The sequence below is a fragment of the Enterobacter sp. P82 genome (assembly GCF_037053385.1).
In the GTDB taxonomy this organism is placed as follows: domain Bacteria; phylum Pseudomonadota; class Gammaproteobacteria; order Enterobacterales; family Enterobacteriaceae; genus Enterobacter.
This window is the reverse complement of sequence record NZ_JBALHX010000001.1, coordinates 1038086-1095756: the sequence shown is the minus strand read 5'-3', so window position 1 is coordinate 1095756 and position 57671 is coordinate 1038086. Positions and strand designations below refer to the sequence as shown.

Here is a 57671-nt window from a genome sequence, read left to right as displayed (position 1 = left end):
ATTCCGGCCAGGATCTCGCCGTCATTACGTGCTTCGCCCGGTGCATCCTGACCTTTCCAGTGCCACTGTAGCCAGCGGCCCGAGTTAGCAATAGACCCGTCTTCTTCAGCAAAACAGGTGGACGGCAGGCGGAACACTTCGGTCTGGATGGATGCGGTATCGACATCGTTCATCTCGCCGTGGTTCTGCCAGAAGTTAGAGGTCTCAGTGACCAACGGGTCGATAACCACCATGTACTTGAGCTTGCTCAGACTGCGCACAACCTTGTTTTTGTCCGGGAACGAGGCCACCGGGTTGAAGCCCTGGCAGATGTAGCCCGTGACATTGCCCTTATCCATCATGTTGAAATACTTGATGACGTCGTAAGCCTGATCCCACTTCGGCAGCCACTCGAAGCCCCAGTCGTTCTCTTTCTGCGCCTCGTCACCGTAAAAAGATTTCATCAGGCTGACGTAGAACTTCGGATAGTTGCTCCAGTAGTTCACCTGATCCGGTAGCGTCGCTTTTGGCGTATTGGCCGCCAGATACGTTTGCAGATCGGCCTGTTTTTCGGACGGCAGGGTCAGGTAGCCCGGCAGACTGGTCGACAGCAAACCAAGATCTGTTAAGCCCTGGATATTGGAGTGACCACGCAGGGCGTTAACGCCGCCCCCTGCCATCCCCATATTGCCGAGCAGCAGCTGGATCATCGCCATGGTACGGATGTTTTGCGCACCAACGGTGTGCTGTGTCCAGCCCAGTGCATACAGGAACGTGGTGGTTCTGTCGGCGGCACTGGTTGAGGCCAGCACTTCACACACCTTCAGGAAGTCCGCTTTTGGCGTACCGCAGATATTTTCCACCACGTCCGGCGTATAGCGGGAAACGTGCTGCTTGAGCAGGTTCCACACGCAGCGCGGGTGCGTCAGCGTTTCGTCACGCATCGCGTAGCCGTTCTCATCGAACTGGTAGTTCCAGGAGGATTTGTCGTACTGGCGTTTTTCGGCGTCATAGCCGCTGAACAGCCCGTCATCGAAGGCAAAATCATCCCGCACCAGCAGATTCGCGTTGGTGTAGTGTTTTACGTATTCCGCGTTAATCTTGTTGTTTTCGATCAGGAACAACAGCACGCCGGAAAGGAACGTAATGTCCGTCCCGGAGCGAATAGGCGCATAGATATCAGCCACCGAAGCCGTACGCGTAAAGCGCGGATCGACGACGATAAGCGTTGCATCGTTGTTGTTTTTTGCTTCCATCGCCCAGCGGAAACCGACAGGGTGTGCTTCAGCGGCGTTACCGCCCATCACCACCACGACGTTAGCGTTTTTAATATCAACCCAGTGGTTGGTCATCGCACCGCGACCAAATGTTGGAGCAAGACTTGCTACCGTTGGTCCGTGTCAGACGCGCGCCTGGTTGTCTACCGCCAGCATGCCGAGAGAGCGCACAAATTTTTGCGTCAGCATGCCGGTTTCATTGCTGGCTGCAGAGGCACACAGCATCCCGGTGGAAAGCCAGCGATTAACCGTTACGCCCTGCGCGTTTTTTTCAATAAAGTTAGCGTCGCGGTCGGCTTTCATTAATTTGGCAATGCGGGAGAAGGCCTCATCCCAAGCGATACGCTGCCATTTGTCGGAACCCGGCGCACGGTATTCCGGGTAGCGCAGGCGGTTTTCGCTGTGAACATAGTCCAGCAGCCCCGCCCCTTTCGGGCAAAGCGCCCCGCGGCTCACCGGATGATCCGGATCCCCTTCAATATGGTAAATCGCTTCTCTGGCGTTCTTCGCGCCATCGCCCAGGCTATACATTAAAAGCCCACAACCTACGGAGCAGTATGTGCAGGTGTTACGGATCTCTTTCGCACGCAGCAGTTTATAGTTGCGTGCCTGAGCCAGCGCCATTTTAGGAGCAAATCCCAACATGGCTGCCGTTGTTCCGGCCATACCGCCCGCGCAGATTTTAAAAAATTGTCTGCGGCTGACGTCCATTGTTGTCCTCGTTTTCGTATAAGACTTCGCGCCGCAAACTAGCAGTAAAGCAGTTGATTTTTTTGCGTCAAATCAAGGCCGCTTGTCTTCACCCCCTAAATAGTCACTCCCGATACTTTCAAATACCCCTTTTTGATTAAAGACTTAAGAGAATAATTCGCGATAGCGGCCGGATTAATGCTATAAATTTTTCCTTTGGTTTTATGACGACGGCAAGGTAATGGACAGAAAGAGAGCAACGCTCATTGGACTGGCGGCAATACTGTTATGGAGCACGATGGTTGGGCTCATTCGCAGCGTGAGCGAGGGGCTGGGGCCGGTAGGCGGTGCGGCAATGATCTACACCGTCAGTGGATTATTGTGTCTGGTGACGGTGGGATTCCCTGATATTCGTAAATTCTCGCCACGCTATCTTATTGCTGGCAGCGTACTGTTTGTCAGTTATGAAATTTGCCTGGCGCTGTCGTTGGGATATGCCGCGACGCGATCGCAGGCCATTGAGGTCGGCATGGTCAATTATCTGTGGCCGAGCCTGACGATTGTATTTGCCATTTTGTTCAACGGGCAAAAATCTACCCTGTGGGTGATCCCCGGTTTAGCCATCTCATTGCTGGGCGTCTGCTGGGTATTAGGCGGTGAACAGGGATTACATCTTGAGGAGATCACCCGCAATATCGTGTCCAGCCCACTGAGTTATGCGCTGGCGTTTGCCGGGGCATTTATCTGGGCGGCCTACTGCACCGTAACCAGCAAATTTGCCAAAGGGCAAAACGGTATTACCCTTTTTGTTTTGCTGACTGCGTTGAGTCTTTGGGTGAAATATGCCCTTAGCGAGCAGCCAGAAATGGTATTCAGTGTCCCGGTTGTCGTGAAGCTATTAATGTGTGGCATTGCACTGGGTTTTGGCTATGCCTCATGGAATATCGGTATCCTCCATGGCAACGTCACGGTACTTGCCGCCGTATCCTATTTTACCCCTGTACTTTCTGCCGCACTGGCTGCCGCACTGCTGAGTTCCCCACTCTCTTTCTTGTTCTGGCAAGGTGCGCTGATGGTTTGCGCCGGGTCGCTGCTTTGCTGGTACGCGACACGAAAATAAAGCCCCATTGTTCTGCCGGGAGGTGCACAACCCGGCAGAAAATTAACATAAATTTAATATGTGATCGCACGTCAAAATATTCATACGCTCATTAGAGAATGTGTTTAAATTCTGTTTATATTATCGTTGTTTCGCATTCCCCCCCTCCTCTCTTCTTGACATAAACTGACACCGTAGCGCAATTACTCCCCTGCGAATATTAACAACCTTAATAGCACAAAGTGCAATAGTGTGTTTCTGTGTATTTCAGCAAAAAACACGGTAATTACGTGCATTCAATAACCTAACACAATGATTTACGGTAAACAGTTAAGCTTAATTCTACAAAATGCACCGATAAAATTGATAGTAACATAACTAAATTAAACCATTAAAAAACTATATTGCGGATAATAGATCTGATAAGAAAATATACAAAACCCGGTTAAACACTCTTCATTTCATTCTGTTTAGCGACCATTTATCCGATCTCGATCACACTAAAGGAAATTATTAGCAATAATTTGAAACTTATTATTGAAAGGCAACTACAACATTTTTAAAAATAGCATGCCATTGACGAACAGCCTCGTTTAGAAATCGTTCGAAGTGGCTCAGGAAATACTTAAGAAAATTATAAGGAATATTTAAGATGAAACTTAAATTAGTTGCAGTGGCAGTGACTTCCATGCTGGCAGCAGGCGTTGTTAACGCTGCTGAAATTTATAACAAAGACGGTAACAAGCTGGATCTGTACGGTAAAGTAACAGGTCTGCACTATTTCTCTGATGACACCAGCAACGACGGCGACAAAACCTACGTACGTCTGGGCTTCAAAGGTGAAACTCAGATCAACGACCAGATGTCCGGTTACGGTCAGTGGGAATATGAATTCAAAGGCAACAACGATGAAAGCAACGGCGACAAAGGCAACAAAACGCGTCTGGCTTTCGCTGGTCTGAAATTCAACGAATTCGGTTCTTTCGACTACGGTCGTAACTACGGTGTTGCTTACGACATCGGCGCATGGACTGACGTTCTGCCAGAGTTCGGTGGTGATACCTGGACGCAGACTGATGGCTTCATGACTGGCCGTACGACTGGCGTTGCAACCTACCGTAACACCGACTTCTTCGGTCTGGTTGACGGTCTGAACTTTGCCGCTCAGTACCAGGGTAAAAACAACAAGCGCGACATCACCGAAGCGAACGGTGACGGTTGGGGCTTGTCTTCTACCTATGAAATGGACGGTTTCGGCGTGGGTGCAACCTATGCGAAATCTGACCGTACCAACAATCAGGTTCGTGCTGGTGAAGTGGCTAATACCATGAACGCTGGCGGTGACAACGCAGAAGTTTGGGCTGCTGGCCTGAAATACGATGCGAACAACATCTACCTGGCAAGCACCTACTCTGAAACTCGCAACATGACCAACTTCGGTAAAGGTTATATCGCGAACAAAGCTCAGAACTTTGAAGTTGTTGCTCAGTACCAGTTCGATTTCGGTCTGCGTCCATCCGTTGCTTACCTGAAATCCAAAGGTAAAGACATCGGTACTTATGGCGACCAGGATCTGGTTGAATACGTTGATGTTGGCGCGACTTACTACTTCAACAAGAACATGTCTACCTACGTTGATTACAAAATCAACCTGCTGGACGACAACAAGTTCACCAAAGATGCAGCTATTGCTACCGACAACATCGTTGCTCTGGGTCTGACTTACCAGTTCTAAGATTTGTCAGTATAAAAAGGCCAGCCTTCGTGGCTGGCTTTTTTTATACCAGTTTGACTGGCGTAATAAAGGAGCACGCCATGCACATATTCAAAGGACGCTGTCTATGCGGGATGAGCCAATTCAGCGTTTCCCTCAACAATTTCGACGTCTATGCCTGCCACTGCACGCAATGTCAGAAGTGGTCAGGTGGAATTGCCATGTATCTGGAAGCCGTGGGTAAACCGCTTGTGGAGCAAGACTCGATTGCCCCTTCTCACTTCTCGTCCTCTGCGCGAGGAGAACGCTGGTTCTGTCCGGGGTGTGGTTGTCCTCTGTGGTTCAAGCTGACCTCAACAGCACGCTATTTTATTCCATGGACATTACTTGAGATGAGCGAAGATGAACGACGTCGGCTGGTGCTCGCCGCTGAAATCTATACCGAAACCCAGCCCGCATTCTTTGGTCTGACCGGACAATATGCGCGCTACAGCGGTTCAGAAATTGAAGCCATGGATAAGCTCTGTCTGCTTACAACCTAGGCTGCGTTTTTCGCATACCTTCCTTTCTGTTATTAAAACTGGTAGCTGTAGTTAACGCTGGTAAACCACAGATAAGGGTGATTATAGTCACCACTCAGCAGCCCTGGAGATTGCACCTTCGAAGACTGCATATGCAGGTATTCGACAGCAAATCCGATATTGCTGGCTGGCGTTAACTGATATTGTGCCCCGGTCCCGAAGCGCCATTCATCTCCAGTTGGCAACGTCATTGCGACATCGCTCTGGTTGCGATAAGGCGAACTATCAAACGCGACCCCGGCGTTCAGGCGCCATTGCGGAGTGGGTCGATATTGCACGCCCAGCGCGGTATGCCAGGTGTCCTTCATGCGGTTGGTTTTATCAAGCGTATTGCCGCTTACCGTAACTTGTGGTGCGCCAAACTGGCTCCAGTCTTGCCAGCCCAGATCGCCCATTACCGACCACTGGGTATTAATGTCATGCACCAGGCTTAACATCAGCTGTTGCGGAGCGCGGACCTGTGCAGAAATGGGCAGGTTGTACTCGACATTAGGTAGATTCGGGAAACGTGCTTTACCGTTCACATTGAAGTCGTACTCAGCTTTACTGTTCCAGGTGATCCCGGCCCGGGTCTGTTCTGTGAGTTGCATTAACAACCCAAGACGGTAGCTCATCGCCCAGTCGTGGTCCTTGTCGTCGTGGTCATCACCATCAACAGTACGGGTGAGTGATAAAAAACCATAATTAAGATTCACCGAACCGCCTACCGACACCCGGTCGCTAAGCTTCCAGGCAAGTGATGGGCTCAGGGTCATTGCCACCATCGTGCTCTTTTTGATCAGTCGCTCACCCGCCCAGTTACCGTAATCAATACCCAGACCATAGTTACCGTACAGACCAATACCGGCATACAGACTCTCGTTGATTTTCTGGCTATAGAACGCGCTGGCATTCGGTGTAAGCTTCATAACGTTACCCGGGCTCTGCAAACGGTCATTATCGAGCTGGTAATCAATATTTCCGCCCAGAGCCTGCAACCCACCGGTGAACATATGTTCTGGAAGCCGGGTCATCCCTGCGGGGTTGGTGACAATTGTTGAGGCATCCTGAGCGCGGGCAGCCTGCCCGGCACCCGCAAGCGCGGTATCTTCGGTACCGATTTCGTAGAAATAGAGCGCACTGGCCTGAGAGACAGAGGAAAATACCAGTCCTGTACTGAGAAGAACCACTTTTTTCATAGTTTTATCTACCGGATCAGGTTAATGAAATTCTCACGCAGTTATCAGCATAGTTGTAATAGCGCACTATCGAAATTTCTGATGCGAAGGAAAGACTGAACCGTGAGCAGAAACTAGACGGCAACGCGTCGGCTGATTTCGACAACCCTGTCACTGGGAAGGTGATAGTGATTGATCACATGCGTGCAGTTGCGCTTCATGAAAGCAAAAATATGCCGTTGCCATGCTGCCATACCCGCTGTTCCATCACCGGCTACGATAGTTTCATGTCCAACATACCAGGTGGCATCATCATTCGCGAACAGCACGTTGATTTCACTGACGCCCTGCAACAAACGCGGGATATCCGGGTGCTCCATAAAACCGTATTGCGCCACACCGTGCCAGTAACCTGGCGCACGTTGCTCCACCCTGATGCGTTGTTCTTCCCCCACATAGGGCACATTCAGGATGTCAATGGTCAGAGATAACACATCTCGCTGTAGCACCTTGTTGCGCGCGACATGCCAGCGCATAACCGGGGGGATATTGTTCTGTGTACGGGTCAAAAAAACGGCGGAACCGGCCACTCTGGGTACCGTCTTTTGCTGAAGCTGGGTAAAGAACGCGTCCACACTGATGCCCTTCTCGCCCACCGATGCGGATACCGCCTTAACACCACGGTGCCAGATCAGCATCACCGTGCAAATAGCTGCGGCCATCAGCAGCGGAATATAGCCACCTTCAAGGACTTTAATCAGGTTGGCAAACAAAAAGGTGGCATCAATCACCAGGAAACAGAGGGCAATAACCGCGCTGCTGGCCCGGCTCCAGTGCCACACTTCCCGCATTGCCACAAACAGCAACCCCGTCGTCATCAGCATGGTTAATGACACGGCAATACCGTATGCAGCAGCAAGCTTGTCGGAAGATTTGAAGAACACCACCAGCCCAATCGTCACCACCATAAGCAGCCAATTGATTGTGCCTATATAGATTTGACCGTAGCTTTCTGCCGCCGTCTGTTTAATCCGTAAACGGGGTAACCAGCCGAGCTGAATAGCCTGCCGCGTCATGGAAAACGCGCCCGTAATTATCGCCTGGCTGGCGATTATCGTCGCCAGTGCGGCAAGAATAATGAGCGGAAACTGCATCGCAGGCGGACACAGCATAAAGAAAAGGTTTTGTTTACTGTCGGCACCCGCCAGGATCAGCGCGGATTGCCCCGCATAATTGAGCAGCAATGCTGGAAATACGACACCGTACCAGGCAAGCCAGATGGGCTTTTTCCCGAAATGCCCCATATCGGCATACAGCGCTTCAGCACCGGTCACGCAGAGAAAAACGCCTCCCAGGACCAGAAAACTGGTGTACCCGTTCGAAAACAAAAATGCGATGCCATACGCAGGATTCAGCGCCAGCAATACCGATGGATGCTGAATGATCCCCCATACGCCCAGGGCCGCAATCGCAAAAAACCACAGTGCCATGACCGGACCAAATATCTTTCCTATTCGGGCGGTTCCAAAAGGTTGGATAAGAAAAAGTGCCAGTAAAACCATGACCGTTAGCGGCAATATGTACGGCTGCGATTCAGGAAAAACAATCTCCAGCCCTTCCAGAGCGGAAAGTACGGAGATTGCCGGAGTTATCGCACCATCACCGTAAATCAACGCAGCGCCGATAAGTGCGGAAAAAATGACCCAGCGCCCACCTTTCCCTTTTTCCACCAGAAGCGACATCAATGCCATGATGCCGCCCTCGCCATGATTATCAATTCGCATGGCGAATGCAGCATATTTTATGGATGTCACCAGGATGAGTGTCCAGGTAATCAGCGAGAGCAGTCCCAGAACCACTGCGGGCGTAGGATCATGCTCAGAGAGCGACAACACGGTCCTGAAGGTATAGAGCGGACTGGTGCCAATATCACCAAAAACGACACCCAGCGCGCCGCCGGCAAGCAGGGTTAACCGGGAGAACGGTTGGCGCGATTCACTGCGGTGGAGCAAGCTCATATTTTCCAGCAAGAGTCAGATAATCCTTTAAAAAACATAGTGCATCTGCCCTGCTGACGCCAACCGTAAGCCAGGTTTTCCGGTTCTATTTACCGCGGGTTGACCTTAGCCAGGCTAAACCAGACGCCAACGGCCAGCAACAGCAGCATTCCCCCTGCACTCCCCAGCGCCACGCTGTGCGAAGTGATAAACGCGCTTTTCGCTGCTTCAATCAGTGATTCCGCCATGGTTGGTGTCAGATCCTGCGCAACCTTCATCGCTTCACCAATGGATGATGACGCTTTGTCGACAAGAGCAGCATTCAGCCCCTGTGGCAATTCAATTGACGCCGTGAAGCTGCGGGTCAACAGCAGACCAAAAATGGCGATCCCCAGACCGGCACCCAGTTCATACGACATGGTTTCAATCGCCCCTGCGGCAGCGGCTTTCTCTTTTGGCGCAGCAGCCATAATCGCTGAAGTTGAAGCCAACAGCGCGCTGGCGGCACTGAAGCCCAGCAGCACCATCAGGCCCCACGCCTGCCACTGCTGGGTGCTGAAGTCGAGCAGCGATAACCCTATAAAACTGACGGCACTCAACCCCATTCCGCCGGCCGCGACGATGCGTAGCCCCAGATGCCCAACCAACACGCCGGCGATCGGCCCACTGAACCCGCTGGCAACCATCAGAGGCAGCATAAACATCCCCGCTTCAAACGGCGTAAGGCCGTGAACAAACTGCAACTCCTGGGCCATCAGCAGCTCAAACCCGACCAGCGCAATCATCGCGGTCATCGCCATCACAACACCGCTCAAAATGATGCGGTGGCAGAACAGACGCATGTCGATCATCGGCACGCGCGCGCGCAGCTGAATACGCACGAAGATAAACAGCAGCACCGAGCCGGTAACCAGCGCGGACACGACGACGCCTGGTGCCAGGACGCCTTTTAGGGCGGTCTTCGCACTGTAGACCAGCAGTAAAATCGCCACGATCAGCATGATGGCATGGCTAATATTAAGCGGTTGTTCCGGGCGACCTTGCTGACGCGGCACAAAACGTGCGGCCAGCGATACCACGAGCAGCACAATGGGGACGTTGATTAAAAACACCGATCCCCAGTAAAAATGTTCGAGCAGCATACCGCCAATCAACGGACCAAATGCTGCGCCACCGGATCCCACCGCAGCCCAGACGCCAAGAGCGATATTGCGATCCCGCGCGTCGGTAAACAGCGTGCGGATACCCGCGAGCGTAGCCGGAATAATCATCGCCGCACCAATCGCCAGCGAGGCGCGCGCCGCAATCAGCCATCCTGCAGACGGGGCAAACGCTGCCGCCAGCGATGACAAGCCAAACAACGTACTGCCGATCATTAACAGTCGTTTGAAACCAATGCGATCACCCAGTGCCCCCATCGGCAACACCATCCCCGCCATCACCAGCGAGTAAATATCAATGATCCACAGTAATTCGTTACCGCTGGCCCCCAGCGTCATACTCAATGTCGGCACCGCCACGTGCAGCACCGTTGCGTCGATCGCGACCGGGATATACACCAGCACGATAATCACTAACGCTAACCACTGACGAAACATAAATTTCCTTTTAATTAAATCATGGACACATGTCCAGAATGCGATCCTACGTAAAGTTGAACGTGTGTCCAGCTTTTTGTTACACTCGTTTCATTCCTATTGAGAGTGAGTAGAAATGCGTTATCTGAGCAAGGATGAACGGCGGGAAGACATCTTACAGGCCGCCATGCGCGTGGCGCTGTCCGAAGGACTGGCAGCAATGACGGTACGCCGCGTTGCGGCTGAAGCAGGGGTCGCGACCGGACAGGTTCACCATCATTTTACCTCCGGCGGGGAGCTAAAATCGCTGGCCTTTGTTCGCTTGATCCGTGAACTGCTGGATGCAGATGTCGTCGGCAAGCAGGCTGGTTGGCGGGAGCAGCTTCATGCCATGCTCGGGAGCGATGATGGCAGGTTTGAACCTTACATTCGTCTTTGGCGTGAAGCGCAGATCCTGGCCAACCGCGATGCTGACATTAAGGGTGCCTATATTATGACCATGGAGATGTGGCACCAGGAAACGGTGGCGCTTATCAGAGCAGGCACTGAGGCTGGGGCATTTAGCCCTGATGACCGGGCAGAAAACATTGCCTGGCGTTTGATTGGGCTGGTGTGCGGTCTGGACGGGATGTATATCTTAAACATGCCCGAAATGGACGAAGCTGCTTTTAACAACCATCTTGATAAATTAATTACGCTCGAATTATTTAATACCCTATCGCAGAAATAATGTCGCCGGGTGGCGGCTTCGCCTCACCCGGCTTGTGTTTCACCGTCCCCAGGATCGTCAGGACTGCAGCATGCCATGCTGCATCAGGAAACCCCACCAGGGAATGCCGAGGAACATGTGAACTAAAAACGTGCACAACGCCACGAGCGTGCCGATGGTCCACCATGACTTGATGTCGTTATACCCTGCGGCGAAGATAATCGGCCCCGCTGCGCCGCCATAGTGCGTGATGCAACCCCCATAGGAGTTGGAAAACAGAATGGCGAGTGCCAGCAAAACAGGCGCCGTTCCGGTGACCAACCCCACAGTGGCAAAGACCGGCACCATCGCCGCGACGTACGCCCCGCCTGAGGCAAAGAAATAGCGAACCAGCACGCTGAGAAACACGATAATAACGACTGTCATATTACCCGCGCTGAGAAAATCGAGATGTGCTGACATGAAATCAGCCAGCCAGCGGAAAAATCCCTCCTTGCTAAGGGTAGCGCTCAGACCAATAATGCCTCCATACCATATCAGGGTATTCCAGCCGCCTTTGTTTTTCTGCACATCCCCCCATCCGATAATATTAAACAACAGTGCTGCTCCCATCGCGATAATGGCAACGGCGGACTCATTCAGCCCAAGATCACGTGAAAAAATCCAGCCTAATAATGCGGCGATAAAAATAACCACTAACCCCTTTTCTTTGAGGCTCATTGCCCCCAGACTTTGCAACCCGTTGGTCGCGATAGCGACATTATCAATGTGTTTAATTTCCGGAGAGGCAACCCGGTAACAAATATAGGGAATGATACACAGCATCAATAACCCCAGCGGAGCACCTGCCAGCATCCAGTCTATCCAACTAATATGGATATGGAAGATATCGGAAATTAACTGTAGCGCTAACGCATTCCCGGCAAAGCCTGTTAAAAACATATAGCTGGTCGTTTTAGTGACCATATAGACATTGACCATTAAATAACGGCCAGCTTTGCAAGGTGTCTCTTTTGGCGTTGAACCTAATACCGTCGCGATGCTGTTAATAATAGGAAAAACCACTCCACCTGCCCGCGCGGTATTTGAGGGCGTTGCGGGTGCCAGCACCAAATCCAGTAAAGCAGTCACATACCCCAGTCTCAGCGTCGTACTGCCAAACCTGAGGATAAACCAGTAGGCAAGCCGTTTTCCCAGACCGGTCGTGACAAATGCCGCGCTAAGCGTAAAAGCACTAAATACCAGCCAGGTCGTGCCTGAGGCGTATCCACTCAGCACATCCATTGATTTCACGGGTGAATCGGGAAATTTTGTTACAGTAAAACAGGTTAATGCTACCGCAACCAACATAATAACAGGTTCAGGATAAGGTTTAATCACCAACCCAAAGATAGCAGACAGATATATTCCAGCCAGTATCCATGCCTCTTTGGTTAATCCATCAGGCGGAGGAATAAATATTGCCAGAAATATTATTATGGCAAGTAAAATTGTTTTTAAAACATTTGATTTAAGCATATCTCACCCATGAGAAAAGGGTCCCTGAATAGCAGAGGCAGCTCCTTAGAAAAGCCTCTGCCGACGAAATGCATTCACAAAACAAATAAAATGCTACAGGTTAACCACCTGAATATTATCATCCTCTTCGGTTTTATATTCGGTCAGAGTATCAAAGCTGAGATAGCGGTAGATATTTTCATTCGCGTCATGGAGTTTAGCCGTATAGCTAAAATATTCTTCCACGGTTGGCATTCTACCCAGTATGGCAGCAACGGTGCTTAATTCAGCCGAGGCAAGGAACACTTTCGCATTTGTCCCCAGACGATGCGGGAAATTTCGGGTGGACGTCGATACTACGCTGCTCCCTTCACGCACCCTCGCCTGATTCCCCATGCAAAGGGAACAGCCCGCAGGCTCGATTCTCGCCCCCGATTTAATGAACTGACTAAAATAGCCTTCACGGGAGAGTTGCTGGGCATCCATTTTAGTCGGCGGTGCGAGCCACAAACGCGCCTGATTTTCGCTGGCACCGGCCATAATTTTACCCGCTGCGCGAAAATGACCAATGTTTGTCATGCAGGAACCAATAAAGACCTCTTCGATTGGAGTGTCCGCAACCTCAGAAAGTAAACGGGCATCGTCCGGATCGTCTGGCGCGCATACTACCGGTTCGGTGATTTCATTAAGGTCAATCTCAATCACTGCGGCATATTCTGCGTCAGGATCGGCAGACAGCAATGAAGGGTTAGCCAGCCATGCCTCGATTTCAGCGATACGACGTTCAAGCGTGGCAGCGTTCTCATAGCCCTGCTTAACCATCCAGCGCAACAGTGCCGCATTGGAACGCAGATACTGTATAACGCTCTCTTCCGACAGACGCATGACACAAGCGGCAGCGGAGCGTTCCGCGGATGCATCAGCCAGTTCAAACGCCTGCTCTGCACTTAACCTGTTCAGGCCTTCAATTTCCAGGATTCGGCCAGAGAAAATATTGCGCTTATTCTTTTTCTCAACCGTCAACAGTCCCTGCTTTCTGGCGTAAAGCGGAATGGCATGCACCAGATCGCGAAGGGTGATCCCTTTTTGCATCTCGCCCTTAAAACGCACCAGCACCGATTCAGGCATATCCAGCGGCATAATGCCGGTTGCGGCGGCAAAAGCCACCAGCCCGGAGCCGCCCGGGAAGGAGATCCCCAGCGGGAAACGAGTATGAGAATCGGCACCTGTTCCCACCGTGTCAGGTAGCAGCATGCGATTAAGCCAGGAATGGATAATGCCGTCGCCCGGTTTGAGCGCAACCCCTTTACGGCTGGTGATAAACTGCGGCAGGGTTTCATGCAGTTGGACATCCACGGGTTTCGGGTACGCAGAGGTGTGGCAGAAAGACTGCATCACCAGATCGGCTGAAAAGGTGAGGCAGGCAAGATCGGTCAGCTCATCACGCGTCATCCCGCCGGTGGTGTCCTGAGAGCCTACGGTAGTGATCTTCGGCTCGCAATACTGCCCCGGACGGATCCCCGCCACACCGCAGGCTTTACCTACCATTTTTTGCGCCAGCGTAAAACCTGTTGCGGATGGTGCGGGTGACGCGGGCTTGCGAAATACCTCTGAAGGCTCAAGCTTCAGCGATTCCCGCGCTTTCGCCGTCAGGCTGCGCCCGATAATCAACGGGATCCGCCCGCCGGCGCGCACTTCGTCCAGCAGCACCTCAGTTTTAAGGGTAAAGGTCGTTACCAGCCGCTGGCTTTCTGTCTCACGAATTTCCCCCTTGTAGGGGTAAAGATCGATCAGCATCCCTGTCGTCAGCGCGGAGACATCCATCTCTACCGGCAGCGCGCCGGAATCTTCCAGCGTATTGAAGAAAATGGGCGCAATTTTTCCGCCAAACACAAACCCGCCGTTGCGTTTATTCGGCACGTACGGAATATCGTTCCCGATGTGCCACAGGATGGAGTTGGTGGCGGATTTACGTGAGGATCCGGTCCCTACGACGTCACCGACATACACCAGCGGCCAGCCTGCCGATTTTAATTCTGACAACTGACGCAAAGGGCCACGCACGCCAGGCTCATCGGGTTCAACCCCTTCCCTGGCGTTACTGAGCATGGAGAGCGCGTGCAGCGGAATGTCGGGTCGTGACCACGCCTCGGGTGCCGGAGACAAATCGTCGGTATTGGTCTCGCCGGGGACCTTAAACACCTTCAGGGTGATTTTTTCAGGCATGGCCGGACGACGGGTAAACCATTCGGCATTCGCCCAGGACTGAAGCACCTCTTTTGCCCGGACGTTACCGTTCTTCGCTTTAGCTTCCACCTGGCTGAATTTTTCAAAGATCAGGATTGTAGAAGAAAGCTGCTCAGCGGCCAGCGGTGCAAGGCTCGGATGGTCGAGAAGCTCAATCAGCGGCTGGACGTTATAGCCCCCCTGCATCGACCCCAGCAGCATCGTGGCCTTTTCGGGAGAAAGCACATTAATCTGGTATTCCTGTAACGCTACCTTAAATAAAAACGCGGCTTTTAACTTTGCGGCAGGATCGACGCCCGGCGGTACGCTGTGGGTTAATAAGTCAATTAATAATGGATGAGATGCGGACGCATCGTTAATTAAACGATGAATAACTGCATCGGTTTGTTCCGCTGTTAACGGTTTCGCCGGAATACCCGTTTCAGCGCGCGCTTTCAGGTGCTGATTATAATCATCTAACATAGGTTCTCCTGTTAAAGCTAAAGTTGTTCACAAAATTCTGTTAATCGTTTGAGTCCGTATGGCCATTCGCCAAAACCAGACTCAGAATTAATATGTCCGGCCTCACCGATATCGATGAGATGACCGCGCCAGCACGTAGCCCAAAACTGAGCGCGAGAAAAAGGCATCAGAGGGTCGTTTCTGCTGGCAAACATCATGCAGGGAACCGGTAATGGGGTTGGCTGAATGGCCTCGTCAAGGCCGAACATTGCAGGTTCTGCCGGTGCAACCATCACAACTCCGGCGACATTTGCCTGCCGTGTTTGCAGCAGTCTGCACGACGCCAGCGCGCCAAAGCTGTGGCCGACGAGGATAGCGGGCAACTGGCATACTGCCAGCTCGCGGGTAATGGCGGAGACCCAGTTTTCAATATCGGGCTCTAGCCAGTTTTTCTGCTGGATCCGTTTCCAGAAAGGAAAGCGTCGCCCCCAGCAGCTTTGCCAGTGATGTTCATCGCTGTCTCTCAGACCCGGCACCAGAATAAGGGTATAAACGTTACTGAGCTGCTGCAGGCGTTGTTCAATCATGACGTTTTCCTGTTACGCGATTATTCGGCTGGAAATTGCGACAATAACCATCCAACGGAAATAAGATCGGCACTACCACCGGGGCTTAAATTGCGTTTGATAAATTCCGCGTCCATTCTGTATAACGCCTTGACTAATCTATTTGCCGTCAGGCGTTTTATTTTTAATAGCCGTCTGGAATAGCGCCTGGCGTAATTCAGCCCTTTTACTCCCCCACGGGAAACCAGATTGGTATCCGGGTTCACCGCCATCATTGCCAGAAACATTCTCAGTAACGCCAGGTCTTCGGATTCGCCCTGACGTAACGCAGTTTGCAGCTGCGGGAGACCTGCCTGGCGCACCGTGATGAAACCACGGGCAGCTTCTCCTCTCGCCCCTGTGAACCCATATTTCTGGAACTGCTGCTCGCCTTTCGTTTTGGCGATGCCGGTCGTTTTCAGTTCCTGTTCAACGATGCCTGTACAGATAAGGCGGGTCTCATGGCATAAACTGCGCTGCGTGAGCGCTTCATCTCTTTGCGTCAGACGTCCCGCCGCGGCACACAGCAGCCCCAAAGAAAAGATCCCCCCTTTATGGGTATTCACGCCACCGGTGGCGTTAAACATTGCCTGCTCACAGGCCAGACCGGTCGGCCTTATGGCCCGCAGCGTTTGTGGGCCAGCAAGACGGGCGGTCTCTCTGCCGACGTTAAAGAACGCTGAAAACCAGGGCGCAATCGCCGCGATACTGGTCATGAACAGCGCAAAATCCATGTCGCTATGCGCCCCGCTGTTTACGCGATCCACCAGACCCGGCTTAGGGGTTAAGCGAATTTCCCGATACATGGCCTCGGCAGCCAGCTCAGCGAAGGTGCGCTGAACGTCTGGCGCTTTACATCTGGCAAGCGAAGTAGTCATCGGTTAACTCCTCGATTACGCTCGCGAGTTCGGCCTGCGAATGACGCCGCGCACGCGAGCAAACGTGGGCCGGTTCATGGCAGATAAAGCATTTGCGCATCGGTTGCTGGATGGCGTTTCTTTTCAGCTGTCCCGTCGTAGGACAAAACACGTCGATATCCCATAAGCGTCCAAGAGGATGGTTATCTTCCAGGTGTGCCGTGACGTGTTTTATCATCCACGCGGGTGCCGATACCGACCAGAGCGCTTCTGGTCCCGTGACCGGTTGCAGGATCTGATGCCGACAAACCGTCCACTGATGAGCGAGAAATACGTCGGCAATCGCCTGATTCGCGACGGCCATCACCCGTCTGGCCAGTTCGGTATCTTTCACCTCCCCTGGCCAGACCAGCGTGACGGACACCACGGAATGTTCAGACTGAAACAGCCACGCCTGCTGCCGACGGGCTCGCTGCTCTCTGGAACTCAGCACCTGTTCCAGAGAGACTTTCGCGTTCGAGGCTTTATCCGTCATGGGGATTACTCCTTCACCTGGTGAACCACATCAATCACGCTGCCGTCGCGGTAGCGCACCACGCCGACTATCCGGTCAGTGAACTCGACAGGCTTAGGTTCACCCGAGATGAGCAGCGCCTTTTGGTACAACGCATCGATGTCGACAACGGCCAGCCCGGCGTTAAGCAGGCGTTCACGAATTTCCGGGCGCGCCGGGTTCACGGCAATACCGTGATCGGTAACCAAAACGTCAATACTTTCGCCCGGCGTCACCAGGGTGGTGACCTGTCTGACGACGGTTGGAATGCGGCTACGGATCAGTGGGGCAACCACGATGGTGAGATTTGCCGCCGCGGCGACGTCGCAGTGCCCGCCCGACGCGCCGCGCATCACGCCGTCGGAGCCGGTCAGGACATTAACGTTGAACTGGGTGTCCACTTCCAGCGCGCTGAGAATGACCACGTCTACCCTGTCGCAGCAGGCGGCTTTTGCAGCCGGATTCGCATAGACGTTAGTAGAGATTTCCACGTGGTCGGGGTTGACCGCCAGGGAAGCCGCTGCCGCGCCGTCAAAGCTTTGCGTATCGAGGATCTTTTCAATTAACCCTTTTTGATGCAGATCGACAATGCTGCCCGTGATCCCGCCGAGCGCGAACCGGGCGACGATATTGTGCTTACGCATCCGGGTTTCCATAAACCGCGTGCAGGCAGTTGACGCCGCCCCTGAGCCGGTCTGAATAGAAAAGCCGCTGCGGAAATAGCCGGAGTGTTCAATAACATCGGCAGCAGAGCGGGCAATCATCAGCTCGCGTGGATTACTGGTAACCCTGGCGGCACCTACGCTGATTTTTGCCGGGTCGCCGACGCTCTCAATCTGCACGACATAATCCACCTGATCCTGCACAATGCTTGCCGGCATGTTGGGGAACGGTTTCAGGGTTTCGGTAAGCAAGACCACCTTTTTGGCATATTGCGCATCGACCATCGCGTAGCCGAGGGAGCCGCACTGCGATGTACCACCGTTACCGCTGGCATTGCCGTATTCGTCGCTGCAGGAGACCGCCAGAAACGCAACATCAATGGTAATTTCGCCCTGCTGAATCAAATTCACCCGTCCACCGTGGGAGTGGATCTGCACCGGCTCGTCCATCAGCCCGTGCGAAATCGCGTCCGCCAGTTCGCCGCGCATCCCGGAGGTATAGATTTTGCCGATCACACCATTACGAATGTGTTCAATAAGCGGTGCATTGCATGTCATCAGGGAGCTGGAGGCAAGCGTGAGTCCTTTCAGACCGCGCTGAGCGAGCTTATCCATCACGTAATTGATGACTTTATCTCCTTCGCGGAAGGCGTGATGAAAAGACACGGTCATACCGTCATGCAGGTCGCAGCGGGCCAGCACATCGTCGACGCTTGCAAAAAGTTTGCGCTGATATTTTTGCTGGCTGTCAGCAAGATAAGGCGTCATCGCGTTAGCGCCGCTGAATGCGACGTACTCACGGCGAGAGCCAGGAATGTAATGCAGGGTTTCAGTTTGGTTTTTCATTATTCATCCTGTCGCTTGCGATATGGGGAATTACTGACGAATGCCAGAGGCATTTTTGCGTTCGATAACCACGCGGGCATGGTTGATAATCGGCGCGTCGATCATTTTGCCGTTTAGCGAAATCACCCCCAGTCCGTTACGTTCCCCCTCCTCTGCTGCAGCAATTACGCGCTCTGCGTAATCCACCTCTTCCTGCGTTGGCGCGTAGGCGTTATGAAGAATTTCAATTTGTCGTGGATTAATCAGCGATTTTCCGTTGAAGCCCATCCGGCGAATGAGATCCACTTCTTTCAGGAAACCGGCCTCATCATTCACATCCGCGTACACCACGTCGAAGGCGTCAATACCGGCCCCGCGCGCGGCATGCAATACGGCGCACCGGGCATAAAACAGCTCTGTTCCGTCGCCTCGCTCGGTTTGCATATCCATCACATAGTCAAAGGCGGCCAGCGCAATACCCATTAAGCGGTCGGAGGATTTCGCAATAGCGACAGCGTTAATCACGCCAACGGCAGATTCTATCGCCGCCATTAATTTCGTTGAGCCAACGGGACGCCCGCAGGTTTCTTCAATGCGGACGATTTCACGTTCCAGCTGATGAATATCTTCCGGGGTGTCGGTTTTGGGTAGACGAATGACATCGACCCCCGCCCTGACGGCGGCTTCCAGATCTTTTAATCCAAAAGGCGTATTCAAAGGGTTAATTCTGACAACGGTTTCAATATCGTTGTACATCGGATGTTGCAGGGCATGAAATACCAGAAGACGGGCGCTGTCCTTTTCTTTTAGCGCTACGGCATCTTCCAGATCAAACATGATGGAGTCAGGTTTATAGATAAATGCCGTCGAAAGCATGGCGGCACTTGAACCGGGAATAAATAACATACTGCGGCGTAACTTTTTCATTATAACTTTTCCCATGAAATCTCTTCCCGCGCTGTACCTCTGAGCAGTGCAGCCTGAACACGAGCGCGGATCACACAATCCAGCGCACCTTTATCATCAATAATGATCTGCCCCTGATTGATGCCGAACGCAGAAAGGGTTTCATTGACGACCTCTGTAATTCGGTCGCCGAACTGCTTATACACTTCGCTTTGGATGACCACATCCAGCCCGCTCTCGACGGGACTAACCTTCACCATCAGGTCGCTGGACTCCAGCGTTCCCGCCATCGCGGCTTGCACAATTTTCATATTAATTTTCCTGTGATAATGCGGTTAAACCGCTGCCGATAACGGTTTGGATAAACAAAGCTGATGCTGTACCCCGTTATTCAGATACGCACGCGTGGTGGCTGGCACCATGCGGCTGGCGGCAGAGATTTTGTTTTCATTTAATAAACAACGAACGGCTGAAGCTGATACCGGCACATTATTTCCATCCGTTTTTCTTTCTATTTCATGTACGCTGATACGAGCCGACACACTCGTTTCATCTTCCAGCCAACGGTGCATCGCCCGGTTATATTCAGCGGTTAACTGGCAGAATGGCTCGGTGCCAACAAAACGATGATTTATACTCAGCGCGGGGGCGATATAATTCCTGAACAGCATGAGGTCAATTGCGGCATAGACTTTATCAATAACCTTTTTATCCTTCAGAAAATAGCCCGGAAATGTCCCGCGTGAAATAATGTATGCCGACCCCGGATGAACGGTGACATTAGAAAGGTGTCGCGAACCGTCCTTAACCATCGCAAACCGTTCTTTAAACGAAAAAGCGGAGACATCTTCCTGAACGACGAAAACATGTAACCAATCACACTGGCTTGCCGCATGTTCAATCAGATATTGATGGCCCAGAGTGAACGGATTTGCATTCATCACAATAGCGCCAATATCTTTCCCCGGCATGAAATGATGGCTACGCAACTGGCTGCAATAACGATGAATACCGACCGGCGTATTCTCCATTAATGCCGCACAATTCTCGATCGTCACCAGCGGATAAAACCCGCATCCGCGAAATGACTTAACGTTATCAGGACAGGTAAAAAGAAAGAGATGATGTTCACCGTTCTGTGCTGCCAGAAGCTCGGCCTCATGAATTAACGTCAGGCTTAGCGACGTACCCCGCCACGCGGCGTCTACTGCAATGCATTTTAACGTGTTACCCGCAATGCCAGTGCAGGCGACAAGATGGCGTTGATAGCGCGCAACAATAAATTGCTCAATATCGTCATCAATGCCCAAACCGTTGTGGGCCAGGAAGCGGGTAATCTCCTCTCTGGCCTGAGCGTTACCCGTTTTAATGACCTCAAACTCTGGCGTTCTGGCGGTGTACATCTTCTCTCTCCTGAGCGTCTAGACAGTCAATTCTTGTTGCTGAGGTTGCGCTTCCACGATGGTGTTCGTCAGGCGACCTATGTTTTCAATTTCGACTTCAACCCGATCGCCATCATGCATAAACAGAGGTGGATTACGTTTTTTACCGACGCCGCCAGGCGAGCCGGTAATAATGACGTCTCCGGCGCTGAGGGAGGTGAATGTGCTGATATAGGCGATAAGATCCGCTACTTTGTGGATCATGCTGCCGGTGGAATCATTCTGAACCAGCATGCCGTTCAGCCAGGTATGGATGGTCAACGCATGAGGATCGGGGATCTCATCCGCCGTGGTCATGTAAGGGCCGAAGGCGCCGGTTTGCTTCCAGTTTTTACCGGCGGTGAACCAGGCGTGCTGCCAGTCGCGTACGGAACCATCCATATAGCAGCTGTAGCCCGCGACATGGCTGAGCGCATTTTTGGCGTCAATTCGGGTGCCAGGTTTACCAATGATTACGGCCAGCTCACCTTCATAATCAAACTCGCTTGAGAGAACTGGTTTTAAAACAGGCCGCGCATGTCCGGTTTGTGAATCAGGAAAGCGGATAAACAGCGTCGGGGCATTATTCGTCTCGGCAAATTCTTTTCTTTTTTCTGCGTAATTCATCCCAACGCAGAAAATCTTTCCTGGCTCTTCTATTACGGGCAGGAAGGTAATGTCTTCTGGCATCATATCCACAGGGCAATCGTGATATTGCCTGGCGACGTCAACCGCATCCCATTGAAGAAGGTCTTTCAATGTCGCATAGTGGTGGCCGATTTTATTACCCAGATCGATAATTCCAGACTGTGTATAAATCCCGTAGCTTTTACGGCCCTGATGAATATAACTTGCTAGTTTCATAATAATACCCGTTTGATATACGTACTCATTCTGTGTTCACGCCCTGAGGCGTGAACACATTGCCATGCTATTTATTCAGCTGACTGCGCTGGAACCAGTGCTTGTTTATTGCCGGATGCCAGATACGTTGCCACCACAACACCTACGCCAAGTAATGCCAGAATAAATCCGGTCATACCCTGCCATCCCATTGAATGGAAGACGAAACCGTTGATAAAACCAATAACCGAACCACCCATGTAGTAGAAGAATAAATAGAGCGCGACGGCCTGGCCTCTTGCATGAGTTGCATTTTTACTGACCCAGCTTAAACCGATAGAGTGGCAGCCGAAGAAACAGCCGGTAAAAATCACAGCGCCAACAATAAAGGTGACGACATTCGACGTCAGCGTCAGCAGCATGCCCAGAGCCATGATCAGGAACAGCACGCGCAACACTTTCATTGCGCCATATTTTGCCGATAAGCGACCTGCCTGCGGAGCCGTAAAGAAACTCAGGGCAAAGCTAAAGGAGAGCAGACCTGCATTAGCCGGTGAAATATGGAACGGCTCACCTTTCAGGAAGAAGGCCAGATAGTTATACAGTGAGGTGAATGCGCCGAAGATAATGAAGCTGATGACAAACGCCAGCGCCAGATTTTTGTTTTTAAAATGCGATGCCGCCCCTTTCACCATACGCATTACATTAAGACTCTGCGTAGGCGTGAAGTTTTTCGATTCTGGCAGCAGGAACTTCACCAGAATGGCAACCGCAATCAAACTGACCGCAAACCCGTAGAAGATGACATTGATTGAAACGTGGTCGATCAGCTGGCTGGCAACAATACGTCCGGACATTCCACCCATCGAGTTCCCAAAGACAAAATATCCCGTCACGATGCCTGCCGCCACCGGTGCAACCTCTTCACTGATGTAGGCCGTTGCCGCCGCCGCGATGCCACTCAGCGCCAGACCAATCACCGCACGCAGCGCCACCAGCATTGCCCAGGATTCCACCAGCGGGCACAGCAGCGTCAGAATGCCGCCCAGCAGAAGGGAGACGATAATTAACCGTTTTCTGCCGTAGTGATCGGATAATGTACCGGTAAACAGCAACCCAATTGCCAGCAATGCGGTTTCTGCTGACAGAATAATACTCACCTGACTGACAGGAACGTTATATTCCACAGCAAGCGTCGGGAGCAGTGGCTGAATAAAGAACAGAGAAGCAAGCTCAGCAAGCCCTGATAATGCCAGGGCCAGAATCACGCGAATATGCGCACTGGCTTTTACAGGATCAGGAGCCCTCTGGGTATTGTTAGCATGAGTTAACGCCATAATAACCTCAGTATTATAGTTAAGGTACAGAATGTAATTTTTTTAATGCTGGTTGTTTATTTGATTAATATTTTCATCAATCAACTTCAGACAATATATTTTCAGGCACACAAACAACACCTTCAAATAACTTGCGTGTAGTACGAATAACAGCCGCACGGGTGTTTTCGATTTTGTCACCCTCCCTCAATAATGAAACAGATATTTTTCCGCTGGGGTGTTCAATATCAATAATATTGGTAAATAACCCCTTTGGACGGTCGGCGATGATTTTACAGGCCACTGAGCCCTCAATCAGCGTCGCGGTCGATATGCCGATCGAACCGGTAATGGCCAGCGACTTATGGCATGTATGTGGCATGAAATAACGAACCTGGAGCGTTCCGCCTTTACGTGCCCGACTGAGGAGAACCGGTTTAGGGATCACTTTGTTCGATACATCCCCTAATCCCATCGCCGTGCCAGCCTGGCGCCGCACGCTCTCCAGCCTTTCTTTAAACTCATGATCGGCATCTAACTCTGCCGGTGACTCTCCTCCTGTTTTTCCTAGTGCTGATGCCTCAATCAGCACCATCGGCATCGCCATATCAATACAGGTGACTTCGATACCATCGAATACATCCGTCACGCTGTCGGTCGGCAGCAGTTTCCCTGTTTTAGACCCCGCAGAATTCAGGAACGTTAAGCCAATCGGTGCCGCTGTACCCGGCACACCGTCGATTTGGGTATCGCCTTCATACTCAACCCGATAGTCTGGCGTCTGAACTTCAGCATCAACCAGAGTACCGGTATTGAGATTGCGGATACGCACTGTCGTCATCGGGCTTTGCGCCTTCACCAGCCCTTTTTCAATGGCAAAAGGCCCCACGGCGCAGAGCATATTCCCGCAATTTGGTGTGGTATCGACACGACGTTCGTTCACCATCACTTGTGCGAATAAGTAATCTACATCCGCGTCCGGACTGTTGGACGGACTGACGATCGCCACCTTACTGGTTTGCGGGCTTCCGCCACCAATGCCGTCAATTTCGAGTTCATGGCCTGCGCCCATTAGGCTGAGTAATACCGCGTCACGCGCTTCGGTTTCCGCCGGCAGGTCGCTGGCCAGAATGACGGGACCTTTTGACGTACCGCCACGCATTAATACGCAAGGGATCTTTAACATGTCTTTTTCTCATTTCGTTTTTATCAGGAACGCAATAAGGTTTTCACACTCCAGTTGATAACTCTAATGTCAAAAAAAGAAGGATTAATACGCTTTGCACATTAATATCCCCTGCATTAGCATGGTTAAGGTGAAGCAAGAATGGGGTGCAGATATGCAGCATGAATTACAGGGAATACAAGCGTTTGTAAAAATTGCAGAAATTGGATGTTTTACAAAAGCATCGCAATTTCTTCACATCTCACAACCTGCTTTAACACGCAGAATTCAGAAACTGGAAGAGAGCCTGGGGACCACACTGTTTGAACGCTCCACTCGCAGCGTCAAGTTGACGACGGTAGGCAGAGAGTTTTTACCTAAGGCAAAGAATTTAATAGATTTTTATGAAAGCTCAGTATTGAGTATTAAAGAGATGGCGACGCATCAATCGGGAGTTATTACTGTATCCTGTATCCCTACTGCTGCGTTCTATTTTCTGCCTTCTGTTATACGAGATTATAACAATGCCTATCCAAACATCCGTATTCGCATACTTGAGCACAGTGCCAGCGATTGTCTCGAAGCCGTTTTAAATGGCGACGCAGATTTCGGTATAAATATGATAAACATCACACATCCAAATATCGATTTTGCTCCGTTGGTGAATGAACCCTTTGTTCTGGCATGTCGCCGCGACAATGAACTGGCAAAAAAGCCGCTGGTAACATGGGACGATCTGGCTGGAATGAAGCTGATTGGGGTTAGGCGTTCAAGCGGAAACCGTTCCCTTATCGATCAGGCGTTTGAGAAAATGGCGTGGAAGCCTAACTGGTTTTATGAGGTTCGACATCTTTCAACGTCACTGGGGATGGTGGAAGCGGGTCTCGGGGTCTCTGTCGTTCCCAGCCTGGCTATGCCGGCCGATGAGCATCATATTCTGGTCAGCCGGCCGCTGATTGAACCCGTCATACGGCGCACGTTAGGCCTTGTACAGCGCAGGGAAACGCCTCTCAGCCCGGCGGCGGAAAAATTCAGAGACATGCTTGTTCAACTGTGGTCTGGTGAAAAAAACAGCCCGTGGATCAGCAAGTTTACCCAACTGTAAGCCTTATACGGCAAAGGGGCGTTAGCCCCTTTTCACCTTATTTCCCTGCCTGTGGATGTGTTTCAAACCCTGCCATCACCGCTGTCAGTTCCGCCAGTGAAAAGCCGTGCTTAGGATCATCAATGCCCAACCCAAAACGCGTCTGCATCAGTTGATACAGCGCCGCAGCATCAGGAAGATGGATCTGCTCCTCCACATGGCCATTCTGCCAGTGGGTAAAGTTGAAGTTGGTCAGCGTCAGCTTGCCACCGTCCGGCAAGTGGCGGCACATCAGCAAATGATGACGGAAATGCGACTGCGGCCAGTGTGCTGACCAGAAGTTGCCCATGACATAATCACTGAAATATTGCGTCGTCAGATCAAAATGGTACATCGACTGCCAGTGCTCGTGGTGCCGGAACTGCAATACCCAGTCATTGCCCTCGCTCAGCAGACGATACGCCCCGTGCGGCGTTGTCTGCTCTTCGTTAGCGAGCAGACGAATCGGCGCCGTCAGCGTCTGTCCACCAAAGCCCACGTCCGCAATCCAGCGCTCACCGTTAAGCTCAACCAGCAGCAGGCGGTGTGTTCGCGGTGGCATTTGTGGTGGATTTGCTAATACCACGCGCCCGAGCACACTGCGTACCGTAAAACCGACTTCGCGCAGCACCCGTTCAAATAAGCCGTTTTGCTCAAAACAATATCCCCCACGTCGCGCTGTTAGCAGTTTGTCGACCAGACACTGATCGTCAAGATGGATTTCACGCGGCAGGACGACATCAATATTTTCAAAAGGGATCGCACAGTTGTGGTGCAAATGCAGCGCGCGCAGGGTGTCGATATTAACACCAGTCGGTTGATTCCAGCCGATACGGGCGAAATAGGCCGTCAGAAATGGGGACATGAATCAGTTTCCTTTGAGTGTGATGTTTTGTTTATAAACTAATTCTACGCGCCCACTTTGATTTACGTGCTTTTTCGTCATACTCATCGTTGTACATGAGGAGACCCTATGAGCTACTTTCGCCCCGTTGAATTACATCATGCCAGCCGTCTGCTGAACCACGGCCCTACTGTGCTTATCACCAGTCGGGATGAAAGCCTCGACAGACGCAACGTTATGGCCGCCGCATGGTCAATGCCCGTAGAGTTTGAACCGCCGCGTATCGCGATCGTCGTGGATAAAAGTACCTGGTCACGTGAGCTGATTGAACGCAGTGGGAAGTTCGGCATCGTTATCCCCGGCGTGGCAGCGGCCAACTGGACCTGGGCAGTCGGTAGCGTAAGCGGGCGCGATGAAGACAAATTCAACTGCTACGGGATCCCGGTAGTGAACGGTCCGGAACTCGGTTTGCCCGTCATTGAAGAAAAATGTCTGGCGTGGATGGAGTGTCGTTTACTCCCGGTGACCTCAGCGGCTGAAAAATATGACACGCTGTTTGGTGAAGTGGTTTCTGCCGCAGCAGATGAGCGTGCGTTTGTCGCCGGACGCTGGCAGTTTGACGGGGATAAGCTGAATACGCTGCATCATCTTGGGGCGGGAACGTTTGTGGCGAGCGGGAAGATGGTGAAGGCGCTGGATTGATTGAATTAATTATATCCAACTGAATTATATTAAATTTTTATGGCATTTTATGTTTACCATGACGTGGTAAAACGGAGGATATTTCCAGGGTTGTTGCATTAGCGATCTCTCAATAAGGAAATATCAGTGTCATGGAATAAATATGGCGCAATCTCATATGCCCGATCACACGCCCAACCGAAGAGCACAGGTAATTGTGCTCACTACGTCACCGAAGCAATCAGATCCGGAGGAAGATTAAAAATCCCTAATACGCGTCTTGCAAAAGACATGGGGCTGACATTAGTCAACGCTGGCTTCCGCCTGATATATGATCAACCTCATGCTGGTGACGTAGCCGTTATCCAAAACATTGTGGGTCACGATAGCGGACACGTGTGCATCTACGATGGTCAACAGTGGATCAGCGATTTTGTACAACGCACCATGTACCCAGGACAGGCTTACCGAAACATACAACCCCATTACGAACTCTTCAGGCATGACTAATGAAAACACTTTGCTTTTTTCTTTTCGCCGTGTCTCCGTTCGCGGTCGCTGATAGCACCGATGCCCCAGGGCTGGCGGCGCTTAAATTCAATCAATGGTATATCGCTCAGTTGAATCAGGACAAAGCACCAGTCCTCAATCCAGACATAATGAATGATTACGTTGCATCAGAAACAATTGCGGCAATTAAAGAAATGTACTCTGGCGACAGTAACGAAAAAGATATGCCAGATACTGATATGTTCATCAAAGCGCAGGACTGGAATGAGGACTGGGATCAGATAACCGTCTTACATTCTGATTTTGATGCCATTTGCACAAACGTCTATATCGCGTTTGGTAAGAAACAAGATCACGTTGTAGCTGATTGTCTCGTCCAGGAAAAAGGGAAATGGAAAGTTCGTTCTGCCACGCTGATTAAGTAAAAATGTGGTATGAAAGGAAATGTCCCCTGCCGCAGAGGCAAAAGCACATGGTAGCCCAACGACTACCATGTGCAATTAATTAACTCTTAGCACGCCGTGAAATAATCTCATCCGCAACATTTCGCGGCGCTTCCGCAAAATGATGGAACTCCATCGTATACGTCGCACGCCCCTGTGACATCGAGCGCAGCGTGGTGGCATAACCAAACATCTCTGCCAGCGGCACGTCAGCGCGAATAATCTGGCTTCCGTACTGCTCTTCCATCCCCTGCACCATGCCACGGCGAGAAGAGAGATCGCCCATAATGTTACCGGCGTACTCTTCCGGTGTTTCCACCTCGACATGCATGATCGGCTCAAGAATAACCGGATCCGCCCTGCGAGCGCCCTCTTTAAAGCCAAGGATCGCTGCCATGCGGAACGCCATCTCCGAGGAGTCGACATCATGATACGAACCAAACGTCAGCGTCGCTTTGACATCAACTACCGGATACCCCGCCAGCACGCCGCTGTTCATCGCTTCCCGAAGCCCTTTCTCAACGGACGGAATATACTCGCGCGGTACCACGCCGCCCTTGGTGGCATCTTCAAACGTAAATCCGCTGCCCGGTTCTGTCGGCTCAAGGCTCAGTACCACATGACCGTACTGTCCTTTACCGCCGGACTGACGGACAAACTTACCTTCGATATCCTTCACCGCTTTACGCAAGGTTTCCCGGTAGGTCACCTGTGGACGACCGATGTTCGCCTCGACGCCAAACTCACGCTTCATGCGGTCGACGATAATCTCAAGGTGTAACTCACCCATCCCGGAGATAATCGTCTGGCCGGACTCTTCGTCAGTATGCAGGCGGAAAGAGGGGTCTTCCGCCGCCAGACGCTGCAGCGCGATCCCCATTTTCTCCTGATCGCCTTTGGTTTTCGGCTCGATAGCAAGGGAGATAACCGGATCCGGAAACTCCATGCGTTCAAGCGTGATGACGGCATTCGGATCGGTGAGCGTGTCACCGGTTGTCACATCTTTCAACCCAACGCAGGCCGCGATATCGCCGGCGCGCAGTTCATCCACCTCGTGGCGATCGTTGGCATGCATCAGCACAATACGCCCGATGCGCTCTTTTTTCCCTTTCACCGGGTTATACACCGCGTCTCCTTTACGCAGCACGCCAGAGTAAACGCGGATAAAGGTCAGTTGCCCGACGTACGGATCGCTCATCAGTTTGAACGCCAGAGCGGAGAACGGCTCATCATCACTGGGATGACGCTCAGCGTGCTGGCCTTTTTCATCCACGCCATCAATGGCTGGCATATCCAGTGGTGATGGCATCAACTCAATGACCGCATCAAGCATGCGCTGCACACCTTTGTTTTTGAACGCGCTGCCGCACAGCATCGGCTGGATTTCACCCGAGATAGTGCGAATACGCAGCCCTCTGATGATTTCCGCTTCGTCCAGATCGCCGGTTTCCAGGTATTTATCCATGAGCTCATCGCTGGCTTCCGCCGCTGCAGAGACCATTTTTTCCCGCCACTCCTTCGCGGTAGCCAGTAAATCATCCGGAACAGGCGCATAGGTGAACACCATGCCCTGGGTGGCATCGTCCCACAAAATGGTACGCATCTTGATGAGATCCACCACGCCGGTGAAGTGTTCCTCCGCGCCAACCGGAATAACAATCGGCACCGGGTTCGCTTTCAGACGTTCCTGCATCATGCGTACGACGCGGAAGAAATCGGCACCCGGACGGTCCATTTTGTTAACGAAGGCCAGTCGCGGCACGTGATATTTATTCGCCTGACGCCAGACGGTTTCTGACTGCGGCTGAACGCCGCCAACGGAGTCATACACCATCACGGCACCGTCGAGTACACGCATGGAACGCTCCACCTCAATGGTGAAATCCACGTGCCCCGGGGTGTCGATGATGTTGATCCGGTGCGGTTCAAACCCTCTGTCCATACCCGGCCAGAAGCAACTCACGGCCGCGGACGTAATGGTGATCCCGCGCTCTTGCTCCTGCGCCATCCAGTCAGTTGTTGCCGCGCCATCGTGTACTTCACCCAGTTTGTGGCTCATCCCGGTGTAAAACAGGATGCGCTCGGTGGTGGTCGTTTTACCGGCATCGATATGCGCGGAGATACCGATGTTGCGATAACGTTCGAGGGGGATGGGTCGGGGCATAATATTTCCTTAGTCAGTAAGACAGGTTGTGACGACCAGGATGGTCGCGTATTCGTTCGTTTGCTATAATAGTCCTATTGTACGAGTATTATCGAACTATTTTTTAACGATTGACCTATTGTTGATATAGCTCAATCTGACACCAGACGCAGGAAAACGATGATCCCAAACCACCCCGAAACTGAACAGATACTGCTGGAAAATGTGTTGTTTGCTCTAGGTAACCCGCTCAGGCTGTCGATTATCCGCAGGCTGGCCGATGGTTGCGAGCTAAGCTGTAACGCACTGCGCCCGGAGGATGTGGTGAAGTCCACAATGACACATCACTGGCGCGTATTGCGTGACAGCGGAGTGATCTGGCAACGTCAGCAGGGACGAGAGAATATGATTTCTTTGCGTAGAGACGATCTCGATGCCCGTTTTCCGGGGCTGATGGACATACTGTTACAGGCTAAATAATAGGTTGAAACGCCCCGTCAACATTTGAGGGGGCATCACGTCAGCGAAGGGATTTATCTTACGTGCATACGATATTCAATCATGCCGCTTTTTTTCGCGACCCAGTCATACAATCGTTGCCCGCGGTAGTTGGTTTCATGTGTATGCCAGTAAAGATGACGAGCATGATGTTTTCTGGCTTCTCGCTGAACATATTCTATTAACTGTTTACCAATGTGTTTGCCCCTGACGGCATCACAAACATATAAATCTTCAAGATAACAGTAATCGTTCTCCGCCCAGGTTGAACGGTGGAAAAGATAATGCGCAAAACCCACCACCTCTCCGTTATATCTTGCCACTACGCAAAATAGCGGCTCAATGGGGCTGAAAAATCGTTGCCAGGTGCGCTGAGTGACTGCCCCGGAGAGATCGACGTTATAAAATTCTTGATATTTACCCCACAGTGGCATCCAGCTCTCGTAATCACTTTCCTGAACAGCCTCAATAGTCACAATCGTATTATTCATTACAACCTCTTTGTTTATTCATTCACGGTTTCGGGATGAGTGTATGCGCTAAATGGCACGTTTAGCCCAGCCAATTTCCGCAAATGAAGCAGACCAATTTTGCCGTGTTGTTTTATAATGGAGGCCACACGAGGGAGAGTGGGTAAAGATGTTTAAGCACGCACAACTTGAAACGGTTAAGGCATGGATTATTGATCCTTCCAACGGATCGCTGCCCCTGCATGAAAGGATCCAGAGAGCGATACGGACACTGATACTGGAAGGGATCTTATCTCACGGTAAGGCCCTTCCCGCTTCACGCGCGCTGGCGAGTTCACTGAGTGTTTCCCGGGATACGATTGAAGCAGCTTATTCCAGCCTGCATGCAGAAGGTTTTATTGAGCGGCAAACAGGCAGAGGAAGCTTTGTCTCTTCCAGCGCACGGTTTTTAAAACCGCATTCCCGGCAGCAGCAGCATCCTGCCGCTGATAGACGAAAGGCAAAACTCAGCGCTCGTGGAAAGATCATCTATGAAAGTGGCGGGATCCGCGAATTTTCCTCGCCCCGCCCACTGGCACCGGGTATCCCCGAGACGCGCATGTTTCCCATTCCAACCTGGGAGCGACTTCAGCGGCAGGTTCTTAAGGAATATCAACACCAGATATTAGAGCAAAGCCCTCCGCAGGGCATGGAACGCCTACGGCGAGCAATCGCGGAATATGTCAATCTTGAGCGCGGGACACGTGCGAGGGCTGAACAGATCATCATTCTGACCAGTTCTCAACAGGCGCTTGCTCTCTGTTCCCACGTGCTGATGGACGCAGAGGAAGGTATTGCCATTGAAGATCCCTGCTATCAAGGAGCATACAAAGCGTTTAAATCTGCCGGACTACATTGTCTTCCGGTTCCTCTTGACGATAAAGGCATCTCAATTGACGCGCTGAATGCTCTAACCAGCCCTGCCAGGGCTATCTACCTTACTCCTTCTCATCAATATCCTACCGGGGTGACGCTCTCTCTTGACCGACGCCTGGCTGTCATTGACTGGGCAAATCGTCACTCCGCCTGGATCATTGAGGACGACTACGACAGTGAGTTTCACTATGAAGGGAAGCCTATGGCCTGTCTTCAGGGGCTTGATGCTTACCACCGGACAATTTACATCGGGACCTTCACCAAGTCCCTGTTCCCCGGGCTACGTATTGCGTACATGATTGTTCCCTCAGAACTGGTAGAGTCGATGACCATGGCCAGGACATTAATGGACGGCCATACCGCCTCAATACCCCAACTGACGCTGGCGAAGTTTTTGGAGGGCGGGCATTTTGGTGCCTATATTCGCAAGATGCGGAGCATTTATGTTACTCGCCGCAACAAACTGGCTAGTCTGATGGATGAGTATCTTTCTGATTATGTTGAGTGCGTAATACCAACAGGTGGAATGCAGATGCCGTGTCACCTCAGGCACGGGATCTCCGAGAAGGAGATTGCCGTCGCCGCCCGCCGCGCAAATGTCGATATATTAGGGCTTACCAGTTTATATGCAGACAGACCCCCGACCAGCGGATTTTTGATGGGTTTTGCCGCTTATACGGAGAGGGAAATCGAAGACGCAGTAAAAAAACTGGCCGCAATTTTCCGTCATGTTTGAAGCTGTCGACTATTCATTGGTCGATACACGTTCCGGGCGAACCCGGCTGAAACAGGGTTTCACCGGGAGGTACTGTGTCCCTCCCGGCCACTTATCAGGACGCCTGCGTCGACGCGAATTTCTTCGCAATCATTTCAGCGGTAGGCTGTAATCCCCCCAGGCTCCATTGCTCCGGGTCATGCTCATCAATACGGATCCAGACTGAGCGCCGGAACTCCGGATCCCCTTTCCCTTCGATTTCCACCATTAAGTCCGTCATTCGGCGCAACAGCTCGCTCTTCTGTTCAGCATCCATTATCCCTTTAATCGTTTGTACATTTACAAAAGGCATTGTATTCTCCCTATAAGCAAGGTCTAAAAATCATACCTAGATTAAAAAGGAAAACATCCTGTGTCAAAAGATAAATTGTTGCCTTACCTCTCGCCCGAACTGTGCGGTCTGGCTGAAGGGGCAAAAATCGTGGGCGATCAATGGATTTTGTTGATTCTGAGAGAGGCGTTTTACGGCGTGACGCGTTTCGAAACCATGCGAATACATACCGGAATAACGAAACAGACGTTAGCGACACGTTTAAAGTTGATGACAGAACTGGGGTTGCTTTCCCGTATACCTTACCGGGAAGAGGGAGCACGGGAACGGTATGAGTACCAGCTTACCGACAAAAGCCGCACCCTTGCGCCGGTGCTTTTATCTTTGATGGAATGGGGACACAAACACGTTTTACACACCGCACCGCATTTAACCCTGGTGGATAAAGAAAGCGGCGATCCAGTGCATATTGGTTATGTGAATGCGCAGGGTCATGAGGTGAAACAAAACCATGTTCAGATTGTGCCGACAACAAAGGGGTAAGCCCGGGGGTGTTACCCGGCTTACCCCTGCTACGTTACATAATCCAGCCCATCAGCAGCGTGGCGATGATCACCGTCGATGCGCCGCCGATACGGGTGGCAATCTGTGCAAACGGCATGAGCGACATTCGGTTAGAGGCAGACAAAATAGCCACATCCCCTGTCCCGCCCAGACCACTGTGGCAGCAGGTGACAATGGCCGCTTCTACAGGATACATATTCAGACGCGAGGCAATAAAATAGCCGCTTAGCGCCATCGCAATCACTACCGAACCACATACCACCACGTAGCCCACCGAGAAGACCGACACCACGCTCTCAAGCGGCACGTATAACATTCCCAGACCAATCATCAGTGGCCAGACGAGCGCAGCCGAGACGAATTTATAGCAACTTTGCGCGCCCTGCTCCATTGAGGCCGGGATCACCTTGAAGTACTTACACAATACGGCTATCAGGATCATCAGCACCGGACCGGGAATATGTACCAGTTTTTCAAACAACCCGCCGACGATGAAAAATGCGCACACCATCAGTAACCCACCTCCCATCAAATGGAAATCTGTCTGCTGAGCACTGTCCGCGCCCGCAAAGAGGCTGCTGTCTTCTTTGCTACGGGTTAACATGCCATTACCCGACAATGCAGGACGTTTCATTCCGAGACGCGCCAGCGAGCCTGCACAAATAATGGCGAAGATATTCCCCACCACCGCGGCAGGCGCCAGTTGAGCAACATAGATGTCCGGCGTATGACCAAGGATTGCCGAATAGGCCAGGGACAACGGCAAAATCCCCTCACCAATCCCGCCACCAATGATCGGCACGATGATAAAAAAGAACGTGTGGTACGGGGTATAGCCAAACAATGAACCCACGATGAGCCCGCTCAGTACCGCCATGAAAGTCCCGGCCACCAGCGGGATAAACATGCGCATCATCCCCTGGATAAGCAGTATCCGGTTCATCCCCAGAATGCTCCCTACCACCAGACAGGCGATGACGAAATAGAGCAGATTTGCCTCTTTCATCAACAGATGCACCGTATCCAGCGTGTGTTTTTCGAAGACACCAAAATAGACCAGTACGGAGGGAACCATCAGGCACAGGATTGCCGGGCCGCCGATGTCTTTCAGCAACGGGATTTGCCGCCCCACTTTCGCAAACGCAAAACCAAGGGTCATGATGACTGCGAGTCCGCCGATCATATTTTTCGGCAGCAAGCCTGCCCAGGCAGAGGTCGCCACAATGGCAGCGATCCCGACGAATAGCATCAACGGGACGGCGCCAACCTCGGTATTGTAAAGCCCAAAGGCAAAACGCGTGGACGACAACTCAGAAGTCGGTACAGGATTATCTTTCATATAATCACCTGATAATTGTGTTCGGATATGCAAAGAAAAGGAATAAACACGGAGTTATTCCAGTACGGATAAATGTTCTTAAATATCAATTAAAGACTTACGTGGCCTTTTCTAAAAACAGGCTCAGTGTAAAAAAATAACATGCGGGGTCTGAGAGAAGTGTGAACAATACAACCCTTTCCCGTTAAGTAACTTTATTCATTATTAAGTAACTAAAGTTACTGATGTCAGTCTTTGTCATTTTCTTGTGCCTAATCAATTTTTGCCGGCCCTATTACTTATCCAACTAATGCAACCATTTTGAAATTAATAAAACCAGAGAGAGTGTGACCATTGTCACTCTTACCCTGCTATCTAACCGCTAGATTAGCGCTGCAACAAAACACATAAAATACCCTACAGGAAATACTATGCCTTCATTACTATTACAGTCGCTGTTTCCGCTCGTCTTTATAATGCTACTTGGGTGGCTAAGCGGGAAACTCGGATATTCCCGACGTGAAGATGCAAACGTTATGGCGACCGTGGTGATTCGTTTTGCACTTCCTTTTCATCTTTTTATTGGCGCATTGCATACCGATCCGGGAAAAATTAAGAACCTGACGTTTATGGCGGTTCTGGTAGTCGGTTTAATGGGTTCGTATTTACTGACATTATTTATTTCACGTTTTGTTTTTCGCCACGATATCAAAACCAGCGCCATTCAGTCTCTGGTTTGTGCCTTTCCGGATATGGCCTACTTTGGGGCACCCGTGCTTGCGGTGTTGATTGGGCCGGAAGGATTCATTGGCGTACTGATTGGCAACATCATCACCAGCGTTATCATGATCCCGTTGACTATCGTCCTGATTCGTATGGGAGATAAGAACAGTAATGATGGCCTGGACGCGCTGCATCCTGGCGCGATGGTGATACAAAACCTCATCAAAGCGGCACGTAATCCTATCGTCTGGATACCCGTTTCCGGTGTATTGCTCAGCCTTGCTGGCGTACAGATCCCGTCAATTCTCAGTATGCCTATTGAGATGGTTGGCAAAGTCTCCGGTGGACTGTCGCTGTTTGCTCTCGGCCTGTTATTTTACGGTGAACGTCCAAAATTGAATGTGCAGACATTTACCAATATCAGTATTAAAAACCTCATTCAACCCGCCATCATGGCCGTAGCCGGTATTGCATTTGGTCTTAGCCATACCTTACTCCAGCAGGTTGTTATTATTGGTGCGACGCCTTCCGCTATCGCCGCAGGTATGTTTGCCATACGCAGCGACACCTATATTGATACTGCCTCATCCTCCATATTAATTGGCACTGCCGTCGGCGTACTGACTGAGGGCATTATGATCTATTTAATCTCTTAATCTGTTTTATTTAAAAAATTCAGGAGTCAACCATGTCTCGCAAAGAAATTCTGTACACTCCCTATAACGGGGCCGTATTACTGGAAAACCCGTTGTTAAATAAAGGTCTCGCATTCATCAAAGAAGAACGTGATAATTTTAACCTGCATGGTTTATTGCCTCACAACGTTGAAACCATTGAAGAACAAACGGAACGCGCCTGGGTACAATTCTGTCATTTTAAAAGTGATATTTCCCGTCATGTGTATCTGCGTAATATTCAGGATACCAATGAGACCTTGTTTTACAATCTCTTACGCTCGCACCTGAAAGAGACATTACCGATTATCTATACTCCGACGGTAGGTGAAGCCTGCGAGCATTTCTCCACCATTTACCGCCGGGCTCGTGGGTTGTTTATTTCATGGCCTAACCGCCATCGTATTGATGAGATGCTGCAAAGTTTCTCGCGCAACGATATTCGAGTGATTGTAGTGACCGACGGGGAACGTATTCTGGGGCTTGGCGATCAGGGTATCGGGGGAATGGGTATTCCGATTGGTAAGCTGTCGTTATATACCGCCTGCGGCGGGATCCATCCGGCTTCCACCCTGCCCATTATGCTGGATGTCGGGACGAATAATCAGCAACACCTGGACGACCCAATGTATATGGGCTGGCGCCATCCGCGCATCAGCGACGATCAGTACGCTGAATTTATGGATATGTTTGTCAGCACCGTCAAAGCACGCTGGCCAAATGTTCTTCTGCAGTTTGAAGACTTCGCGCAGAAAAACGCCACTAAACTGCTCCAGCGCTACCGCGACCAGCTGTGCTGCTTCAATGATGACATTCAGGGAACGGCAGCCGTCACCGCAGGTACGCTGATTGCAGCAGCCCATGCAGCGGGCACACGCATTCGCGATCAGCGTGTCGTCTTCCTGGGCAGCGGTTCCGCCGGATGCGGAATCGCAGAAAAAATTGTGGCACTGATGGTTGATGACGGTCTGACCGAATCCGAAGCCCGCAGCCGGATCTTTATGGTCGACCGCTTTGGCTTGCTGACCGACGATATGACCAACCTGCTCGACTTCCAGAAAAACCTTCTCACCGCGCGTGATGCGATTAGCCACTGGCAGGTAGAAGCCAATAATATCTCCCTGCTGGAGGTGGTAAAAAACGCGCATCCAACGGTGATGATTGGTGTTTCAGGTCAGCCAGGACTCTTCAGTGAAGAGATTGTGAAAGAGATGCATCGTCACTGCCCACGCCCTATTATCATGCCGCTCTCGAACCCGACATCACGGGCAGAGGCGCAGCCGCAGGATCTTATCGCGTGGACCCAGGGTGCCGCACTGGTGGCCACCGGCAGCCCGTTTGCCCCGGTGTTCTGGCAGAATGAGCAGTACGACATCGCTCAGTGTAACAACGCCTATAATTTCCCGGGTCTGGGGCTTGGCGTTCTGGCCTGTAACGCGCGCCGGGTGACGGAAGAGATGCTGATGGCAGCAAGCCGCAGCCTCGCCGCGCAGTCACCGCTGGTGACCACAGAAAGAGGAGGATTGCTGCCGCCGGTAGATCAGATTGAAACGGTCTCGCGCCAGATTGCCGTTGCCGTCGCCCGGGCCGCGATTGAACAAGGCATAGCGCCATCGTTAGATGATGAAACCCTGCTGGCGCGCATTGAGAAGACCTGGTGGCAGGCGGACTATGCGCCGTACCGCCGATCCGCGCTGTAGCGCCGGTCATGCCCTCACCGCAGGGTGAGGGCATCGCTGTGGTTTTAGTGCTGTGCGCCTGAGCGGTCAGAAAAATCGCTGGCGGAGAGAATATCACCCCGAGTTGCCGCCTGTTTCAGACGGGCATACCGATCAGGTACCCCTTCAGGACGCGTTTTGAAGCGCCGGTGCAACCACATATACTGTTCTGGTGCCATGCGTACCGCTTGTTCGATCGCTCTGTTCATCTGCGTCGCAACAGATTCTTTATCTCCCCCCTGCAACGCCTCGCTGATATCCTCCAGAATAATCAGTTCATAACCGCTGCCATCCGCCCTGCGGCGCGGCACAAAGGGAATGACGGCGGGCTTAGCGCTTTTGACCAGCATATAGCTTCCAGCGGTCGTCGCGGCATCCGGAACCGCAAAGAACGGCACAAAGACGCTATTGGTTTTGCCATAGTCATGATCCGGGGCATACCACAAAATTTCATTCTGCTTCAGCGAGCGGATCATGCCTTTTAAATCATGACGATCGAGCATGGATTTATTGGAACGCAGACGCCCTCGCGTCTGTAGCCAGTCCAGCAGGGCATTATTATTAGGACGATATACGCCAATACCGGGGTTGAGCATGCCAAATATCCGCGCGCCCAGCTCAAGTGTGAGAAAATGCATTCCCACCAGCACCACGCCATTACCTTTCGCCCGCGCCGTTTCCATGTGCTCATAGCCCCTAACGGTAAAGCATTTCTTAACCCGCCACGCAGGCCAGAACCATGCCATTCCGGTTTCAATCACCCCCATTCCTACCGATTCAAAATTATGCTGCAGCAATGACTCTCGCTCCGCCTTTTTCATCTCCGGGAAACAAAGCTCAAGGTTGCGGCGGGCAATTTCGACGCGGCGGGGAAGCAAGCGCATCGCCAGTCGACCAAGACCATGACCAATTCTGAACAGAAGCGGATAAGGGAGCAGCATGATAAGCCACAGCGCGGCAATGCCTGCCCAGCTTAGCCAGTAACGGGGATGAAGAAAGGCGAATGAAAAACGGGGTAATTTTGTCATCTGAAAATTATCCTTTAACGTGTCTGTCCTTAATTGATTCTGGTGTAGATCTTTCCTAAGGATTAATAATAAGTCAGTCAGAAACGTTAAGTGTAGCGGATAAGACAAAACGCATTTTTATCGTTTTTTGCGAAAAACGGAAAGTTGAGCCGGGGAGGACTTATCCGCTCCCCGGCAAAAGATTTACATCGAATACCCTGGCTTCTTAATCAGCTCATCCAGCTTCGGACCTATCTCGGTATCCCAGACCTGGGCTTTCCAGTCTTCCGGCGCTACCTGGTTCAGCGCAACCGACACGGAACTGTCTTTGCTGTTGAAATGGCGAATGATGACGTCGGCTATATCCGCCGCCAGCGCAGTTTTTTGTTCGTCGTTCAAATCGCGGGGAAAACATTTGATATCTACATGTGGCATGTGCAGGTTTCCAGTTATGAGCCAGGGTTCCACGTTATCAGATAATATTGTTTGCCTTTAACACCTTGTGCAGTTTCGGAAGCTGAGTAACTGTATCCGCAATCGCTGTTATCTTCGGGGTATTCGCGGCAAACCATTCATGACGAGGCCCCCAGGTGCGCGTGACCACAATATACACATCAAGCAGCGTCAGGCGTTCACCCAGCGCATAAGGGCTCGCCTTGAGTTGACTGTCAAACCACTGATAGAGCGATTTACGGTACTCAATGCAATTTTTCTGCAGCTGCTCCGGCGCATCTGGCGCCCAGCGCTCGGGATAATCGGCATACGTGAAGGTGGGATAAACATTGGCGACAAACCAGATCAGTAAACGCTGAAACTGCTGGCGTTCGGCCTGTTCTGGAGGTGGAGCAAGGTCGGGACATTTATCGAGTACCATCAGAGCAATCGCCGCGGTTTCTGTCATGATGGTCCCATTTTCCAGCTCCAGCGTGGGCACCTGGCACAGCGGGTTCAGCTTGTGCAACAGCTCACGCTGCGGACCGGGCTGGTCAAACCCGTCCACGTTGATAAATTGATAAGGGATATCAGCCAGGGTTAGCATCACTTCACTGATTGCCGAGCCCCAGCCGGGTACGCCATAGAGTTTAATCATGTTGCCCCCTCAGGGATAAAAACCCTAAGTGTAGAGCACCTTTAGTAGGTTATCCCAGGCGGGTTGACCTCGGAGCGCTCCACTGCTTCGCCCTGCTCTCCCCAGCGCGCCAGCACCTTCTGGTAATCTCCCCGCTTAATTGCCCCGTCCAGTGCGGCTTGCAGAGCATAAACCAGTTGGTTCCCTTTTTTGGTCGTGGTGGCAACCCAGGCTTTTTTCGGCCCTAAACCGACCACGCGGGTTTTGCCTGTCAGTGCAGCTTTATACGCCGACACCGACTGCGGTCCGAAAAAGACATCTGCCCTGCCGGACTGAATATAAAGATTGCCCGAGGCATCGTCGGTCAGATAGACCGGTAGCGCAGGTTCACGCCCTGCCTTTTTGTTCTCTTCGTTCCAGCCCAGCAGAATACGTTCCTGATTCGTGCCAGAGCCAACAATCACCTTCTTCCCTGCCAGATCTTCCGCGCTTTTGATTGACTGAATCTCGCTCGTGGATTTCACCGAAAAGGCCAGTGAATCGACGCGATAGGTCGCAAAATCAAATTTCTCTTTCCGCTGCTCGGTTACTGCAATATTCACCAGCGCCACGTCATAGCGCCCGGAGGTGATCCCCAGCGGCCAGTCTTCCCAGGCCGTGGGTACCAGCTTCAGTTTTAGCCCCAGACTGCCCGCCAGCAGACGAGCAATATCCGGATCGCTGCCAATCCGCGTTCGGTTATCGCTGGCAAGCAGCGCCAGCGGCGGAGAGTTCAGCGCCGAAATGGCCACCGTCAGTGTTCCCGGTTCAACGAACGTATAATCCGCAGGTATCTTTGCCGCCGCCTGGGGATCGACCGTTACCGGCAGAGGTCGCTCGTTTGCTGTTAAATCTAAGCTTGCGTGGCTGGCAGCCGAAAAGATCAGCCCCGCCAGAAGTCCATATTTCATCTGCGCTCCTTACAGCACTTTTGACAGGAACTGGCGCGTTCGCGGGTGCGACGGGCGGTTTAAAACCTCGTCACTGCTGCCCTGCTCCACTATTTTACCGTCGACCATAAACACCACCTGATCTGCCACTTCCCGGGCAAAACCAATCTCGTGGGTCACCACCACCAGCGTAGTGCCGGATCGGGCCAGTTTTTTGATCACATCCAGCACTTCCCCCACCAGCTCCGGGTCGAGAGCCGAGGTGGGTTCATCAAACAGCATCACGCGAGGACGTAACGCCAGCGCACGAGCAATGGCAATGCGCTGCTGCTGACCGCCGGAGAGGTGGCGGGACCAGGCATCGGCTTTGTCCCGCAGCCCGACCACGTCCAGCAGGCTGTACGCTCTTTCCACCGCCTCTTTTTTGCTGAGTTTCTTATGTGCGACAGGCGCCTCAATTAAATTTTCCAGCACCGTGAGATGCGGAAAGAGATTGAAGTTCTGGAACACGTAGCCCACGTTGACACGCTGTTTGAGGATCTCTTTCTCCTTCAGCTCGTAGAGTTTGTCTCCCTGACGGCGATAGCCAATATAATCCCCGTCGATCTGGATAAAACCCTCGTCGACTCGCTCCAGATGGTTAATAGTGCGCAGAAGGGTCGATTTACCCGAGCCGGACGGCCCGAGGATCACCGTGACCGATCCCGGAGGGATTTCAAGCGTGACGTTGTCGAGCGCTTTGTGGCGGCCAAAAAACTTACTGACCCCGGTAATGGAAATGTGTCCTTCAGGAGAGGCTTGCATGGATGGGCTCCTGTGCTGGCGAGGTGGTAACAGACCGGGTACGGCTGGCCGCACGGTTCTGATTAACGGCTGAACGGCGTTCGCTGCGGGCAAGACCGCGCTCAACGACATGCTGTATAGCGGACAAAACGGTGGTAATCACCAGATACCAGGCAGCCCCCACCATCAGCAGAGGGATCACCTCCTGCGTACGGTTGTAGATCATCTGAATGGTGTAAAACAGTTCCGGCATCGCCAGGACATAAACCATCGCCGTACCTTTGGCGAGACTGATGATTTCATTGAATCCCGACGGCAGAATGGTGCGCAGAGCCTGGGGCAAAATGATGCGCACCGTGCGTCGCCATGCAGGCAGACCAAGCGCAGCGGCAGCTTCGTATTGCCCGTGGTCAACGCCGAGAAATCCGCCGCGAATAATCTCTGCGGTATAGGCGCTCTGAACGAGGGTTAACCCCACTACCGCGGTGGAAAACTGCCCCAGCACGTTGATGGTTTCAAAGCTGCCCCAGGTGATGCCGGTGAACGGCACGCCGAGCGAGAGTGTGTCGTAGAGATAGGAAAAGTTGTACAGGATGATCAGCACCACGATCAGCGGTAACGATCGAAACAGCCAGATGTAACCCCACGCCAGGCTGCTCAACAGCCAGGATGAAGAAAGCCTCGCCAGGGCCAGCATGCCGCCAATCACCACGCTCAGCGCGGTGCCGATCAGCGTCAGCAGAAGCGTTTGCCCTACACCTTCAAGGATCACCGGGTCAAAGAACCAGCGGGCGAACACTGCCCACTCCCAGCGCGGGTTAAAGGCTACGGACTGAATCACGACCGCCAGCACAAACAGCGCTACCGCGGCGCCAACGGCCCGCAGCGGATAACGCGCCGGGACCACCTTAATGGTTTCAACGTTGCTCATCGTCGTTCCTCATGCGGTTTTACTGAACGCTTCGCGTACCAGCGTTTTGGTGAAACGCAGCCGACCGTCAAACGGTGGCTGGCTATACTCTTCCGGATTGCGGTTGAGATCGAACTGGGGTTGGTACCCCTGGCTGAGATAGAGCCTGACCGCCTCCGGCTGACGAAAACCGGTGGTGAGGTAAATCTGGCTGTAACCGGCCAGCACCGCCCTGCGCTCCAGTTCCGCCACTACCCGGCCAGCAAGTCCCTGCTGACGCAGGGATTTATTTGTCCAGATACGTTTAATTTCAGCGGTGCGTTCGTCAAAGGGTTTGTATGCGCCGGTGGCAATAATCTCGCCATCGCGCTCCAGCACGATGAACAGCCCCTGCGGCGCTAAGTACCACTCGGTAAGTTCCACTTCAGCGTCTTTAGAGAAGTAGTCACCGTAGCGGGCCGCATATTCTCCAAACAGCCCCTCGATAACAGGTTGAAGATCCGCATCTTCTGGTGACACATCCCGGAATTGTTCGCTCATAGCCCCTCCTTAGTCACCCAGACCCGCCGGGTTTACTTCAGACTGCGGAATACGCTCCACACCTTCTCCCCAGCGGTTCAGCACTTTGTCGTAATCACCGTTTTTGATGACGCCGTTAAGTGCGGTTTGCACCGGCTCGACCAGGCCACTGCCTTTTTTCAGCGTCACCGCGATGTGCGCCGCCTTCGGCCAACCACCGTCGACGCTGCCCACCAGTTTGGTTTTACCGGTTAACGCCGCTTTCCACGCGCCTATTACGTTTGGACCAAAATAGGCATCCGCACGTCCTGACTGGAGTGCCAGCGTTTGCGCCGCATCGTCTTTGGTGTAGACAGGGGTAAAGGGTTTGAGCCCTTTCTTGAGGTTTTCGTCATTCCAGGCCAGCAGGATGGCCTCCTGATTGGTGCCTGAGCCGACGATAATTTTCAGCCCGGCAATATCCTCTGCTTTCTCTATCGACTTCAGAGGGCTGGTCGATTTCACATAGAAGCCGAGGGAATCCTTACGGTAGGTGGCAAAATCAAACTTCTCTTTGCGCGCTTTAGTGACCGTGATATTGCTGATGGCCGCGTCATATTTACCGGAGGCCACGCCCAGCGGCCAGTCCTCCCAGGAGGTGGGCACTACGTTCAGCTCCAGGCCCAGGCTGTCGGCCACCAGACGGGCGACATCAACCTCGCTGCCCAGCAGCGTTTTGTTGTCATCTGAAAACACCGTCAGCGGCGGTTGATTCAGCCCTGCCACCGCGACGGTAAATTTCCCCGGCACGGCAAACCGATAATCCTTAGGCAGTTTTGCTACTGCATCACTGTTTTTAGTCGTGTTGATCGGTGTTTTATTGGCCTCAATGCTGACGCCAGTACCGTTAATGTTCACATTCTCTGCCCAGACGGCAGGGGTAAAGGCCAGCGCAAGCGCCAGAATAAGCGTTTTTTTCTGCATAGCGGTATTCTCTTTTATTGTTTTATGAACTGGTTTTGGGGTTCGTCTAAGCCCAGACTTTCGCGCAGCGTGGTGCCCGGGTATTCGGTACGGAACAGGCCACGGGCTTGTAAAACGGGCACTACCTGGTCAACAAAACGTGGGAAGGTGTCCGGCGTACCGCCCTGAATGATGAATCCGTCAGCCGCATAATTCTCAAACCAGGCTTGCAGACCGTCCGCCACCTGCTCCGGCGTACCGGAAAAACGTGGGCGCGGTGAAGCCGCCTCAAGCGCCACCTGACGCAGGGTTAAGTTGCGCTCCCGGGCATTACGTTTGATTTCATCGGTAGTACTACGGAAGCTGTTTTTACCTAAATCACCGATATCCGGGAACGGTTCGTCGAGCGGATACTGGCTGAAATCATGGTGCTCGAAATAACGCCCGAGGTAGTTCAAAGCATCATTAATCGACACCAGCGCCGCCGTCGTTTGATATTGGTTTTCCACATCATCGGCGTCTTTTCCGACAACCACGCTGACGCCCTGGAAAATATGCAGATCTGACGCGCGGCGTCCGTTAGTTTCCAGTTGCTGCTTCACGTCGCGGTAAAAAGCTTTTGCCTCGTCGAGCGTATCGTGATGGGTAAAAATGGCGTCGGCATGTTTCGCCGCCAGTCTTTTACCGTCATCCGACGCGCCCGCCTGAAAGACAATCGGACGCCCTTGTGGTGTACGGCCAATATTCAGCGGTCCGGCGACCTGGAAGAAGTCACCGTGGTGATCCAGCGCATGCAGTTTGGCCGGGTCAAAAAACTGACCGCTCTCTTTATTGCGTACAAAGGCGTCACCTTCCCAGGAGTCCCAGAGCCCTTTCACCACGTCGAGATACTCGTCTGCAATCCGGTAACGCAGGGCATGTTCCGGGTGCTTTTCGCGGGAAAAGTTCTTCGCAGAACCTTCCAGCGGCGAGGTCACCACGTTCCAGCCCGCACGCCCGTTGCTCAGGTGGTCAAGGCTGGCGAACTGGCGCGCCGTGGTAAAGGGCTCGCTGTAAGAGGTGGATAAGGTTCCCACCAGCCCCAGATGTGAGGTGATACTTGCCAGCGCGGACAATACCGTCAGCGGTTCAAAACGATTTAAAAAATGCGGGATCGATTTTTCGTTGATATAAAGGCCATCAGCAACGAATAAGAAATCGAGTTTCCCCTCTTCCGCTTTTAATGCCGTCGCTTTTACAAATTCAAAATTAATACTGGCATCAGCGGTGGCCACCGGGTGGCGCCAGGCTGACATATTCCCGGATGCACCATGCAAAATGGTCCCCAGCCGCAATTGTCGGGTTGCAGACATATTTACCTCTTCTGAATTAAACGTGTTGCAGGGCTTTTTCCGCAAGCTGTGCAAAATAGCGGGCAGCCGGCTCAATTAGGGCTTCATCCGGATTAAATGCCGGGTGGTGTAAACCAAACGAACTATTGCTGCCAATGCTGACAAATGCCCCCGGGATCTGCTGCAAATAGACGGCAAAATCTTCTCCCCCCATATGCAGTTCCGCATGCCGGGTTTCATATCCCGCTTCCCGGGCGACCGAGGTGGCAAAATCTGCCCAGCGTTCATCATTCACCAGCGCGGTGGGCCCGGCGTACCAGGTAATATCAATCTGTGCGCTGAAGGCGCTGGCAAACCCGGCGGCGATTTCTTCCACGCGGGTTTTAACATTCTGCTGCACCTCCGTACGATGAGTGCGCAGTGTGCCTTCCAGCTCGACACTTTCTGGCAACACGTTCCAGGTATTCCCACCCGCAATACGCGTAACGCTCAGTACCACCGAATCCAGCGTATTGACGTTACGGCTGGCGACGCTTTGCAGAGCGGTCACCAATTGACTCGCCAGAACAATCGCATCGTTGCCTTCGTGTGGCCGGGCAGCATGCGCGCCTTTACCGGTTATGCGAATCACAAATCTGTCGACGTTGGCATAGAATGGCCCGCCACGGGTGGCGAACTCGCCGACCGACAGCGAAGGTTCGTTATGCATGCCGAAAATCGCGCTGACATCACGCAACGCGCCGGCCCGAACCATGCTTTTCGCGCCACCGAAGTTCTCTTCGGCAGGCTGGAACAGGATTCGCACCCGGCCGTTGAGCGAGGCTTCCCGCTCTTTCAGTTTTAACGCGGCCCCAAGGATCACGCTGGTGTGGATATCATGCCCGCAGGCATGCATCACGCCCGCACGCTGTGAGCTAAACGGTACCCCGCTGCGCTCTTCAATCGGCAAGGCGTCTATATCTGCCCGTAGCGCAATCAGCTTGTCACCGGTCCCGATTTCCGCCACCAGACCGGTTGGCAGCGCGTAAGGCAACGGCGTTATGCCTGCCTTTGTCAGCCACTGGTGCAGGCGTGCGGTGGTTTCTACTTCCTGACCTGACAATTCCGGGTTCTGATGCAGCTCGCGCCGCCAGGCAATCAGTTGTTCGCCAAAGCTCATACCGTGACCTCCTTGTTAAGCCGCGCCTGGGCCAGCAGACGCAGGGACTGCACGCGCGCAACGCCATCCGCAACCGGGGTATCAATAATGAATTCGTCAATGCCCCACTGTTCATGCAGGGCGTTCAGTTGTTCCAGGACTGATTCAGCCGTACCGGCCAGCAGAGACTGGGCCCGACGGGCAATACGTACCGGTTCGCTGCCCGCCTGACGTGCAAAAGCGTAAGCCTGTTCTTCACTGGCCACAGTGACACGCTGACCGTTTGCCAGCTCAACGCCCCACACCTCCACCTTCTGCGCAAGTGCGTCTGCTTCAGCCTGCGTCGGCGCAACAATCACCTGCACCGCCACCATCACGTCGCGGACGCTGTTTTCACGCCAGGTGGCGATCACCTCGCGCAGCAGGTCAGGATCGCCATTCAGGTGCGCAGCAAAAACAAAGTGCCAGTCGAGTTTTGCGGCCAGTAGCGCGCTTTCAGCACTCGCGCCCAGCAGAAAACCCTGTGCAGGTACGGGCGGTAGCGGCGTTGCGCGAACAACCTCTTCCGCAGCCTGGTTTTCTGGGCGGATCCAGTGGTCAAGATGAGCCAGCTGTTCGGCAAAGCTTCCCTTTTCCTGTTGATTCAGACCCTGCTGCAGCGCGCGGGTCGAGAGTGGCAGCCCGCCCGGGGCTTTTCCGACGCCGAGATCAACGCGACCCGGCGCCAGGGCGGCCAGAACGTTAAAATTCTCGGCAACTTTATACGGGCTATAGTGCTGGAGCATGACGCCGCCCGACCCCACTCGAATGCGCGTTGTTTGTCCCAGGATCCAGGCAATCAGCAGTTCCGGTGAGGGGCTGGCGAGCTGAGGTGTGTTGTGATGTTCGGCAATCCAGAAGCGGTGATAACCCAGGTTCTCTGCCTGTTGCGCCAGCGTCAAAGTACGCGCCAGTGCATCGGCAGCGGTTTCGTTTTCAGCGATAGGGCTTTTATCCAGAATGCTGATTCGCCATGACATGTTGCGTTCTCGTTTGACTTAACATGGCGACATTATTAAAGGCGTATTTCACTACTGAGAAACAATTAATTTACATTTAGTTTGCCGGAAATCAGATATATAAAACCACGCTAATAATAAGTCTTTAAGGATGCAATCAGCGTTTCCACCTGCCCGCGGCGGGTAATGCGAACAAAACGAATATGCCCATATTGCGGGTTTTGCAGATCGGCTTCATAACGCGTGCGGTTGTTACGCCACGTTTTCACCGTCCAGATGATAATGGACTCTCTGCTCAGGAATGCGCGGCGAAAACTCTCTTTGTTCCCGGTTCCGGCCCAGAGTTCGTGTTTATGCCATGCCCGTTTGATTGCCCTGGTGATGGCCTGCCAGAGTGTGCGGGTAAACCCGTAATCCACCCACACCACAACGTCGACATTACGCCATTTCACAGGCCGCGTGCGGTTATAGTTGCCGTCAAGTACCCAATCTGGCGAGGCATGTAGCGCTTGCTCCAGCTTTTCCTGAAATACATCGTCTGGCGTTCCCTGCCAGTCAGGTCGCCAGTAGAGTCTGTCCATCTCGATATAGGGAATAGCCAGTTCATCAGCGATCCGTCTTGCCAGCGTGGTTTTTCCACTTCCGCTGGTGCCGATTACATTAATTCTCACCCTTAGCCTCATTTAGCTGAATAAAAACCAAATCAATCATAACGTTTACCTTCCGCTTGTTCCACTGAGCAACTATTAAGCGCTTCTGATGATTAAAACAGCAGGCCACTGACGGTTTTGTCTAAAAAGTCATCACGATTCAGCGCGTTGTGATCCACGTCTGCTCTGACCACACGATTTCCTTCGACTTGCATCACTTTCGGCACGGTTATATTTTGCGTCGCTTATGAATTGCAGGTAGGATGCCTCGCCATGTTTCGCCTTATCCATACACAGAATGACTGGAAAGGCGACATGTGTTTGCGCAGACGCAATCGTTTGTATTGCGTTCTGCCAGGCAGGACTATCACGATAATGGTTCAGACAGGCAAACAGGTAACTCAATGAAAACAAGCAATAAAAGCGCAGCCGATCATCATGCTGCTAAACGTCGCTGGTTGAACTCCCACGAAGAGGGCTACCACAAAGCGATGGGCAACCGTCAGGTTCAAATGATCGCCATCGGCGGCGCTATCGGAACGGGTCTGTTTTTAGGTGCAGGCGCTCGCTTGCAGATGGCTGGCCCGGCTCTCGCTCTGGTTTATCTGGTATGCGGGATCTTCTCTTTCTTTATTCTTCGTGCACTGGGCGAACTGGTACTGCATCGCCCTTCCAGCGGAAGCTTCGTCTCTTACGCCCGTGAATTCCTCGGTGAAAAAGCGGCTTACGTTGCAGGCTGGATGTACTTCGTCAACTGGGCGATGACCGGTATCGTTGATATCACCGCCGTGGCGCTGTATATGCACTACTGGGGCGCGTTTGGTGATGTGCCGCAGTGGGTCTTTGCCCTTGGCGCGCTGGCCATTGTCGGTACCATGAATATGATCGGCGTGAAGTGGTTCGCTGAGATGGAGTTCTGGTTTGCACTGGTCAAAGTGCTGGCTATCGTCGTGTTCCTGATCGTGGGTACTGTCTTCCTCGGCAGCGGTAAACCACTGGATGGTAATGCCACCGGCTTCCATCTGATAACCGATAACGGCGGATTCTTCCCGCACGGTCTGCTGCCTGCGCTGGTACTGGTTCAGGGTGTGGTGTTTGCCTTTGCCTCTATCGAACTGGTGGGTACTGCTGCGGGTGAATGTAAAGATCCGCAGACAATGGTACCAAAAGCCATTAACAGCGTGATCTGGCGTATCGGTCTGTTCTACGTCGGTTCCGTGGTACTGCTGGTTCTGTTACTGCCGTGGAACGCCTATCAGGCGGGTCAGAGCCCGTTTGTGACCTTCTTCTCTAAGCTGGGCGTGCCTTATGTAGGCAGCATCATGAACATCGTGGTACTGACCGCAGCGCTCTCCAGCCTGAACTCCGGACTTTATTCTACCGGTCGTATCCTGCGCTCCATGTCGATGGGCGGTTCTGCGCCGAAGTTCATGTCGAAGATGAGCAAGCAGCACGTGCCTTACGCGGGTATTCTGGCGACGCTGGTAGTGTATGTATTCGGCGTATTCCTGAACTATCTGGTCCCGTCTCGGGTATTTGAAATCGTTCTGAACGTGGCTGCGCTGGGTATTATCGCATCCTGGGCCTTTATCGTGGTCTGCCAGATGCGTCTGCGCAAAGCCATTAAAGAAGGTAAAGCCGCTGACGTGAGCTTTAAGCTGCCTGGCGCGCCGGTGACCTCCTGGCTCACCCTGCTCTTCCTGTTCAGCGTGCTGGTACTGATGGCGTTCGATTACCCGAACGGCACCTACACCATCGCCACTATACCACTGCTGGCTGTACTGCTGATTGCTGGCTGGTTTGGCGTGCGTAAACGCGTTCACGAAATTCACAGCACCGCGCCGGTTCATCCTGATGATGAAAAACACGACGCGCCGCTGGTTGAAGAAACGTCGCGTTAATCATTAAAAAGGGAAGGCAGATGCCTTCCCTTTTTTACATCACAGCGTGATACGAATTACGTCGTCAGGTTGGGTCGCTTCCTGTTGACGAGTAGATTTCGGTTTTACCGTCACATAAAGCGTTTTGCCATCCGCAGAGAGCGCCAGGCTGTTCGGGTAGACCGGCGTGTCGAAGGTTTTCGTCACTTTGTAAGATTTCGCGTCAATCACGCTCACCTTACCGGCTTCACGGTGCGTCACATACGCTTCATTGCGTGCCGGGTTAAACAGCACGGCCAGTGATTCTGGTGCTGAGATTTTCTCAATCACGCTGCCGTCTTTCAGGCTCACCACCAGTACTTCAGGCTGTTTTGAATCGGTCAGGAACGCACGCTGGCCGGCAGTATCGAGGCTAAGATTCAGATAGAAGTGCTCTTTCCCGTCGTCCTGCACTTTTTTACGACTCAGGATTTTGTTGGTGGCCGTATCAATCGTCACCAGCTCACCGTCGGCATTGGTGGTATAGAGGCGTTTCGCCTGCGCATCCAGCGCCAGGCCGGTGCTATAGGTGCCGGTATTAGCAATAGTCTCTTTCAGCTTCAGCGTTGCGCCATCCACCACCCAAATCACGCTCTCTTTACCCACACCAGTGATATAGACGGTGTTAGTGCTGTCATCAGCCACCAGCTGGCGCGGTTGCAGCGGTTTGACGGTTTCACTGCGCTGGCGATTATCGAGCACCAGACGCCCTTTCACGTCGCCCGTTTTGGCATCAATGGCCGTCACCGCGCCGTTGATGGTGTTACCGAACCACAGGGTTTGGCTCGCCTTGTCAAAGGTGGCACCGAAAGGTTTGAGATCGCTATGAATCGCCTGCGTCACGTCCAGAGTGACCGGATCAAGGCGATAGATAACCCCGCCCTTATCGGTTTTACGGCTTTGCGACGTCGCAACCCACAGCGCATTCTCCTGCTGGCTTACCGCCATTTCATACGCCCCTTTCCCCACCGCTTTACGCAGGATCTCTTCGGCGGCATGCACCTGGAAGGTGCTGGCAAACAGTAACGTAGCAGACAGCAGAGAAAGGCTCAGTCGCGGCGAGCACAGATGACGTAAAGACATAACAATTCCTTTTCTGAAAAGAGGGTTTTCTGCTGACATCACTTCCGGCAGGCAACGTCCTGGCATTGCCTTTTGATAATGAGAATAGTAATCATTAATCAACAGAATGTGGAGTTTTTCTTTCCCTCGCCTACATTCATTAACGCAATGTGCGGTTAAAGTTTTCAAAACATTTACAAAACCTTTAACATATAGGCACATGTTCCATTTGGTTCGTTTAGATACCACAACCGGTTTTACTCATGAAAATCATTTCCGCCCGTAAGGCATCTCTGATGCTGGTTCCTGTTATTGTTGCGCCTCTCACTGCGATGAGTGCGGATGAACAGACCATGATCGTCAGCGCCACACCGCAAACTGTATCGGAACTCGATACTCCAGCAGCGGTGAGCGTCGTTAATGGCGACGATATGCGTCAGGCCACGCCACGCATCAACCTGTCTGAATCACTGGGTAGCGTTCCAGGCCTGCAGATTCAAAACCGCCAGAACTATGCGCAGGATCTCCAGCTTTCGATACGAGGATTCGGTGCCCGTTCAACCTTTGGCGTACGCGGTATCCGCATGTATGTCGACGGTATTCCAGCCACCATGCCGGACGGACAAGGGCAAACCTCTAACATCGATCTTTCCAGTGTGGACACCGTTGAAGTGCTGCGCGGCCCCTTCTCTGCCCTGTATGGCAACGCCTCGGGTGGTGTGATTAACATCAACACCCAGACCGGGCAACAACCGCCGACCATTGAGGCCAGCAGCTATTACGGCAGTTACGGTACCTGGCGCTATGGCATGAAAGCCACTGGCGCAATGGGTGACGGGACACACGCAGGCGATGTGGATTACACCGTTTCCACCACCCGCTTCACCACTAAAGGCTATCGTGACCACAGCGGTGCGCGGAAGAATCTCGCCAATGCCAAACTGAGTGTGCGTATTGATGATGTCAGTAAGCTTACGCTGATCGTTAACAGCGTGGACATGAAGGCTAACGATCCGGGCGGACTGGATTACCAGGAATGGCGGGAAGACCCGCGCCAGTCTCCGCGCGGCGATCAGTACAATACCCGTAAGACCATCAAACAGACCCAGGCCGGTCTGCGCTATGACCGCCAGCTCAGCGCCCAGGACGACCTTAGCGTGATGATGTATGCCGGTGAGCGTGAAATGACGCAGTACCAGTCAATACCTTATCAACCGCAGCTTAAGCCATCTCACTCTGGTGGTGTGATTGATATGCAGCGCCATTACCAGGGCGTTGATACCCGCTGGACGCACCGTGGCGAGCTGCTGGTGCCAGTGACCCTTACCACCGGCCTGAACTATGAAAACCTGAGCGAAGATCGTCGCGGGTATGAGAACTTCGTGATGAATAACGGCGTACCAGAATACGGTGTGAAGGGTGATAAGCGCCGTAACGAGCGTAACCTGATGTGGAACGTCGACCCTTATCTGCAAAGCAGCTGGCAGCTGACACAGAAGCTCTCTGTGGATGCGGGTGTGCGTTACAGTTCGGTCTGGTTCGACTCCAACGATCATTACATTACGCCGGGCAACGGGGATGACAGCGGTGATGCGAGCTATCACAAGTGGCTCCCGGCGGGCTCCGTGAAATATGCCATGACGGACGCGTGGAATCTCTATGTTGCTGCCGGGCGCGGATTCGAAACGCCAACAATCAACGAACTCTCATATCGTTCAGATAATCAGGGCGGTCTGAATATTGGCCTGAAACCTTCCACCAACAATACGTATGAAGTGGGGAGCAAAACCCGTATCGGCAATGGTCTGCTGACGGCTGCGCTGTTCCGCACGGATACGGATGATGAGATCGTGGTCGATTCCAGTTCCGGCGGCCGTACCAGCTATAAAAATGCCGGTAAAACCCGTCGTCAGGGGGTTGAAGTTTCTCTGGACCAGCAGTTTGCTGAAAACTGGAAGCTGAAAATGGCGTGGACCTATCTGGATGCCACCTACCGTACCAACGTATGCAGCGACGCAGACTGTAATGGAAACCGCATGCCAGGTATCGCCCGCAACATGGGTTATGCCTCGTTTGGCTGGCAGCCGGAGGAAGGCTGGTACGCAGGTTCAGATGTCCGCTACATGAGCGATATCATGGCCGACGACGAAAACACGGCAAAAGCCCCGTCGTACACAGTGGTCGGGCTGAATACCGGGTATAAATTCAACTATGGCAAATGGGGAATGGACGTCTTTGGCCGCGTAGATAACCTGTTCGACAAAGAGTACGTCGGCTCGGTTATTGTTAACGAATCCAATGGACGTTATTACGAGCCTGCACCCGGGCGTAACTATGGCGTAGGAATGTCAATCTCTTATCGCTTCGAGTAAGCAAAAAGAAAAGTTTATTTTATTAATGAAATAAGCCTCCTGATGGCAATAAGCCATCAGGAGTTATTAACCAAATAAATAATTAGCTACGGTATATAGTCGCTGTGTTAAATAATCTCTTAGTTAAAATATTGTCGCTGTAAAAGAGAATTTGCTTCATCAATCAACTTATCAATCGCCTTCTGGCAGTCACCCACATCCCGTCGCTCAAGAGCTGCAAGTAGCTCATCATAGTGATATGTCGACACCTTGATGTCGTTGAGTTCCTGGTGCAGATAGTTAATGCACGGCCCGATGCGGACCCACAACTGTTCAATTAAGGCATTGAGCGTAGGCATTTCTGCATACTGATAAAGCGTAAACCGGAAGATACGATTCGCATGCAACGCCTGCTGAACGTTACCATTGCGCATAGCGTCATGAAAATCGTCCGACAATTTGTGTAGCACGTCCAGCTTGCCTTCGGACATATTCTGACACGCTGCGGCAACCGCCATCGGCTCAAGTTGTTTTCGGATGGCATTGATCTCGTTATAACGCTCCAGCGTCACCTCAGGCACCAGAAAAGCCTGTGCTGGCGTGGCATGTAACGCCCCTGATGACACCAGACGCAAAAGCGCCTCACGAACCGGGGTAATACTGGTGCCTAATTTATCGGCGATCTCTTTCGTAATCAGTCGTGCCCCAGGTTTGAGTGAGCCTGTAATTAACGCTCCTTTCAAACTGAGTTCAACTTGCATGGTAAGACTGATCCTTTGCGCTTTTTCTAAATGATCCAAATCAAGCATGTTCAATTCCTGTAGCTAAAGCTCAATGCTATTTTTAAACGTCAGTTTAATAAAACGACGCCGGTCCGATATATCCTGTATCGTCATGCCTGGTGGTGGGAAGTACGTAAAAACATCAAAACGTGCAAAATTTGTTTTTTTCGTTTTCGGGCCTATCCGGGATGATGGCGCGAAAAACCATGTCAGTTAATTAAAGACAATATATCGTATCTTCACAAATAAATATGGCGGGAAACCCCGCCATAGTGTGCTTTATTTATTGTCGCCCGCGACACGAATCACGACTTTGCCGAAGTTTCGCCCTTCCAGAAGGCCTATCAGCGCCTCAGGCGCGTTCTCCAGGCCGTCAGTCACCTGTTCACGATAGTGAATTTTGCCCTCCTGCACCCAGCGCCCCATCTCTTGCTGGAACTCTTTAATGCGATGCCCATAGTCCTGGCCGATGATAAAGCCCTGCATACGGATGCGTTTCTTCAGAATGGTCGCCATCAGGAGCGGCAAACGGTCCGGGCCGTCAGGCAGGCCCGTCGCATTATAGCCACTGACCAGACCACACACCGGGACGCGCGCGGAGGTATTCAGCAACGGCAGCACAGCGTCAAAGACTTTCCCGCCGACGTTTTCATAATAAACATCAATTCCTTTCGGACAGGCGTGTTTCAACTGGTCGGCAAAATCCGCAGCGTGGTGATCCAGACACTGGTCAAACCCGAGGACCTCAACCGCATAGCGGCATTTTTCTGCACCACCAGCCACGCCGACCACCCGGCAACCTTTGATTTTGCCAATCTGCCCAACGGTCGCGCCAACCGGGCCTGTTGCAGCAGCAACCACCAGCGTTTCACCCGCTTTAGGTTGCCCGATATCCAGCAACCCCATATAGGCGGTAAAGCCCGGCATACCCAGAATACCCAGCGCCCAGGAAGGATGAGACGGATTTTCACCCAGCTTGACCAGGCCGCTACCGTCCGAGAGTTCATACTCCTGCCAGCCGCTGTAGCCCAGCACCCATTCCCCAGCTTTGAAGTCGGGATGGTTTGACCGCTCAACGCGGCTGACCGTCCCTCCCACCATCACCGCACCGATCTCAACCGGCGGTGAATAGGATGGAGCATCGCTCATGCGGCCACGCATGTAAGGGTCCAGCGACAGCCAAACCGTACGGAGCAAAAGCTGCCCCTCAACTGGCGCTGGAACAGGTTGCTCCTCCAGACGAAAATTCTCCGCGACAGGCGCACCCTGTGGACGGGAGGCCAGTACCCAGCGGCGATTAAGCGAAACAGATTGATTCATCAGGAACTCCTTCTGGTTCAAATGTCATTACAGCCTGGCTCACGATCGGCGTTATCGCTTTAACATTACGAGCCAGACTGGTTAAGCCGTACGACCAGATAGATGCAGGTTTCATTCGTCTCGTTGATGAACCGACAGTCATTAGGCGGCCCCAGTTCCAGGCAGTCTCCGGCCTGCATTTCGTGGCGCGTATCGCCCTCCTGGAACACCAGTTCACCCGTTTGTAGCCAGATAAGCTGACGAGCCAGCGCATAAGAAGAGGCTGGCATAGGCACATCGCTCCCCGCCGGGAGTTCAACCTGAACAAGGTCGATGGGCAGATCGGTACGGGGAGAAACGTGACGGCGAAGGTAATGCGTTTGTGGATCGCGCCAGACGGGCTGGTTGGCGAGGCGCAGTAGTTTTCCCTCCTGCATCTCGGCTCTGGCAATCAGCGTCGACATGCTGATACCAAAAGCCCCCGACAAGCGGGCAAGCAACGTTGCCGTAGGGCTACTGTCCCCACGTTCTATCTTGTGGATCATGGCACGCGAAACACCTGCCCGGTCAGCAAGCTCGCTCAAAGACCATCCGCGAGATTCGCGTTCAAGGCGAATTCTTGCGCTAATCCGTTGATTCATGGTGTCTGTTATGGTGTTCATGACGTCATACTATAGTGTATGAACGGCATTTCAATGGGCTTTTGATAACAAAAAAATATGGCTTATGTCGTAGCTATCTGGCGATACAGTTGTGTAATATCGTAGCCACAACGTAACACTATAGTAAACAACACACAGAGGTTTCATCATGATCGTTCGTCATGCCAGCAAAGAAGACTGCGCTGCGATAGGAGAAATTTACAACCACGCGGTGTTGCACACTGCCGCAATCTGGAACGATAAGACCGTCGACACCGATAATCGTATCGCCTGGTTTGAGGCACGCACCCTCGCAGGTTACCCGGTACTGGTGAGTGAAGAAGACGGTGTTATCACGGGTTATGCCTCTTTTGGTGACTGGCGTGCCTTCGACGGTTTTCGCCATACGGTAGAACATTCGGTCTATGTTCACCCGGATCATCAGGGCAAAGGGATTGGTCGCACATTGATGAAAGCGCTGATTAACGAAGCCCGTGCCATCGGCAAACACGTGATGGTCGCAGGCATCGAAGCGCAGAATCATGCCTCGATTCATCTCCATGAAACGCTCGGTTTTGTGACGACAGGTCAAATGCCGCAGGTGGGTACCAAGTTTGGCCGCTGGCTGGACTTAACCTTTATGCAGCTGCAACTGGATGAGCGCAGCGACCCGGACGCCATCCCATGAATCAGTCAATGACGCTGGCTTTTTTGGTGGCGGCGGGAATCGGTCTGGTGGTGCAAAATACCTTAATGGTGCGCATCACCCAGTCCTCCTCCACTATTCTTATCGCGATGCTGCTGAATTCACTGGTCGGCATTGTGCTGTTTGTCAGCATTCTGCTGCTGAAACAGGGCTTCGCCGGATTTAGCGAGCTGGCCGCAACGGTGCGCTGGTGGACGCTGATCCCGGGGCTGCTGGGTTCGTTTTTCGTGTTTGCCAGCATCAGCGGATACCAGAACGTAGGCGCGGCAACGACCATCGCTGTACTGGTGGCAAGCCAGTTGATCGGCGGGCTGGTGATGGACGTGCTGAGAAGCAACGGCATACCGCTGCGCGCCCTGATCGGCCCGGTGTGCGGCGCGGTGATGTTGGTCGTGGGTGCCTGGCTGGTCGCGCGACGCCAGTTTTGAGCGCTACAGAATGGTGCCGCCTTTCGTTAGCTGTTCCTGTCGCGCCTCCAGCTCCTCTTTATGCTGCTTACCGTGGTGCGAAATCGCGGTGCGCAGACGTTGCTGCTGGGTGTAGCGATCTTCACGGCTGAGCTCAGCATCATCGCTTAACTCAATCAGCAGTTCATTCATGTGGGTAATTACGCTCTCTTCGATGGCGGCATCGACGCGGGCAATAACATCGTTTAAATGTGACATTGTCACTCCTTGTGAATTGCCGGGTGGCGGCTACGCCTTACCCGGCAATAATACGCTTAGTTCAGCTTCGCTTTTGAGAAATCGCTGCCCATCAGGCTCACGCTGTAACCCGTGACGTTGCTGCGGGTAGCGTAGAACGTTTTCCCGTTCGCCAGTGCGATCCACGGTGCCTGCTGGTAGAA

At 52.4% G+C, this 57671-nt stretch carries 54 protein-coding genes and 1 pseudogene (2 of these 55 running past the window's edge); 17 read left to right on the top strand and 38 right to left on the bottom strand.

Features of this window, described 5'->3' with window-relative positions:
• Nucleotides 1–1967, bottom strand: the 5' portion of a protein-coding gene (gene fdnG, locus WB237_RS05105; RefSeq protein ID WP_336210988.1) for a formate dehydrogenase-N subunit alpha. The gene continues 1081 nt to the left of window position 1, outside the view; the window shows 1967 of its 3048 coding nt (coding positions 1–1967); the start codon lies at nucleotides 1965–1967; its stop codon lies off the left edge, out of view.
• A 220-nt stretch (nucleotides 1968–2187) separates the two neighbouring features.
• On the opposite strand from fdnG, the gene yddG reads away from it, so the two are divergent.
• The 3 genes from yddG (at nucleotide 2188) to WB237_RS05090 (ending at nucleotide 5301) form a co-directional block, all read left to right on the top strand.
• Nucleotides 2188–3066 (top strand): aromatic amino acid DMT transporter YddG, encoded by an 879-nt coding sequence (gene yddG / locus WB237_RS05100; RefSeq protein ID WP_336210985.1) that lies wholly within the window; start codon nucleotides 2188–2190, stop codon nucleotides 3064–3066.
• 631 nt (nucleotides 3067–3697) lie between these two features.
• Nucleotides 3698–4780: a porin OmpC gene (ompC, locus tag WB237_RS05095; protein ID WP_336210982.1), complete on the top strand. Its 1083-nt coding sequence runs from the start codon at nucleotides 3698–3700 to the stop codon at nucleotides 4778–4780.
• Between the two features lie 80 nt (nucleotides 4781–4860).
• Nucleotides 4861–5301, top strand: coding sequence for a GFA family protein (locus WB237_RS05090; protein ID WP_336210980.1), 441 nt, complete (start codon nucleotides 4861–4863; stop codon nucleotides 5299–5301).
• A gap of 32 nt (nucleotides 5302–5333) precedes the next feature.
• Here the strand turns inward: WB237_RS05090 and WB237_RS05085 are convergent, their stop codons facing one another.
• From WB237_RS05085 to WB237_RS05075, 3 genes are all read right to left on the bottom strand, one after another.
• Entirely contained in the window at nucleotides 5334–6518 is a 1185-nt protein-coding gene (locus WB237_RS05085) for an OmpP1/FadL family transporter (RefSeq protein WP_336210978.1), read from the bottom strand.
• A gap of 113 nt (nucleotides 6519–6631) precedes the next feature.
• Nucleotides 6632–8515, bottom strand: coding sequence for a potassium transporter Kup (locus tag WB237_RS05080; RefSeq protein WP_336210976.1), 1884 nt, complete (start codon nucleotides 8513–8515; stop codon nucleotides 6632–6634).
• A gap of 89 nt (nucleotides 8516–8604) precedes the next feature.
• A complete protein-coding gene (locus WB237_RS05075; protein ID WP_336210974.1) occupies nucleotides 8605–10092 on the bottom strand; it encodes an MFS transporter in 1488 nt (495 codons plus the stop codon).
• 115 nt (nucleotides 10093–10207) lie between these two features.
• Here WB237_RS05075 and WB237_RS05070 point away from each other — a divergent pair, with 115 nt between their 5' ends.
• Entirely contained in the window at nucleotides 10208–10801 is a 594-nt protein-coding gene (locus WB237_RS05070) for a TetR family transcriptional regulator (RefSeq protein ID WP_336210971.1), read from the top strand.
• A gap of 57 nt (nucleotides 10802–10858) precedes the next feature.
• Here WB237_RS05070 and WB237_RS05065 read toward each other — a convergent pair whose 3' ends face one another.
• The 12 genes from WB237_RS05065 to WB237_RS05010 all read right to left on the bottom strand — a co-directional run bounded on the left by WB237_RS05065 (nucleotide 10859) and on the right by WB237_RS05010 (nucleotide 24139).
• Nucleotides 10859–12298 carry an anion permease gene (locus WB237_RS05065; protein WP_336210968.1) on the bottom strand — a complete coding sequence of 480 codons (1440 nt, stop codon included), beginning with the start codon at nucleotides 12296–12298 and terminating at the stop codon, nucleotides 10859–10861.
• Between the two features lie 93 nt (nucleotides 12299–12391).
• Nucleotides 12392–14986 (bottom strand): bifunctional aconitate hydratase 2/2-methylisocitrate dehydratase, encoded by a 2595-nt coding sequence (locus WB237_RS05060; RefSeq protein ID WP_336210965.1) that lies wholly within the window; start codon nucleotides 14984–14986, stop codon nucleotides 12392–12394.
• A 17-nt stretch (nucleotides 14987–15003) separates the two neighbouring features.
• Nucleotides 15004–15552, bottom strand: a complete 549-nt coding sequence (locus WB237_RS05055; protein ID WP_108089835.1) for an RBBP9/YdeN family alpha/beta hydrolase — start codon at nucleotides 15550–15552, stop codon at nucleotides 15004–15006.
• A gap of 20 nt (nucleotides 15553–15572) precedes the next feature.
• Entirely contained in the window at nucleotides 15573–16448 is an 876-nt protein-coding gene (gene citG / locus WB237_RS05050) for a triphosphoribosyl-dephospho-CoA synthase CitG (RefSeq protein WP_336210960.1), read from the bottom strand.
• Nucleotides 16423–16962, bottom strand: a complete 540-nt coding sequence (gene citX, locus WB237_RS05045) for a citrate lyase holo-[acyl-carrier protein] synthase (protein ID WP_128347645.1) — start codon at nucleotides 16960–16962, stop codon at nucleotides 16423–16425. Before citX ends, citG begins: the two co-directional genes overlap by 26 nt.
• A gap of 5 nt (nucleotides 16963–16967) precedes the next feature.
• Nucleotides 16968–18488 (bottom strand): citrate lyase subunit alpha, encoded by a 1521-nt coding sequence (gene citF, locus WB237_RS05040; RefSeq protein ID WP_336210956.1) that lies wholly within the window; start codon nucleotides 18486–18488, stop codon nucleotides 16968–16970.
• Between the two features lie 30 nt (nucleotides 18489–18518).
• Nucleotides 18519–19394 carry a citrate (pro-3S)-lyase subunit beta gene (gene citE / locus WB237_RS05035; RefSeq protein WP_108089831.1) on the bottom strand — a complete coding sequence of 292 codons (876 nt, stop codon included), beginning with the start codon at nucleotides 19392–19394 and terminating at the stop codon, nucleotides 18519–18521.
• Nucleotides 19394–19684, bottom strand: coding sequence for a citrate lyase acyl carrier protein (gene citD, locus WB237_RS05030; protein ID WP_128347643.1), 291 nt, complete (start codon nucleotides 19682–19684; stop codon nucleotides 19394–19396). The genes citE and citD overlap by 1 nt, the downstream gene beginning before the upstream one ends.
• Before the next feature lie 24 nt (nucleotides 19685–19708).
• The gene (citC, locus tag WB237_RS05025; protein WP_336210949.1) at nucleotides 19709–20776 is read right to left on the bottom strand and encodes a [citrate (pro-3S)-lyase] ligase; all 1068 of its coding nucleotides are present in this window, start codon (nucleotides 20774–20776) and stop codon (nucleotides 19709–19711) included.
• Between the two features lie 18 nt (nucleotides 20777–20794).
• Nucleotides 20795–21658 carry a fumarylacetoacetate hydrolase family protein gene (locus WB237_RS05020; RefSeq protein WP_128347641.1) on the bottom strand — a complete coding sequence of 288 codons (864 nt, stop codon included), beginning with the start codon at nucleotides 21656–21658 and terminating at the stop codon, nucleotides 20795–20797.
• A gap of 71 nt (nucleotides 21659–21729) precedes the next feature.
• Complete coding sequence (locus tag WB237_RS05015; protein WP_108089827.1) at nucleotides 21730–22974, bottom strand: MFS transporter; 1245 nt, start codon at nucleotides 22972–22974, stop codon at nucleotides 21730–21732.
• A gap of 76 nt (nucleotides 22975–23050) precedes the next feature.
• Complete coding sequence (locus tag WB237_RS05010) at nucleotides 23051–24139, bottom strand: 4-oxalomesaconate tautomerase (protein ID WP_336210939.1); 1089 nt, start codon at nucleotides 24137–24139, stop codon at nucleotides 23051–23053.
• Nucleotides 24140–24293: 154 nt separating this feature from the next.
• On the opposite strand from WB237_RS05010, the gene WB237_RS05005 reads away from it, so the two are divergent.
• Complete coding sequence (locus tag WB237_RS05005) at nucleotides 24294–25223, top strand: LysR family transcriptional regulator (protein WP_336210936.1); 930 nt, start codon at nucleotides 24294–24296, stop codon at nucleotides 25221–25223.
• 37 nt (nucleotides 25224–25260) lie between these two features.
• Here the strand turns inward: WB237_RS05005 and nhoA are convergent, their stop codons facing one another.
• Entirely contained in the window at nucleotides 25261–26106 is an 846-nt protein-coding gene (gene nhoA / locus WB237_RS05000) for an N-hydroxyarylamine O-acetyltransferase (protein ID WP_336210933.1), read from the bottom strand.
• Between the two features lie 108 nt (nucleotides 26107–26214).
• On the opposite strand from nhoA, the gene WB237_RS04995 reads away from it, so the two are divergent.
• From WB237_RS04995 to WB237_RS04985, 3 genes are all read left to right on the top strand, one after another.
• Nucleotides 26215–26787, top strand: a complete 573-nt coding sequence (locus tag WB237_RS04995; protein ID WP_336210930.1) for a flavin reductase family protein — start codon at nucleotides 26215–26217, stop codon at nucleotides 26785–26787.
• 126 nt (nucleotides 26788–26913) lie between these two features.
• Complete coding sequence (locus tag WB237_RS04990; RefSeq protein ID WP_336210928.1) at nucleotides 26914–27276, top strand: CHAP domain-containing protein; 363 nt, start codon at nucleotides 26914–26916, stop codon at nucleotides 27274–27276.
• Complete coding sequence (locus WB237_RS04985; RefSeq protein WP_336210926.1) at nucleotides 27276–27701, top strand: DUF3828 domain-containing protein; 426 nt, start codon at nucleotides 27276–27278, stop codon at nucleotides 27699–27701. Before WB237_RS04990 ends, WB237_RS04985 begins: the two co-directional genes overlap by 1 nt.
• 79 nt (nucleotides 27702–27780) lie before the next feature.
• Here WB237_RS04985 and fusA read toward each other — a convergent pair whose 3' ends face one another.
• Nucleotides 27781–29883: an elongation factor G gene (gene fusA, locus WB237_RS04980; protein ID WP_336210923.1), complete on the bottom strand. Its 2103-nt coding sequence runs from the start codon at nucleotides 29881–29883 to the stop codon at nucleotides 27781–27783.
• A gap of 159 nt (nucleotides 29884–30042) precedes the next feature.
• Here fusA and WB237_RS04975 point away from each other — a divergent pair, with 159 nt between their 5' ends.
• A complete protein-coding gene (locus tag WB237_RS04975; RefSeq protein WP_049007309.1) occupies nucleotides 30043–30342 on the top strand; it encodes an ArsR/SmtB family transcription factor in 300 nt (99 codons plus the stop codon).
• Between the two features lie 53 nt (nucleotides 30343–30395).
• On the opposite strand, the gene WB237_RS04970 is transcribed toward WB237_RS04975, so the two are convergent.
• A complete protein-coding gene (locus WB237_RS04970; RefSeq protein WP_336210918.1) occupies nucleotides 30396–30851 on the bottom strand; it encodes a GNAT family N-acetyltransferase in 456 nt (151 codons plus the stop codon).
• Between the two features lie 148 nt (nucleotides 30852–30999).
• Here WB237_RS04970 and pdxR point away from each other — a divergent pair, with 148 nt between their 5' ends.
• Nucleotides 31000–32481: a MocR-like pyridoxine biosynthesis transcription factor PdxR gene (pdxR, locus tag WB237_RS04965; RefSeq protein ID WP_336210915.1), complete on the top strand. Its 1482-nt coding sequence runs from the start codon at nucleotides 31000–31002 to the stop codon at nucleotides 32479–32481.
• Nucleotides 32482–32575: 94 nt separating this feature from the next.
• On the opposite strand, the gene WB237_RS04960 is transcribed toward pdxR, so the two are convergent.
• The gene (locus WB237_RS04960) at nucleotides 32576–32812 is read right to left on the bottom strand and encodes a tautomerase family protein (protein WP_129995711.1); all 237 of its coding nucleotides are present in this window, start codon (nucleotides 32810–32812) and stop codon (nucleotides 32576–32578) included.
• Nucleotides 32813–32872: 60 nt separating this feature from the next.
• On the opposite strand from WB237_RS04960, the gene WB237_RS04955 reads away from it, so the two are divergent.
• Nucleotides 32873–33334 carry a winged helix-turn-helix transcriptional regulator gene (locus tag WB237_RS04955; RefSeq protein ID WP_028018890.1) on the top strand — a complete coding sequence of 154 codons (462 nt, stop codon included), beginning with the start codon at nucleotides 32873–32875 and terminating at the stop codon, nucleotides 33332–33334.
• A 34-nt stretch (nucleotides 33335–33368) separates the two neighbouring features.
• Here the strand turns inward: WB237_RS04955 and WB237_RS04950 are convergent, their stop codons facing one another.
• Nucleotides 33369–34694 carry a 2-hydroxycarboxylate transporter family protein gene (locus WB237_RS04950; RefSeq protein ID WP_336210910.1) on the bottom strand — a complete coding sequence of 442 codons (1326 nt, stop codon included), beginning with the start codon at nucleotides 34692–34694 and terminating at the stop codon, nucleotides 33369–33371.
• A 410-nt stretch (nucleotides 34695–35104) separates the two neighbouring features.
• Here WB237_RS04950 and WB237_RS04945 point away from each other — a divergent pair, with 410 nt between their 5' ends.
• The gene (locus tag WB237_RS04945) at nucleotides 35105–36052 is read left to right on the top strand and encodes an AEC family transporter (RefSeq protein WP_336210907.1); all 948 of its coding nucleotides are present in this window, start codon (nucleotides 35105–35107) and stop codon (nucleotides 36050–36052) included.
• A 32-nt stretch (nucleotides 36053–36084) separates the two neighbouring features.
• A complete protein-coding gene (locus WB237_RS04940) occupies nucleotides 36085–37770 on the top strand; it encodes an NAD-dependent malic enzyme (protein WP_336210905.1) in 1686 nt (561 codons plus the stop codon).
• 44 nt (nucleotides 37771–37814) lie between these two features.
• Here the strand turns inward: WB237_RS04940 and WB237_RS04935 are convergent, their stop codons facing one another.
• The 11 genes and pseudogenes from WB237_RS04935 to WB237_RS04885 all read right to left on the bottom strand — a co-directional run bounded on the left by WB237_RS04935 (nucleotide 37815) and on the right by WB237_RS04885 (nucleotide 48085).
• Complete coding sequence (locus tag WB237_RS04935; RefSeq protein ID WP_336210903.1) at nucleotides 37815–38816, bottom strand: Kdo(2)-lipid IV(A) acyltransferase; 1002 nt, start codon at nucleotides 38814–38816, stop codon at nucleotides 37815–37817.
• A 183-nt stretch (nucleotides 38817–38999) separates the two neighbouring features.
• On the bottom strand, nucleotides 39000–39230 hold the full coding sequence (gene pptA, locus WB237_RS04930; protein ID WP_049007315.1) for a tautomerase PptA: 231 nt from the start codon (nucleotides 39228–39230) through the stop codon (nucleotides 39000–39002).
• 37 nt (nucleotides 39231–39267) lie between these two features.
• The gene (locus tag WB237_RS04925; RefSeq protein ID WP_336210901.1) at nucleotides 39268–39885 is read right to left on the bottom strand and encodes a glutathione S-transferase family protein; all 618 of its coding nucleotides are present in this window, start codon (nucleotides 39883–39885) and stop codon (nucleotides 39268–39270) included.
• Nucleotides 39886–39926: 41 nt separating this feature from the next.
• The gene (locus WB237_RS04920; RefSeq protein ID WP_336210898.1) at nucleotides 39927–40814 is read right to left on the bottom strand and encodes an ABC transporter substrate-binding protein; all 888 of its coding nucleotides are present in this window, start codon (nucleotides 40812–40814) and stop codon (nucleotides 39927–39929) included.
• Nucleotides 40815–40823: 9 nt separating this feature from the next.
• Nucleotides 40824–41597 carry an amino acid ABC transporter ATP-binding protein gene (locus WB237_RS04915; RefSeq protein ID WP_336210896.1) on the bottom strand — a complete coding sequence of 258 codons (774 nt, stop codon included), beginning with the start codon at nucleotides 41595–41597 and terminating at the stop codon, nucleotides 40824–40826.
• Nucleotides 41581–42507 carry an amino acid ABC transporter permease gene (locus WB237_RS04910; protein WP_108089815.1) on the bottom strand — a complete coding sequence of 309 codons (927 nt, stop codon included), beginning with the start codon at nucleotides 42505–42507 and terminating at the stop codon, nucleotides 41581–41583. Before WB237_RS04910 ends, WB237_RS04915 begins: the two co-directional genes overlap by 17 nt.
• 9 nt (nucleotides 42508–42516) lie before the next feature.
• Nucleotides 42517–43026 (bottom strand): GNAT family N-acetyltransferase, encoded by a 510-nt coding sequence (locus tag WB237_RS04905; protein WP_028018880.1) that lies wholly within the window; start codon nucleotides 43024–43026, stop codon nucleotides 42517–42519.
• Nucleotides 43027–43035: 9 nt separating this feature from the next.
• Nucleotides 43036–45299: pseudogene (locus WB237_RS04900) on the bottom strand (NtaA/DmoA family FMN-dependent monooxygenase).
• Nucleotides 45300–45315: 16 nt separating this feature from the next.
• Nucleotides 45316–46437: an amidohydrolase gene (locus WB237_RS04895; RefSeq protein WP_336210893.1), complete on the bottom strand. Its 1122-nt coding sequence runs from the start codon at nucleotides 46435–46437 to the stop codon at nucleotides 45316–45318.
• Nucleotides 46434–47435 carry an LLM class flavin-dependent oxidoreductase gene (locus WB237_RS04890; RefSeq protein WP_336210891.1) on the bottom strand — a complete coding sequence of 334 codons (1002 nt, stop codon included), beginning with the start codon at nucleotides 47433–47435 and terminating at the stop codon, nucleotides 46434–46436. Before WB237_RS04890 ends, WB237_RS04895 begins: the two co-directional genes overlap by 4 nt.
• A gap of 110 nt (nucleotides 47436–47545) precedes the next feature.
• Nucleotides 47546–48085, bottom strand: a complete 540-nt coding sequence (locus tag WB237_RS04885) for an AAA family ATPase (RefSeq protein ID WP_336210888.1) — start codon at nucleotides 48083–48085, stop codon at nucleotides 47546–47548.
• Nucleotides 48086–48468: 383 nt separating this feature from the next.
• Here WB237_RS04885 and ansP point away from each other — a divergent pair, with 383 nt between their 5' ends.
• A complete protein-coding gene (ansP, locus tag WB237_RS04880) occupies nucleotides 48469–49965 on the top strand; it encodes an L-asparagine permease (RefSeq protein ID WP_336210885.1) in 1497 nt (498 codons plus the stop codon).
• A gap of 39 nt (nucleotides 49966–50004) precedes the next feature.
• Here the strand turns inward: ansP and yncE are convergent, their stop codons facing one another.
• Nucleotides 50005–51066 (bottom strand): 7-bladed beta-propeller protein YncE, encoded by a 1062-nt coding sequence (yncE, locus tag WB237_RS04875; RefSeq protein WP_336210882.1) that lies wholly within the window; start codon nucleotides 51064–51066, stop codon nucleotides 50005–50007.
• Between the two features lie 242 nt (nucleotides 51067–51308).
• On the opposite strand from yncE, the gene pqqU reads away from it, so the two are divergent.
• Nucleotides 51309–53417 carry a TonB-dependent receptor PqqU gene (gene pqqU / locus WB237_RS04870; RefSeq protein WP_336210878.1) on the top strand — a complete coding sequence of 703 codons (2109 nt, stop codon included), beginning with the start codon at nucleotides 51309–51311 and terminating at the stop codon, nucleotides 53415–53417.
• A gap of 119 nt (nucleotides 53418–53536) precedes the next feature.
• Here the strand turns inward: pqqU and WB237_RS04865 are convergent, their stop codons facing one another.
• The 3 genes from WB237_RS04865 to WB237_RS04855 form a co-directional block, all read right to left on the bottom strand.
• Entirely contained in the window at nucleotides 53537–54205 is a 669-nt protein-coding gene (locus tag WB237_RS04865; protein WP_336210875.1) for a GntR family transcriptional regulator, read from the bottom strand.
• A 252-nt stretch (nucleotides 54206–54457) separates the two neighbouring features.
• On the bottom strand, nucleotides 54458–55498 hold the full coding sequence (locus tag WB237_RS04860) for an NADP-dependent oxidoreductase (protein ID WP_336210872.1): 1041 nt from the start codon (nucleotides 55496–55498) through the stop codon (nucleotides 54458–54460).
• Nucleotides 55499–55563: 65 nt separating this feature from the next.
• Nucleotides 55564–56139: a helix-turn-helix domain-containing protein gene (locus WB237_RS04855; protein WP_114977118.1), complete on the bottom strand. Its 576-nt coding sequence runs from the start codon at nucleotides 56137–56139 to the stop codon at nucleotides 55564–55566.
• A gap of 148 nt (nucleotides 56140–56287) precedes the next feature.
• On the opposite strand from WB237_RS04855, the gene WB237_RS04850 reads away from it, so the two are divergent.
• Both WB237_RS04850 and WB237_RS04845 read left to right on the top strand, forming a co-directional pair.
• Complete coding sequence (locus WB237_RS04850) at nucleotides 56288–56806, top strand: GNAT family N-acetyltransferase (RefSeq protein WP_336210867.1); 519 nt, start codon at nucleotides 56288–56290, stop codon at nucleotides 56804–56806.
• On the top strand, nucleotides 56803–57252 hold the full coding sequence (locus tag WB237_RS04845; protein ID WP_028018867.1) for a DMT family transporter: 450 nt from the start codon (nucleotides 56803–56805) through the stop codon (nucleotides 57250–57252). The genes WB237_RS04850 and WB237_RS04845 overlap by 4 nt, the downstream gene beginning before the upstream one ends.
• Nucleotides 57253–57255: 3 nt before the next feature.
• On the opposite strand, the gene WB237_RS04840 is transcribed toward WB237_RS04845, so the two are convergent.
• Complete coding sequence (locus WB237_RS04840; RefSeq protein ID WP_028018866.1) at nucleotides 57256–57489, bottom strand: YdcY family protein; 234 nt, start codon at nucleotides 57487–57489, stop codon at nucleotides 57256–57258.
• Between the two features lie 56 nt (nucleotides 57490–57545).
• On the bottom strand, nucleotides 57546–57671 hold the end of the coding sequence (locus WB237_RS04835) for an ABC transporter substrate-binding protein (protein ID WP_049007332.1). Its footprint extends 1473 nt past the window's final position; 126 of the gene's 1599 nt are visible here — the last part of the coding sequence; its start codon lies beyond the right edge, outside the window; the stop codon is at nucleotides 57546–57548.

Bases quoted from the DNA above. Each gene is read 5' to 3' on its own strand.
- yddG (WP_336210985.1), top strand. From the start codon at position 2,188: ATGGACAGAAAGAGAGCAACGCTCATTGGACTGGCGGCAATACTGTTA.
- ompC (WP_336210982.1), top strand. From the start codon at position 3,698: ATGAAACTTAAATTAGTTGCAGTGGCAGTGACTTCCATGCTGGCAGCA.
- WB237_RS05090 (WP_336210980.1), top strand. From the start codon at position 4,861: ATGCACATATTCAAAGGACGCTGTCTATGCGGGATGAGCCAATTCAGC.
- WB237_RS05085 (WP_336210978.1), bottom strand. From the start codon at position 6,518: ATGAAAAAAGTGGTTCTTCTCAGTACAGGACTGGTATTTTCCTCTGTC.
- WB237_RS05080 (WP_336210976.1), bottom strand. From the start codon at position 8,515: ATGAGCTTGCTCCACCGCAGTGAATCGCGCCAACCGTTCTCCCGGTTA.
- WB237_RS05075 (WP_336210974.1), bottom strand. From the start codon at position 10,092: ATGTTTCGTCAGTGGTTAGCGTTAGTGATTATCGTGCTGGTGTATATC.
- WB237_RS05070 (WP_336210971.1), top strand. From the start codon at position 10,208: ATGCGTTATCTGAGCAAGGATGAACGGCGGGAAGACATCTTACAGGCC.
- WB237_RS05065 (WP_336210968.1), bottom strand. From the start codon at position 12,298: ATGCTTAAATCAAATGTTTTAAAAACAATTTTACTTGCCATAATAATA.
- WB237_RS05060 (WP_336210965.1), bottom strand. From the start codon at position 14,986: ATGTTAGATGATTATAATCAGCACCTGAAAGCGCGCGCTGAAACGGGT.
- WB237_RS05055 (WP_108089835.1), bottom strand. From the start codon at position 15,552: ATGATTGAACAACGCCTGCAGCAGCTCAGTAACGTTTATACCCTTATT.
- citG (WP_336210960.1), bottom strand. From the start codon at position 16,448: ATGACTACTTCGCTTGCCAGATGTAAAGCGCCAGACGTTCAGCGCACC.
- citX (WP_128347645.1), bottom strand. From the start codon at position 16,962: ATGACGGATAAAGCCTCGAACGCGAAAGTCTCTCTGGAACAGGTGCTG.
- citF (WP_336210956.1), bottom strand. From the start codon at position 18,488: ATGAAAAACCAAACTGAAACCCTGCATTACATTCCTGGCTCTCGCCGT.
- citE (WP_108089831.1), bottom strand. From the start codon at position 19,394: ATGAAAAAGTTACGCCGCAGTATGTTATTTATTCCCGGTTCAAGTGCC.
- citD (WP_128347643.1), bottom strand. From the start codon at position 19,684: ATGAAAATTGTGCAAGCCGCGATGGCGGGAACGCTGGAGTCCAGCGAC.
- citC (WP_336210949.1), bottom strand. From the start codon at position 20,776: ATGTACACCGCCAGAACGCCAGAGTTTGAGGTCATTAAAACGGGTAAC.
- WB237_RS05020 (WP_128347641.1), bottom strand. From the start codon at position 21,658: ATGAAACTAGCAAGTTATATTCATCAGGGCCGTAAAAGCTACGGGATT.
- WB237_RS05015 (WP_108089827.1), bottom strand. From the start codon at position 22,974: ATGGCGTTAACTCATGCTAACAATACCCAGAGGGCTCCTGATCCTGTA.
- WB237_RS05010 (WP_336210939.1), bottom strand. From the start codon at position 24,139: ATGTTAAAGATCCCTTGCGTATTAATGCGTGGCGGTACGTCAAAAGGT.
- WB237_RS05005 (WP_336210936.1), top strand. From the start codon at position 24,294: ATGCAGCATGAATTACAGGGAATACAAGCGTTTGTAAAAATTGCAGAA.
- nhoA (WP_336210933.1), bottom strand. From the start codon at position 26,106: ATGTCCCCATTTCTGACGGCCTATTTCGCCCGTATCGGCTGGAATCAA.
- WB237_RS04995 (WP_336210930.1), top strand. From the start codon at position 26,215: ATGAGCTACTTTCGCCCCGTTGAATTACATCATGCCAGCCGTCTGCTG.
- WB237_RS04985 (WP_336210926.1), top strand. From the start codon at position 27,276: ATGAAAACACTTTGCTTTTTTCTTTTCGCCGTGTCTCCGTTCGCGGTC.
- fusA (WP_336210923.1), bottom strand. From the start codon at position 29,883: ATGCCCCGACCCATCCCCCTCGAACGTTATCGCAACATCGGTATCTCC.
- WB237_RS04975 (WP_049007309.1), top strand. From the start codon at position 30,043: ATGATCCCAAACCACCCCGAAACTGAACAGATACTGCTGGAAAATGTG.
- WB237_RS04970 (WP_336210918.1), bottom strand. From the start codon at position 30,851: ATGAATAATACGATTGTGACTATTGAGGCTGTTCAGGAAAGTGATTAC.
- pdxR (WP_336210915.1), top strand. From the start codon at position 31,000: ATGTTTAAGCACGCACAACTTGAAACGGTTAAGGCATGGATTATTGAT.
- WB237_RS04960 (WP_129995711.1), bottom strand. From the start codon at position 32,812: ATGCCTTTTGTAAATGTACAAACGATTAAAGGGATAATGGATGCTGAA.
- WB237_RS04950 (WP_336210910.1), bottom strand. From the start codon at position 34,694: ATGAAAGATAATCCTGTACCGACTTCTGAGTTGTCGTCCACGCGTTTT.
- WB237_RS04945 (WP_336210907.1), top strand. From the start codon at position 35,105: ATGCCTTCATTACTATTACAGTCGCTGTTTCCGCTCGTCTTTATAATG.
- WB237_RS04940 (WP_336210905.1), top strand. From the start codon at position 36,085: ATGTCTCGCAAAGAAATTCTGTACACTCCCTATAACGGGGCCGTATTA.
- WB237_RS04935 (WP_336210903.1), bottom strand. From the start codon at position 38,816: ATGACAAAATTACCCCGTTTTTCATTCGCCTTTCTTCATCCCCGTTAC.
- pptA (WP_049007315.1), bottom strand. From the start codon at position 39,230: ATGCCACATGTAGATATCAAATGTTTTCCCCGCGATTTGAACGACGAA.
- WB237_RS04925 (WP_336210901.1), bottom strand. From the start codon at position 39,885: ATGATTAAACTCTATGGCGTACCCGGCTGGGGCTCGGCAATCAGTGAA.
- WB237_RS04920 (WP_336210898.1), bottom strand. From the start codon at position 40,814: ATGAAATATGGACTTCTGGCGGGGCTGATCTTTTCGGCTGCCAGCCAC.
- WB237_RS04915 (WP_336210896.1), bottom strand. From the start codon at position 41,597: ATGCAAGCCTCTCCTGAAGGACACATTTCCATTACCGGGGTCAGTAAG.
- WB237_RS04910 (WP_108089815.1), bottom strand. From the start codon at position 42,507: ATGAGCAACGTTGAAACCATTAAGGTGGTCCCGGCGCGTTATCCGCTG.
- WB237_RS04905 (WP_028018880.1), bottom strand. From the start codon at position 43,026: ATGAGCGAACAATTCCGGGATGTGTCACCAGAAGATGCGGATCTTCAA.
- WB237_RS04895 (WP_336210893.1), bottom strand. From the start codon at position 46,437: ATGAGCTTTGGCGAACAACTGATTGCCTGGCGGCGCGAGCTGCATCAG.
- WB237_RS04890 (WP_336210891.1), bottom strand. From the start codon at position 47,435: ATGTCATGGCGAATCAGCATTCTGGATAAAAGCCCTATCGCTGAAAAC.
- ansP (WP_336210885.1), top strand. From the start codon at position 48,469: ATGAAAACAAGCAATAAAAGCGCAGCCGATCATCATGCTGCTAAACGT.
- yncE (WP_336210882.1), bottom strand. From the start codon at position 51,066: ATGTCTTTACGTCATCTGTGCTCGCCGCGACTGAGCCTTTCTCTGCTG.
- pqqU (WP_336210878.1), top strand. From the start codon at position 51,309: ATGAAAATCATTTCCGCCCGTAAGGCATCTCTGATGCTGGTTCCTGTT.
- WB237_RS04865 (WP_336210875.1), bottom strand. From the start codon at position 54,205: ATGCTTGATTTGGATCATTTAGAAAAAGCGCAAAGGATCAGTCTTACC.
- WB237_RS04860 (WP_336210872.1), bottom strand. From the start codon at position 55,498: ATGAATCAATCTGTTTCGCTTAATCGCCGCTGGGTACTGGCCTCCCGT.
- WB237_RS04855 (WP_114977118.1), bottom strand. From the start codon at position 56,139: ATGAACACCATAACAGACACCATGAATCAACGGATTAGCGCAAGAATT.
- WB237_RS04850 (WP_336210867.1), top strand. From the start codon at position 56,288: ATGATCGTTCGTCATGCCAGCAAAGAAGACTGCGCTGCGATAGGAGAA.
- WB237_RS04845 (WP_028018867.1), top strand. From the start codon at position 56,803: ATGAATCAGTCAATGACGCTGGCTTTTTTGGTGGCGGCGGGAATCGGT.
- WB237_RS04840 (WP_028018866.1), bottom strand. From the start codon at position 57,489: ATGTCACATTTAAACGATGTTATTGCCCGCGTCGATGCCGCCATCGAA.